Below are 53,053 nucleotides of genomic sequence, written 5' to 3' on the forward strand. Positions count from 1 at the left end.
TCAGTTGATAAAAGCCCATGGCTTTGTTGGCAGCATGAGTCGAAAGGGGAACTGCTGGGATAACGCGGTAGTGGAGAGCTTCTTCGGTAGCCTGAAGCAAGAACGGATTCAATGGCACCACTACCAGACTCGACGAGAAGCACAGCAAGATGTGTTGCATTACATCACGATGTTCTACAACAGCTTTCGGCTACATTCATATTTGGATTACCAAAGCCCGAATCAATATGAAACGGCCTGGAAAGAATTACGAGAAGTTGCTTAACTGGGTTGTCACAAATCAGTTGACCACGTCAGTATTAGTCACAAGATCTGTCGCCAGAAACCATTCCACCCCGCTGTTCTGGCGCTTGATCTCCACCAGGGTCTGCAAAGCCCCCTGTTTTTTCAAAGAGGCGGAAAGGGTTTGCAACTGCCGCATTTCTTTTTCATAAACGGCAATGGCTTCCAGATAGGCATCTATCGCCGTGGCACGCAGGTTTTCCTTTTCATAGCCATAGGCAATCGCCTGAAAGGTATCCGCTACACCAGGTATTACCAAAGCGAATTTCTTGGCGCGATGCCAGGACTGTATCGCCGTCCGGTAGCGCCCCAGACCGGCATATGCCCTGCCATAATCGTATATCGCAGCCGGGGCACTGGTACCCGCAGCACGCACATTTTTCAGAAAAGAAAGCGCTTTGTTATAGTCCTGTTCGTCCAGCGCAATATGCCCGGCAGCCAGTTGAATCCTGTCATTCAACTCCAGACCTTCGAGAGAATCATCCGTCATTGCCGAAGCAACTCTCAGAGAAACGAAGGCTCGACTATTGTCAGGATCATCAGCGGCATAAAAGACCCCAAGATTGTGATACCCATAGGCTGCCCAGAGACTTCCGTCACTAATGCGACCGAGTACTTTGGCCGCTTCATTCGCCCGTCTGACTTTCAGGTAGCTGTTCGCCAGATAATATAGCGCCTCATCCTTTTCCTTTTTTTTCAGCCCCCTCCCTTTGAGCGCATCCGCAAACAGGTTGATTGCTTCCCGCCAATCTCCAGCGTTATAGGCTCTGCGTCCTTTAAACAGAATGACACTCTGCTTGATATCCTGTTCCCTCGCAGTGAATCCGAGGTGCTGCAATATGTCATCGACACTGGCGTCCATCCCGAACCTCATGTTGGTTTCAAGCGCCAGAAGGTGATTCAGGTTATGGAATTCATTGTCTATGTGATTAGAGCCAATATGCGAGTTTTCGAGTAATACCAGCGTTTGGAGGTAGTCATTATTGTAGAAATGGTACAGAGCTTCGCGATGTAGCAGCTCGTCCGCAGCCCCCGGCTCCTTGCCATCAGCAAATGCAGCAGATGACACCAGTAAGCAAACAGCCAGCATAACCCCCAGAACAAGCCGGATTGGAACGATGAAAGATAGAGACATCAGGAAAGGCCCCGGCTAACGCTGCATTTCCTTGACCAGGAATCTGGGCAGATTGGTTTTGCTATTGTTACGCTCCACTCTGAGTTCAATAAACTTGGAACTCGATCCTTTCTCAAAGTTCAGGGTGGCGGCATTGCGGAAATACTTGTCGTTGCCGCCCCGCCCATTGAAAACCGCTTCCACTTTATGAGGCCCGGCGGAAAGGCTCCCCATATACAACCGCTGAACACCTCCCTGCTTCAGGGCATTCACTTCACGCTCAGAATACAGGTAGGAGGTCGCCAGAATACCGTTGAGACTCAGTTCCACTGAGTCCAGCTCAAAATCCGCATTTTCTGCGACAGACAAAAATACGACCACCTGTGTATTGGCCGGATAAAGAATCTCCTCCTCAAGCTTGTAAAGTTCCCGGTTCAGCTCGATAACCCGTTTTTTGAGCGATTCCGTTCGTTGTGCCAGATTATCTGTAGAGTTCGCCGACGCCGCCGCAAAGGCCAGCAGCACAATAGACAGTTTGAGGAGTGCCTTACTGAGGACTTCCTTATCAATAAAAGGAAACATAGGCATTAGCCCCTTGGTTCTTACACCATCAGACAATTTCATGCCCACATACTAGCACTGCTTCTGAAACAAAAGTGTGAACTCCTTTACTCAGCGGAGACAAAACTTTACAAAACGAGACACAGTTAAAATTAGGCAGGTACTTATTCTCGGGTGGCCAGCTATGTTCTGCGGCATAGCAAAGCTCTGCCTGATATCAAATGAGGAGGAAAAGGCCGGCACAGTGAAGTACCGGCTTAGATCTGTGAGCTATTTACTCAGGTATTTCATTCCCTGTTCCATGCCTTCAATGGTCAATGGGAACATCTTGTCGCCAATTAGTTGCCGGGTAATTCCCAACGATCCGCCCTCTCCCCAATATTGCTCAGGCAGAGGGTTCAACCAGGCAACTTTATCGAACTTGTCGATGACACGCTGCATCCAGACGGCTCCGGCTTCTTCATTCCAGTGCTCAATACTGCCACCGGGATGGGTAATTTCGTAAGGAGCCATACTGGCATCCCCGACAAATATCACTCTATAGTCAGAACTGTACTTGTGCAGGATGTCATAGGTAGAAGTGGTTTCTGACATTCTGCGAATATTATTCTTCCACACCCGCTCATAGATGAAGTTGTGGAAATAGAAGTACTCAAGATGCTTGAACTCACTTCTGGCGGCAGAGAACAACTCCTCACAGACCCTGATGTGAGGATCCATCGACCCGCCGATATCCAGGAACAACAATACCTTTACCGCATTGTGGCGCTCGGGAACCATTTTGATATCCAGGTAGCCGGCATTATTGGCAGTACTGCGAATCGTATCCGGCATATCCAGTTCATCCTGAGCCCCCTGTCGGGCAAATTTTCGCAATCGGCGTAAGGCGACTTTGATATTCCGAATTCCCAGGGTGATGGAATCGTCCAGATCCTTGTAGGCTCTTTGCTCCCAGACTTTAACCGCTTTTTTGTTGCGAGAATTCTTCTGCCCGATTCGAACCCCTTCCGGGTTATAACCATTCGCCCCAAACGGCGAGGTACCGCCGGTACCAATCCACTTATTTCCGCCTTCGTGCCTTTCCCTTTGTTCCTCCAGCCGCTTCTTGAAAGCTTCGATCAGCTCTTCGAGCCCTCCCAATGACTGAATTCGCTCTTTTTCTTCCTGGCTCAATTGCCTCTCAAATTCCTTGCGCAGCCAGTCATCAGGTATCAGCGCTTCCAGCAGCGCATCCATATCCTCCAATCCTTTAAAATAGCTGGCAAAGGCTCGATCAAACTTATCGTAGTGTTTTTCATCCTTTACCAGACAGGCGCGGCTGAGATAATAAAACTCGTCCATATCGGCAAATGCAAGCCGATGCTGGAGAGCTTCCAGAAAATCCAGAAACTCTCGTAACGTGGCCGGAACTTTGGACTTCCTGAGTGTGATAAAGAAATCTATCAGCATGCGTTCCTCCGGTTGGTTCCAGACTTCAACGCCATCATCCGCCCCGGCGGGTCATGAAAGCGAGCTTCTGCAACAGGTGGACATCCTGTTCATTTTTGACCAGAGCGCCATACAAAGGAGGAATCGCCTGGCTTGCATCATGATTGCGAAGAATATCTTCAGGCAGATCATCAGCCATTAACAACTTAAGCCAATCGATCAATTCAGAGGTGGACGGTTTCTTCTTCAGTCCAGGCACTTTGCGGACATCAAAGAAGATATCCAGAGCATCTTTCACCAGGGCTTTTTTAATTCCGGGATAGTGAACATCGATAATATTCAGCATCGTGTCTCTGTCGGGGAAATTAATATAGTGAAAGAAACACCGGCGCAGAAAGGCGTCCGGCAGCTCTTTTTCATTGTTACTGGTAATAATAACAATCGGACGGGTGGTCGCTCTGACCCGTTCCTGAGTCTCATAGACGTAGAACTCCATCTTATCGAGCTCTAACAACAGGTCATTGGGAAATTCGATATCAGCCTTATCAATTTCATCGATCAGCAATACGGCCTGCTGCTCAGACTCGAAAGCTTCCCAGAGTTTACCCTTTTTAATGTAGTTACCAATGTCATGAACCCGGTCATCCCCAAGCTGGGAATCCCTGAGTCTGGACACGGCGTCGTACTCATACAGCCCCTGTTGCGCCTTGGTGGTGGACTTGATATGCCATTGAATCAGCGGGGCACCCAATGCTTCTGCCAATTCTTCTGCGAGCATGGTTTTACCGGTGCCTGGCTCGCCCTTGATCAATAAAGGCCGTTGCAGAGCAATGGCTGCATTCACCGCCAATTGCAGATCTTCGGTAGCAACGTAATTTTCAGTACCTGTAAACTTCATTCAATATGATCCCGTTGTTTAGACCTTCAGCCTGACTTTTAGGTGCGCGCACCATGAAACTGGTGCCTTGTTCTGATTCCTGTCTCCACATCGACGTTTTGTGTGAATGATCCGGGCAGGAATGTCACTTTCTCTTTTCTCAGCCCCTTATAGGGATGAGTGCCTGGTGAAGTGGCTAACAACGCCAGACTTCACTATTTCCACCCCGATACTAGACTAAAGTCGGAGTTTATACGCTGGTCAATCCTGCCTCAACCTTGGCCAAAAGTTCCAACTTGCCAGGAACCACCACAGATTCGTATATTGAAACCTGTATCCACACCTGAATTTGCAGATTTGACAGGTTCTGCACTAAGCTCCCATACCCGGGTTCTGACGACCTGCACAAAAATTAATAAGGAGAACCACATGCCCGTCTACGAAGACAACTCTCTTTCCATTGGTAACACGCCTTTAATTAAACTTAACCGTGTTACCAAGGGCCGCGTCCTGGCCAAGATAGAGGGTAGAAATCCTGCCTATTCTGTAAAATGCCGAATAGGCGCCAGTATGATCTGGGATGCTGAGAAATCCGGACGCCTGACACCGGGCATGACCATCGTAGAACCAACCAGTGGCAATACAGGTATTGCTCTGGCGTTCGTCTGCGCTTCACGCGGCTACCGCCTGGTGCTGACCATGCCTAACACCATGAGCCTGGAACGTCGGAAGATCCTCAAAGCCCTGGGGGCAGAGCTTGAGTTGACTGAAGGCGCCAAAGGCATGAAAGGGGCCATCGAAAAGGCCAAAGAGATTGTTGCTTCAGATCCGGACAAGCATCTGCTATTACAACAGTTTGAAAACCCGGCCAACCCTGCCATACACGAGCAGACTACAGGCCCCGAAATCTGGAAAGACACTGAAGGTAGCATTGATATCCTGGTGGCAGGTGTGGGTACTGGCGGCACCATCACCGGTGTATCTCGCTACATCAAGAAAACTCAGGGCAAAGCGATCACCTCAATTGCAGTAGAGCCAGCCCTTTCACCAGTTATTTCCCAGACACTGGCTGGCCAGACTGTCCAACCGGCACCACATAAAATTCAGGGTATCGGTGCAGGTTTTGTCCCCAAAAACCTTGACCTGGAAATGGTGGACACCGTGGAACAGGTCACCAATGAAGAAGCGATTGAATACGCGCACAGGTTGATGAAAGAAGAAGGTATTCTTGCTGGAATCTCCTGTGGGGCCGCCGTTGCAGTTGCCGCCAGGATTGCAGAAAGACCGGAGAATGCCGACAAGACGATCGTAGTGATTTTACCGGACTCCAGTGAGCGTTATCTTTCCAGCCCACTGTTCACGGATGTCTTTTCTGATAAAGAGTTACAGCAATAATATTTCTCGCCGCCGGATTCTCCGGCGGCTTTATTGGTGCTTTTGTGCTACAGCTTCACAAAACTCTATTCGCGTTGCAGAGAACAAAATAAGGCTTCAGCATGCCCTTCGCCTGAAACGCCAAGCTTCTAGGATTTTTTGTCATCCTCCGGTGAAGGTAGATCATCCGTATCTGAAATATCAAAATCTTCCAGATTGAACTCATCGTCGGGGTCAGCGCCACTTTCATTGGACTTCAGAATTTCATCTGCCAATTCCTCAGCTGACTTCTCACCAACAGTAGGCTCTTTATCAGCTCCTCCCTGATTCAACAACTCATCGATTTCATCCTGAGCGCTCTTTCCAGTTTCAGGCTCCTCAGGCAATTCCGGTTCCTGGGCAGGCTCCGGTTCTTCTAGGGGCTCTGGTTCCTCTGGGGGCTCCGGCTCTGACATTTCAGAGTCCTCAAGAGAAAATTCCATGTTATCCGTATCGTCTTCGGCTTCTTGTGTCTCTTCTGCCTTTTCTGTTTTTGGCGCTTCTTCTGTCGAATCCTCAAGCCCGAATTCCTGAGCTTCATCCATATCGAAAGCTGGATTCTCCAGTTGCTCAATTTCGTCTTCCAGATCCGGCTCCGTGTCATCTTCTTCGGCTTTCGCTTTAGCGACCTCCTTGGCTTCCTCTTCCTGCTTCAGCGTTCGAGGTTCACGGGATCCGGCTCCGGTTCTTTCTGCCAGAAGTTTTTGTTCTTTTCTTTTCTTGAGAAATGCCCACACACCAAGCCCAATCAAGCTTAAGACAACAACCCCGCCACCAACAGCAGCAACAATATACATGATGGTGCGTTTACTACTCTTCGGCTTTTCCTCTTCTGTCATTGCCGCTTCCTGCTCTGCCTGAGCCTGTTGCGCAACCTCCTCAGGAATTGGCGGCACAATACTTTCTTCCGACGCTTCAGTTGGCGCCGCTTCCGGCTCTGCTGGCTTCGCCGTAGCCTCGGCCAGGGCCTCATTCATTGATGCGGCACCTTCCTGGTCTACAAGAGAACGGAATTCGTTGGGCGATGCTTCCTGCCTAGGAAATTCAGCAGAAATGACTTCCGGATCAAAACGGAAATTACCGCCTTGGGTAGTTACACCTTCGACCCGTAAGTTAAGCTCATATATACCATCTCCCTTGGTGGGTTCGATATCCAGTTCCCAGCGCCCGGTTTCAGGGTTAAAGGGCACCGACTTAATAAGGTTACTACCATCAGGCCCCTTCACTTTTGAGATAATGGATGTTTTCTCATTGTCGATATGACTGCTCAGAGCATTCACCACCACTCTATAGCGGGTTTCCTCGCCTGTTCCGGTCGCTTCCAGATCAACAGCCATAGGTGCGTTCAGATTAATCAATTGACGAATCTGGCGACGGAAGGTCCGACCGTCACCCAGCACAGATACTTCATAGCGTCCGACGTCTTTCAGTTTGGTGACTTTTTCCCTGAAAATACCATCCGCCGGCGGCTCACCATCCTTGGAGATTCGTTTCGTGCCAGACTTGTTGTCTTCCGTCTTAATCGTGACATCAACGGCCACCAGCCCCAAGAACGAAGAATTGAGAACCTGCTCGCCATCTTCAAAAAAGGCTACCTGGATTTCCAACTGATCACCGGCGTAAAAATTGGAAGGTAGCGGTTTCATCACCATTTTGAGATTGCTGACCACTGTTACCCGACTCCCTGGCGCCAGCTCAGCCTCCAGTTGCCATTCGCCCTCAAGTGGACGACTAACGGTAATCAGGTCATAACCGACCTCACGAAACCAACGCACATATTCAGGCTTACTATCGACCGTAAATTTTTCACCGGTAGGTTCAATAATTGCCGTCTGACTGTCTTCTTCGGATCGGAAAATCAGGGCGGTGAATTCCTCAATACTGGAATCCACATCAAATTTGTTGTCCTCAAGCGGAATCTCTTCAGCCGGGGCTGCTGTCTGCAGCGCCTGTAGAAATACTTTACTGAGTTCATCTGACGTCTCCGCCAGGGCATAAATACCGTCAGTTTCAACAGAGATATTCTGAAGCAATGATTGATCGGCGTTTTTTGACAATGCGACCGTATGGATTCTGGCTCCTAGTGACTTAAACTTCGGCAGAACCTTGGTCAGTATTCGTTCACGCTCAGTGACATTGGCGCCCGGTGTCTTGGATATATCCACCACACCATCGGTTAAGAGAATAAAGTGGGTATTGGAATAATCCTCCCCGCCCTTTAAATCTGCCGAGGACTTTTCCAGCGCTTCACCGATATTGGTAAACAGAGCAACCGAACTGATTTCGTTGCTCTTTTCCCTGGCCAGATTGCGCCATTGCGCAGTGACCTGTTGATGCTTCACCAATTCATTTACATACTGCCCAAATGTCCAGACACCTGCGGAGTTACCCTCAGGCAGCAATTCGGTGATTAGATTCAATGCTGGTTTACGAAGGTTCTTCGGATCGTTTTTCTTCATACTCCCAGAAATATCAATCAATACCCGGACATCGGAAGTAGACGGGACTTCCATCTGGGCCTGCACCGGCAGGAACCAGAGTATCCCGACAATCGACAGAACAAAGATCTGAAACCTTTTTGAAAACAATTCCTTCAGAAACAGACTATTCAAAAACAGACTCGCCACGTCACTCAATGTAATTACTCTTTCATTGATTGATAAAGAAGGCAGATAACCTGCCAACCAACACCAACCGCCATCCATACAGACAAACGATGGCTTACAGGGGGCTGTTGACGTTTCATTGGGTAAAACCCCAATAAAAAAATCTATAACCCCTAGTAATTTATAGCAGTTATTTCGAGGACTACAACGCGATTTTAAAGAATAGCTTTAAGTTACAATATGAAGGTGATTGATTTTCAAAGAAATGAGCTGCCCCCCAAGGTGGCAATGGAGGGCGGAAGGTGACTGATCGGAATCAATCCACATGCGGCTCTATACGCTCACGCACGGCGGTCTTTTTCACTTTAGGTTTCTTAGGCTTCTTGTCAGCACTTTTTTGCGCTTTCTTATCAACCGCTGCTTTTGGGGCTGCCTTTTGGCCTCCTCGGCCGAGCTTGCCCAAAATGAACTCCAGCGCGAACAACAAACCAATCACACACAATGATCCGGCCATGAACATACTCGCATGCAAGGCCCGCACTTCATCGTTTTGCATCAGACTTGCCAGTGCAACGATATAGGCGGGCGCCCACAACCCTTGCTCTGGAACTGAAATGGCCGGCGTAAAGAGCACTGCCGCCACCAGAGCTCTAAAAAACAATTGAACCGGGCGGGGACCAAGGCGTTTAAACAACGGCCACATAGCAAAATAAAACACCAGGCCGGCAACCAGGTAGATCGCCCAGGCACTAAGATAACCAAATTGAGTCAACATATCAGATACAGTTTACTATTCATTTAATTCAAATAAATGCCTGCCCAAAAGGCTTTGGCATCCTAAGTCTTTTTTATGACCTTGCAGAGATCAGAGAATGTCCAGCAGGATCAGTTCTTCCCAATCAGCATCAGGTTCAAGCCGCTCCTCACTAATCACCCGGTGCTTCACGGAATGACCACAACGTACTATCTGAAGCGCATCACCGGAAATCAGCGGATGCCACGCAGGCAAGGATTGCCCTTCATAACGCAATCGATAGGCACAGGTTTGGGGAAGCCAATCCAGCATGGATTCGATATTATCCGGCTTGATCACCAGGCAATCCTGATTTTTGACAGCCCGATCCTGATAGCAGGTACATCTGACGGCCTCCGTATCAAGAAAGCGGCAGGCTACAGCGGTAAAATACAATTCTTCCGTATCTTCGTCCTGTAGCTTATGCAGACAACACTTCCCACAACCATCACACAGCTGCTCCCACTGTACGGGACTTAACTTGTCCAGTGGCAGCTGCCACCATCGCTCAACTCTCTTGTCCGACATTTGAGCGGCTGACAATAGGTTGGGATTCCCTGGCCTTTACAACGTCCTGCATATACTCTTCTGCCGGTGGCGGCATCTGCAGGTAAAACCCCTGCTCTTCAATCTTTTCGAGGACCTCTTCCACATTCGCACGAGCCAGCTTTTTCTCTGGCATCAGCAACAGGTCGAATACGTGCTGTGGCTTACCGAAATGTGTCAATAGGGCTTCAGGTAGTTCTTCAACGCCCTGCTTTTTATCTACATAGACATACATCTCGTCTTTACGGGAACTCCTGTAGACAGACACCAGCCGTTTTGCGGCCGAAGACAATTTATTCATGTTCTCTCTGCTTTACTACTTAATCTTTACTCAGAACAACATTCCCGGATCTGCCCGGTAATCCACAATACCTTTCTCCGGCGACGGTCAACGCTATCAGCTACCGTTAACCTTTTCAGTCGCCGTTATTCGACTTAGCGACAATGTTAGCCTGTAGCCTCTTCCAGGGTTTCCAGCAGTTCCTCACCGAGAAACTCGCCCCGCCAGTGTGTGAGGATACCGGGCTTATCTGCAGATTGCCCTTTAATATACCAATCCACCAGTTCTTCCAGCATACTCCTGCTGGCAAGCAACCCGGGATTAATCCCCGCTTCTGATGCAATCGCCTGAGCACATTCCCGGGTCAGACGATAAGTATCCTTGGCTGATTTGGGCAACGGTGGCCGAATCATAACAAATTCTGTATTTTCGTTGTCCTTTTCCTGATCTTCCTTAACGATCTTGAGAACCGCAGCGCCATATTTCCTTAACTGACTTCCCATCATTTTCGTGCATTGGGTGATATGCCCTAAAGTATGAGGACGTCGCAAGGCAATCTGAATCAAATCATCATCAGTGCAGATACGTCTACGGGGAATGTTCCGGCTCTTGGCTTCCTTTTCCCTCCAGGCTGCAAGATTGGCGAGCAGTTGTTGCGCATGCTTCCGAAGCTTCCAGCCACCCCGCAGTTTCAGATAATAGCTGTCTTCGGATATTGGGTTTGCCGCCTGCGCCGCGGCACCAGCGCCTTCAGCAAGCACATATTGAAAATACCCTTTGGTATCCAGTTCAGCTTTTTGCTTTTCGAAAAGGGGCATCAGAATCACCACATCTTCCTTGGCATATCTGACCTGCTCCTCACTAAGTGGGCGAAGCGTCCAGTCCGACCGGGTTTCATGCTTGGGCAAGTGCAAATCCAAGTGCCTGCCCACTAAATTCTGTAGCCCTTCATTCAATTCGCCACCCAGCATTGCCGCAGCGACCTGTGTATCGAATAGCGGCTGAGGCTGTTCTATGCCAAGGCTGTAGAAAAGTTCAAGGTCTTCACCGCAGGCATGCAAAACCTTCAAAACCTCCCGATTGCCAAACAGCTCAGACAATGGAGACCAATCGCTCAATGGCAAAGGGTCAATCAGATACACCTGATTGCCGTCGTATAACTGCACCAGACCCGGAATGGGATAAAAGGTATTGGTACGGACAAACTCAGTATCCACTGCCACCCAGTCTACCTTGCACAGCCTTTCACACAGGGTTTTCAGCTCGGCATCCGATGAAACCCATTGGTGCTCACGTAATAGATCTTCTGGCTGTAACGGCATGGAGTTATCCGGAATGATGAATGGTGCCCGCAATAGGGACAGACAGGTTTAGTTTAGGGTCAGATTGCATTCAAAGAAGTGACTTTCGCCCCTCCAGAGCATGGCTGAGCGTACCGGCATCCAGCATTCCCAGCTCACCTCCGACAGGGATTCCGTGAGCGATCCGCGACACCGTGAGGTTAAGACTCTTGGCGATTTCTGCGACATAGTGTGCTGTCGCCTCCCCTTCGACTGTCGGGTTGGTGGCCAGAATCACTTCTTCCACCTCAGCTTCGTGCAGCCTCGACTGCAACTTGTCCATCCCGATTTCGCGCGGACCTATTCCGTCAATGGGCGACAGATGCCCCATCAGTACGAAGTACCTTCCGCGATAGGCAGACGTCTGCTCAAAAGCCACAACATCGGTCGGGGACTCTACAACACAGATCTGCTTTTCTGTGCGGCGTGGATCAGAACAGATCGCACACAGCTCCTCTTCCGTGAAGTTCTGGCAACAAGTGCACCGCTTCACCCGGGTCAACGCCTCACTGAGCGCAATTGCCAGCTCCGCGGCCCGGTCCTGGTTCCTTTCCAGCAGATGCAATGCCATACGGGTAGCCGACTTGGGGCCAACCCCCGGCAAATAACGCAGACATTTCACTAACTGATCAATACTGGGGGTAAGACGGCCCGACATCTGCTACCGATTCCTGAATGTGCAATGGATTAAAACGGCATTTTGAAATTAGGAGGAACTCCCATACCGGACGTCAGGCTGGACATTTTTTCCTGATTGTTCGATTCAACCTTACGTACTGCATCGTTTACAGCGGCAGCAATCAGGTCTTCCAGCATGTCTTTATCTTCCTGCATCAGCGAGGCATCAATCTCGACTTTTTTAACATCGTGACGGCCATTCATAATGACCTTGACCATGCCGGCTCCCGCTTCACCCTGAACTTCAGCATTGGCCAGTTCTTCCTGGGCCTTCTGCATTTGTTCCTGAATCTTCTGGGCCTGCTTCATCAGGTCGCCCACATTACCTTTAAACATGTCTACAGCTCCCGAATAATCGGCTCTATGGATTGATCTATCAATGTTGCCCCAAACCGCTGGATCATGGCATTGACGTAAGCATCATTCTGAATCTCACGTTCAGCCTCAGCCTGCAGCTCGGCGCGCTTCTTCTCAACTTTCTGTAACGGGGATAAAAACGGTGAATCCCCGACAACGACCTCAATTGTAACGTTTTCACCGGTAAATTCCGATAACGCGGCCTGCAATCTTGTTCTGTGGACTTCATTGAAAAAGTCAAAATGGTCCTGGTCGATAACAAATTCAACCCTTTGCCCCAACACATCCTGCAGGATACAGCGTTGTGCCAGGCTTCTGGTCATTCCCGACACAGACAGACGGCGTAACGCCTCATCCCAGGTCATGCCTTTCAGACGCGGCTCTTCTCCACCCTGAGATTTACTCACATGAGCCACATCGAAATCTCTTTCCATGCTCTTGGCAGACTGCTGATAAGACTCCAGTTCATCTTCCTGGCTCTCTAAATCGTCTTCCGCATCATCTTCCAGACCGTCACCAGCTACTGACGCCGTAATGCTCTCTGCCGGGTTGGCGACAGGAGTTGCATGGGAAGAGACTGACTTCTCTGAAAATGTGCCCGCTGCACTACTTGACACAGAATTGCCCCCTGCATTCCGCTGGACTTGCCCCCTGTCAGGCGTGGCAGAGGGGGCTGCCTCCGCAAAGGCTGAGTCATAGGACTCACGTACCGGAATCAGATCATCATAGCTCGCTTCAAAATCGTCCGGTCCATACTCTGGATAGTCAGCATATCCAGAATCATTACCAGCAGACATCCTCGACTGATTCTCATTCGCTCGAGATGATGGCCGACTCTCAGTAGATGTTTGATCGCCAGACTCGGTCCGAGGCGCAGATGCTGGACTGGTCCCGCCCCCGGTTTGCGCGGACGACTGACGGGGAGTGACAGAAGGCGTTTGGGCAGCAAAATCAGTCGTATCCTGCAGAACCTGCTCTTCCTGACCAGCGACTGAATTTCCAGCGGATACTTCGTCAATTCCCGAAGGTTGCTGAGACACCTGTTCTGCTGAAGGTTCCGAACCGGGCTGCTCATTAGTAACACCCGTTTCTACCGACTGATGTGACTCCCCACCGTTACCATGCCTGTCATGAGCACCGACACGGCTAATATTGACACCACCTTCATCGGAGCTACTTTCATTCACGCGACCCTCATTGGCACGGGCATCGTTTGCAGGGCCTTCATTCTGACCAACTTCAGTTGTAGTGGTCTCTGAAGTCGCTACGGGTTCTCGGCTACCAACCAGTGCTTGAGAAGTATGATCAGTCTGCGCGGACTCATCATGCGTTTCCGTAATTTGCTCATCATCTTTTGACGTTGCAGCTTCCTGCTTATTACCGCCCAGATCAGAAACTGGCTGATCAGCTCGATTTTGGTCAGCACGATCATACGCAGGCTGACCTTCAGAGAATGTATTGATTGAAGCGCTACTGGTCGAAGGAGCATTGGCAGAGTGAGCATTGTCTAACGAAGAACTGGAATCAGGTGCCGGGTCGCTCTCCTGGTCAGCATTGCTGCCAGAAGTCACCGCAGTTGAGCCACCGCTGTGAATTTCGCGGGCGGACTTTGCATTTGGCCTGAAACTGATCATCCTCAGTAACGCCATTTCAAACCCGATCCGCGGATCGGGCGCCAAAGCCAGATCTTTTCTACTGGTCAAAGCAATCTGGTAGAACAACTGGGTATCTTCTGCAGCCATCTGCCTGGCCAGGGACACTACCTGCTGTTGGTCACCAAAACTATTATCAATCGCGCCCGGAACGGCCTGCTCAATGGCCACCCGATGCAGAAGTTCCGCAACAGCCTGCAGAATATAGGCATAATCCGGAGAAAACTCCGCCATATGCTGAACTTTGGCCAGCACACCGGCAGTGTCTGACACGGTGACCAGTTGCAACAACTCCAGAACCACATGCTTTTCAATGGTTCCGAGCATATCAATGACATCTTTTGCCTTAACCTCCCCATTGCCGAACGCAATGGCCTGATCAGTCAGGCTCAGAGCATCCCGCATACTCCCTTCGGCAGCCTTGGCCAATTCCCAAAGAGCTGCTTCTTCAGCGGGAACCTGTTCAGACTGCAGAACATGGGTCAGGTGGCGAACAATTCTCTCAGGCGACATGTTTTTGAGGTTGAACTGCAGACACCGGGACAGAATGGTAACCGGAAGTTTCTGCGGATCAGTCGTCGCCAATAGAAACTTGATATGTGGAGGTGGTTCCTCGAGCGTCTTCAACAATGCGTTAAAGCTCGAGTTGGACAGCATGTGCACCTCATCGATCAGGTAGATCTTATAGCGCCCTCTGGTAGGGGCGTACTGCACATTGTCCAGAAGTTCGCGCATATCCTCGACTTTCGTGCGGGATGCCGCGTCTATTTCAATCAGATCAACGAAACGGCCTTCGGTTATCTCGCAACACACCGCACACTCGCCACATGGCTGGCTGGATATCCCCGTCTCACAGTTGAGACTTTTGGCGAAGATTCTCGCCACGGTGGTTTTTCCAACACCTCGGGTGCCTGTAAACAGATAGGCATGATGCAGGCGGTCCTGATTGAGTGCGTTACCCAAAGCCTTGAGCACATGCTCCTGACCGACCATTTCCTGGAAATTCTGGGGGCGCCACTTCCGGGCGAGTACTTGGTACGACATGCGATTGAATTTACCGAAAGAAGAGGCTTAACCGTCAAAAGCGTAACCTTATCATGCGGACCCGAGTCTGTCACCGGCGACTGCACCACGCAGCGTTAGTTTCACATCAATCTACTTAAGGGCCTGGCAAAAGCCACCCGGTATCCCCTTTCCGGCAGCAAGAATGCTCTAAAATTCAGCTGGCACTATTTTCGCTACCCGGGATAAACTAGATAAGCACCATATTGGTGCATAGAAGATTCAAAATGTCAGGAATATACAAACTATGGAAGGATCCATGTCCAAAGCACTTAAAAATATCGCTTCAAGTACGGTTGCACTGAGTCTTTATTCTGCCCCCGTCTTCGCAGAAGTCGCCTATTTCGAATTTACCGACGTTAATCCGGAGCAAACATTTGTCATTCAACTGACAGACAGCGAGAAAATTGCCCAGGCACGTGACATTATTAACACCGGACAAACCCAGAATTTCCATGTCATGGGTTACATCACTCCACACACCGCCCCATACAACTCCCACTGGCAATATCATCTGGATACCGACACCATTCATTTCTTTGAATTTGCCATAGAAGTCTGTGATGCCAGTATAGCGTATGTTCAGCAGCACCTTGACGAGGTTGGCGGCGCATTTCTTCCCAACAATATCTGGTGCCCCTGGAGCTCAAGACTCATTAGAGAAATTGAGTATCCATCCCCTAATCAATCTTTCGACTATTAAGATCTCTGAAAGCGTTGACGAAAAAGCGCTGTTCATTGTGAATAAATGCGCTTTGTTGAGTCACCGTTTGACACCGTGAGGCAACTTAGGTGACTTTTCAGAGACTCTGCCTACCGGCTTTCTCAGACACTCCACCCGCAACCCCTGTCGCCTGACACTGGCTACCTCTAACAGATACAGCCGCCGTTAATATTTCCAGTTTGGCCACCCTGGCATCAAACCGTGATTTCTCATCCTCGTTTTGACGTCGTTGACTATAGTATAAAGAGTAAATTGTCGCTTTAGACTGAGTTCACCTATGCCCTCCTGGCCCAAATGGCTTCGACATCTGATCCTGCCACTACTGACAGGCTGGATCTTTTGCGCCAATGCAGAAGATGACATCAAGCCTCAAATCGTATTGGCAAATGGTGAATGGGAACCCTTTCTTTCCAGAAGTCTGCCACATTATGGCTTTGCCTCTCACATCGTAAGCGAGGCCTTTGCCGCATCCGGGGTTTACGTGGAGTACGCCTTCTTTCCCTGGGCGAGAGCCGAATCCATGGTCGAGTATGGGCAAATTGACGGCTCGTTGCTTTGGACGCAGACACCAGCCAGGAGCAATTTTGCGTTGTTCAGCGATGTGGTCATTACACAGGATGAAGTACTCTTCCACCTTCGAAGCAACTCTCTAGACCCGAAATCTCCCATGGACATGGCCGGGAAATCCATCGTAGTCCCTCTGGGCTCCAAACTTGGCGTCTGGGAACGAGCAGTTAAGTCGGGCCATGTGACGGTGGTTGAGGCAAGAAATATCAATATAGGCTTTACCATGCTTTTACGCAGCCGGGTCGATGCCTTCCCACTGGCAAAGGCCGTAGGTTACAGCAACCTTCGCTTGCACTTCACTCCTGAACAACAGTCTCTCATCACAAACTCCAGCACAGTATTTGATCGCCACGAATATCGGTTGATGCTGACACGAAAATCCCCTGCCAATGACAAACTTATCACTCTTTTTAATCAGGGATTACGCCATTTAAGAGACACGGGAAAATATGCCGAGATGGAAGCTGACTATTACAAAGGAGTCTATGATCTTACTAGTGAATCAAGTCAAAATTAGTAGAAGCCATGCACAGCACACGCACTTGAACTCAATACTGAATTAATTTAGTGCAACCACTTAAAACCAGAAAAGAGGATAATTTGGAAACAAAATGAGGAAATTGGAGGTGAACCCTACCAGCCACACCCCGGCGCCCAAGTCCTCCGCTGTGGCTGCTCCCTTCCGGGCCTGACCAGGTTCGCGGGCTATTGTCGCGAGGGGACCGGTAAGGCCCACCATAGAACTGACAAGGATTGCTTGTCAGGAGGCGCGCATCATAACAAAGAGGATCGTATGGCTCAAGCTTTTCTACTGTATTAGCTTATCTATTCGGCATCCGTACAAATTCTGTACTTTCAAGCACCTACACTAAAGTGAGATCAACCCCGAGGCATCACCAAACCAAAGATCATTTACGCTTGGATTCCACTCTACTGATAAACTCCTCAAAAATAATTCGATAAAGCTCATCCCCCAGATACTTGTCCTCAACACCTGATTCGATGCTCGGATTATCATTGACCTCAATGACAGCTGCCCGCTCACCTGACTGTTTGACATCCACCCCATACAAACCCTTGCCTATCAGATTGGCCGCTTTGACCACAGCATTCAGCACCACTTTGGGGACCTCATAGGTAGGCAGTGTATCCCAGGCACCGGAATCCGTCTGGCCTTCTCCATGATGGTAGATTTGCCAGTGATTTCTGGCCATATAATATTTACAGGCGTATATCGGCTTGCCGTTCAGCACGCCAATACGCCAGTCGAAATCGGTAAACATGAACTCCTGTGCCAGGAGCAACGCCGATTGCTTGAACAGTGAAGCCGCTTTCTGTGCAAGATCATCCGCACTTTCCGCCTTGACCACCCCACGCGAAAAAGACCCATCAGGTATTTTCAACACCAGAGGAAAGCCCAACTCCTCTCCGGCTTTTTTCAGTTGGGCAGTGTCGCCCTTGCTCAGGATCAGGGTTGCCGGCGTCGGCACCTTGTGTGTGTTGAGCAAATCAGCAAGATACACCTTGTTGGTACAGCGCATGATCGAAGTGCTGTCATCCATCACGATCAGCCCTTCCGCCTCCGCTTTCTTGGAGAACTTGAAGGTATGATGATCAATGGCTGTCGTTTCCCGAATAAACAACATGTCATATTCCGGTACCCGCTGATAGTCCCGAGGCCCAATGATATCCACGGCAATTCCCATCTGTTTGCCGACCTTCACCATTTTTTTCAGCGCTTGACTGTCACTTGGAGGAAATTCTTCCGCAGGATTTGCCAATACCGCCATATCGTAGCGATATTTCCGGCGCTCTTTGGGCTTCCTCCAGACTTTCTGGCTGAAACTGTCCAGAGCATCTGCAAAGCGCGTCTGCTGCGCTTCATCCAAACCTTTTGGACTGACCGGTTTGATGCCGGATATTTTCCAGCCTGATTTAAACTCAAGCTGCACCTCGGTCACCGGACAGGCAAAACGCTCGAAAATCAGAGACGCCAGGCCGTCCAACTCTTTGGTACCAGTAGACCCAAAATAAGATTTGAAAGACATCTGACTGGAGTCCGCTTGCGGAATCTTGCGAAAAGCTCCCGCCACTGCCGGATCGGCCATTTCAAAAGCCATTGAATATAATGTACGTTTTTCCAGATCATTTAACGTACGTACGGAGGGTATGACATGATGCCCTCTGGCTTCCGCCAACAACGAACAGTAATACCCCTTGCTGAGATATTTATAGCTTCGACACAAATTAATAACGCGCACTCTGCCGTTTTTGCTTGTCGGCATTGCCAGGTAATCGTCAAACGTTATGACATCTTCACTTGGATAATAGGGAGTCCAGTCTTTCAGAGACTCCACCACGATATAGAGTCGTGACATAGAGGCGTATGGCTCACAATAGGTTAAATAGAGAGAATTCGATAGGGCCTGTTGTTCCGCCCTCTAAAGTTTTAGAGTAGCGTTTTTGTTCTGAGCCACATTCTTGCCGGATCCAACGGGCGAGTGCGTTTGGCAGAATATTCAGATTCAGGCCTGGATCTGTTGATTCCGTGTACTTCAGATAGCTATGTTTTCCGGTATCTTAGTCTTGCTGATAATTGTGCGACTGTCCACTATTGTTAAAGTGACTTTTACGTATCAGGATAAGCGACTTTCGTGCCTCTATTTCTTCTCGTTCAGCGTGTTGAATTCAGGACTTCTGTATGTCGAATAACCCAACGCCTACGGCGTTAAATTCTTCACCCTTGTTCCGCCGTGCAAATATCAACGATCTTGCTGCATTGATTGACCTTGAGAACCGTTGTTTTCAGACGGACCGACTCAGCCGGCGCAACTTCAAACACATGCTGAAGGCAGAATCAGCCGTTCTGCACATTGCCGAAATCGACAACAAGTTGGCCGCATACATCATTACCCTGTTCCACCGGGGAACCAGTCTGGCCCGACTCTACAGCATTGCCGTTGACCCGAATTTTCGCGGCTACGGTCTGGCACGCAAACTGATTGAATTGTCAGAACAAACCGCCATCGAGCGCCGTTGTATCTTCATGCGCCTGGAAGTCAGAACGGACAATCAGGATGCTATTCGCCTGTATGAAAAGCTGGGGTATCAACAATTCGGCATCTACCATGACTATTACGAAGACCACCTGGATGCGCTGAGATTCCAGAAACAGATAAAGCGGTTTGCCCCACCTGAGCCCAGTCTCCGAGTAGCGTATTTTGAGCAGACGACTGACTTTACCTGCGGGCCCGCCTCATTGATGATGACGATGGCTACCCTAAACTCAGACTTCCTACCGAATGCCACTGAGGAATTACAGATTTGGCGTGAAGCGACAACTATCTATATGACGTCCGGCCATGGAGGCTGCGGCCCCCACGGACTCGCTCTCGCAGCTCAAATGAGAGGCTTTAGTGCCGAAGTATATGTGAGTCAGGCAGGCCCACTATTTACCGAAGGTGTCCGGATACAGGAAAAAAAGAATGTACTGCGACTGGTGCACGAGAGTTTTGTTGAAAAACTGGAACAGCAGAAGATCCCCATTCATTACACCGCCATCACACAGAATGATATCGAACTTGCTCTCAGCCAACATAAGCTGGCGCTGGTGATGATCAGCACATATCATTTTGACCGTAAAAAAGCCCCTCACTGGGTGGCCGTTACAGCGATCGATGAGGATTTTGTGTATATTCACGATCCCGATGTAGACAGGGATAGTCATCAACGCCCTATCGACAATCAATACATTCCGATTTCCAGAGCACAGTTTGATCGCATGTCACAGTTTGGCCAGAACCGTTTGAGAACCGCAGTCATTATTGGTAGAGATTCGCACTGTAAAGAATCCTCAAAACCACAAGACCTTATTGAAGAGACACACCAGCAGGACACCCATCAGTGAAAACCCGGCTAGATAAGCACCTGGTGGATCAGAATCTGTGTCGCTCCAGAAGCCAGGCCCAGGAACTGATTTCCAGGGGAGACGTTGAAATCCGGATTGGCAGTCACTGGCAACAGGCAGCCAAGGCCAGCCAAACCATACCGGAAGGCACCCCGGTCAGAATTAATGACAATGAACTTCAGCGCTATGTATCCCGTGGCGCACTTAAACTGGCCGGCGCTCTGGACCATATACAGAAAACTCTGAGCAGCTCTGGGCAATTAGAGTGGGACTACGGAAGAATGGCTGCCATTGATGTTGGTCAGTCCACCGGGGGCTTTACCCATGTCCTTCTGGAACGAGGTATTGCAGAAGTTACAGGAGTGGAGGTAGGCCATGACCAATTGGCATCAGAAATCCGAAGTCATTCAAAGGTGTCGGTATTCGAAGGGGTGAATGCAAAGCAATTACGTCAATGGTTTGCTGAGCAACTCCCAGGACATCCCGGTTTCGATCTGGCAGTTATGGACGTCAGCTTTATTTCTCAGACATTGATACTGCCTGAACTCGCCGGCGTGCTTAAACCCGGCGGAAAGCTCGTCAGCCTCGTTAAGCCTCAGTTTGAAGTGGGACCACAAGGTCTCGGGAAAGGCGGACTGGTCAACAACCCAAACCTGTATCCCGAAGTGGAAAAGACTATTCGCACCTCCTGTGCAGAAGTTGGCCTGGAGGTACTAGAGTACTTCAACAGCCCCATCACAGGAGGCGATGGTAACCACGAGTTTTTTATCTACGCGGTGCGTCAGCATTAACTCTGCGGAAACCATCTATCCAACCTGATAGGCCGCCCGAGACTTCTATAGCCAGATGAACTTTAATGAAGGGAAGGCTCGGAAGGCCCCTCGGGGCGCGCATCGGTTGATTCAATAAAGCGGCAATCCACTAGATCTCTGAGTACATCAGTTTTGGCATCTATGGCCGCTCGCAGGAATACGCCAAACTGGTCGCGGGTGATACCAGCAGACACCCACTGGGTATCACAGATAATCAGACGGGCTGGACCATCATCGCTGACATCCAGAAAGAACTTCAGATTGGCATAGGTACCATTAAATCTGGTGAGTTCCGCGCTCACGGCCAGCACAGTAGAGTTTCGGATGTCCACTTCCGTCGTAAAAATCAGGCAGTCCTGCTCCAGAAATACCCTGCTCTCCAGAACCCCCAACTGACTTTGAACCTCAGTAATATGCACACCCTGACACTGTCCGCATAAATAGTGCTGAAGCCCCAGATCCTCCAACCAGTTAAGAAGGCTGTCCTGATCAATAAACTTAAGTGTCGGCATGAAAATCTCTTGGGTAGTGCAATTGAAATGAGGCGCGGATTATAAATTAACCAAGCCTTTAACGATAGGGGTTGACAGGATATCGGCAGGTTTAAATTTTTATAGAAAGCGATGAAAAAACTTAGGTGGGAACCCAAAACTCAAAATTGAATGAGGGTATTTTTTTACCAATAGCGCTTCAAAAATTAGCAACCTTTCACACCACCACGGGATCAGCATCATGCAATGGCTTAAATATGTGGAACGCCTCTATCAGCGCCAGGATCACAGGGAGTCAGAAAACACACAAGCGAAGGAGTTGCCGCCATCAAAAGAACAAGAGGGAACATTTTGGGGTATGAGTGCCCATGACGCTCTGGCCGTAGACATCGTCACCCGCGAGTGCGGACGCAAATCCTGAGATTGGAAAGCGTTGATTTATCGGCCGCTGTTTTGGCCTTTCACTTTCAGCTTTGACCTCCAGCAGTTACTCGCCACCAGCTATATCAGCCTCAGTAGAGACATCTTCAGGGGATTCCTGATGAAACAAATCAAAATAGGCCACTTCTCTGAGAAATTCTTCTCTATAAATGGGCTTTAACAGTCCGGCTCCTACGATATCAACGGAACTGGGTTCCAATCCTCCCCGACTGCCTGGCCGTTGCCAGGGAACGATATAAAGAATCTTTGGCTGTTCCTGGTCACCGCGGATTTCAGCCCCATCAATAACAAGAACCTCATCAGCTGCCTGTACATTGATAGCCATTCCAAACCAGCACACGCCACAGACCAAAGCTGACTTCTTTGCTTTCGGAACCAGGTAATTCAGAACCATTTTCAAATACATCAGTTCAGCCTCGCTTCAATATCCACTATCCAGAACTTGACTTGCTCTACCGGCTCCGGCTGCAGTAACTGGAAAGTTTTGTAATGCCCAACAGCTTCAGACAGCTTACCCATGTATAAATCATAAACAATCCCCAGATTCAAATGGGCGCTCGCATGATTCGGATTCAATGCGATGGCTTTGAGGTATTTCTGTTCCGCCTCGACAAAATTCCCCTCTCTTCTGTCGAGAAGTCCTAAAGCCACATAGGCATCGGCATTATCAGGATTTACTTCCAAAGCCCGCAGAAACAGCTTCCTGGCCTCGTCAAGATCATCTTCCTGTAATTCAAGCAGTCCAAGGTTCACATATGGACCGGAAAAAGAAGGATAATGACTGATCAATGCCTTGAAATTTTCACGAGCTTCCTCAGGACGACCGCTCTTCGCAGCATCCAGCGCCTGTCCAAACAACGCTGACGCCTCTTCAGGCACAACCGTTTCCGGCGCTACGGACTCTCTGGATGCATCCTGCGAACCGGATATTGTCGCTGCATCCTGTGTCGCAGAGGGCTGCATCGTACCGCATCCGGCTAAAGTAGCCAGCATGCAGATAACGGCTGATTTATAGAATGCTTTCACTGACAACAGGGATCTCTTCCGTTCGTTGATATCTTACAGGGAACAACTTCTCCAAGGCCTTAAAGCTGTTCTTAACCCAGGTGTCATACACACCATCCCAGCTTCTTTGCGCATTTGATTCATGAATACTGATCGCATCTTCCTCAAATGGATAGGCCTGATCTTCCAGCAGCAGTTCATATTGCTCCAATTCCAGGTCGGACAGGTTTGCCGGTCTTTCAGAATCCAGCAAATCACGACTGAATTGGGCATATATCTCCCCCATCTGGAAGGTCGAGCGTGTTGTATATTCCGCAATTCTGTAGTTGGCAGCTTTCTTGTAGGCATTCATTGCCGCTGCCATGGTTTTCTTCTTTCGGGCCAGATTCTGACTCAGTGGTGCTCTTAACTTGATCTGTTGAAACTCGGCGTAGGCATCATCCGCCAGCTCGATTGTCGCTCCTGCTGCCAGGAACCGCATACGATCAGATGCTTCATCTGAGTGACTGGCGTAACTCTCTTCCAGCTTCCGTAGCCAGAAATTGCGCTTTTCTGGCTCATTCGTGGTCTTATAAAGCCCAGCCAACACAAACTGCGCCTCCATTGCCAGGTCTGCTGGCTCAGGATAAGTGTGCGCATAATTGCGGTAGGTCTCAATTGCCTCCGCAACATAACCATTGGCTTCATAGATCTCTGCAGCCATCAGAAGTGACTCTCTTCGCACTTCCGGATCCTCATGGGAGCCCGCAATTGCCTTCAATTCTCTGGCCGCGTAATCCCACTGCTTGGTCTCGCGATATGCCACCGCCAGCTTCGCAGGAATATCCTGGCTAAGCTCATGTGCCGGATAACGAGCCCGAAAATCTTCCAATACAGGAATCGCTCGATCATATTGTGACAGCTTCAGCATGTAAGTCGCGGCATCATACTGCGCATTCACCCGTATTTTCGCGTCCGGCGTCACCAAACCGACACGAAGAAATTCATCAATCGCAGCCTCAGTCTCTCCCTGGGTCAGGAGCATTTCCCCCTGTCGATAAATACTGGCAGCCAAAAGCTCCACCGTGTCCACACGGCGTTGATCACCTGGCACCATCAGCGCGATGGATTGTGCGTAGGCCCGCTCAGCCAGCGCGTAATGATTCAATGCATACTCACTGTGGCTGATAATCAGCCACGCATTTAATTGAACTTCCTGTGATGGGAGCGGTTGCCACTCCGTCACTTTGGTTGCCGCCGGAATTGCCGCCAGATAGTCTTTCGATTCAAACAGCGTTGCCGCAGCATTGGCCTGAACATCAAGCGCTCTGGGATCCTGTGGATAGTGGTCCACAAATCTTAGCTGGCTGGCAACTTTCTGTGACGTCAGAATGTCCCGGGAGGCTTCCGGAGACTGACTGATCAACTCAGAATGGGTCGTAATGGCGGCATAACCCGCTTCCGCCCCCTCAGCAAAAGCCGGATATTCATAGGCTGCCCTTTCGTAAGCAACAATAGCTTGGTCATAGTCTCCAACCTCATATAACGTCTCTCCTAACAGGTATACCATCTGGGGAGTATTTGGAGAGTTTGGAAAGGTCTCCGCAAATTCACCGTAATAACGAGACGCCAAGCGGTATTCAGGCTTTGCATTGCCACCGGACTTACGTTGCTGCTGCGCACGGGCGTGATGATATTTGGCCAGCTCATCAATAAAGAGCGATAACTTCTCGTCAACAACCGCGGGGATTGGCTTCCCTCTACGTTCCGCCACTCTTCTTCTGAAGTCACTCCGAATACCATAGTTATCGACAAAACGGGCTTTTTCTTCCCTGGCCTCAGATACCAGCCCTTCCTTCATCTGTATATCGATGACTTTCGCCTGGTATTGCGGAGACCACAAACTATAGGGATGCAGACTGATATATTGCTGATAAAGTTTGATGGCATCGATTTCCTGCTCTCTGCTGATCAGCAGATTGGCATAATTGTCATATACCAGATGCTCATAATGACGCTCACCAACTTCCTGGAACAGTTGTTGGACGGACTCAGCACCATCCATATAGGAAAAGGCAAACCCCATTACCCGGAACTGGTCATTCAACAGTTTGGTGCGATCCTCATCAAGCGGTTCGTAGCTTGCCCGCTCCGGCAGCATCTGATCAAGCAGCGCCACAAACGTCTTCAACGCCTCATTAAAACTCCCCTGCTTGAACTGGCTCCAGCCTTTCATATAGAGCGCTTTTTCGAAAAACGTATTATTCGACCGCGCCCTGGAGACAACCAGGTCAAAAGCCTTACCGGCTTCAGGGTAATCCCCCTGTGAGTACAAGATTTCACCCCGACGGAAGTTGGCCTCAATGGCATGATCAGATTCCGGATACTGGCCGACCAACTGGTCCAGGCGATCAAGTGTAGCATCCTGCTTGCCCTGAAGATCGTAGGCCTTGGATAACTGGTACAGAACCTGATCATTGTCAGCCCTGTCAGGGTAGGTTTCGAGAAGTGATTCGTATGTTTGAACTGTCAGCTCATATTCATCATATCCAGGCACAACTTCAGCGACTTCAGTGTCCTGGACCTCATCAGTCTGGAGCATTTTGAGATCAGCCAGTCGATACAGTATTCTGGCCCGGACCTCAGGATCGGCCACCGAGGGCAAAAGGTCCTGGTAATGACTGATCACCTCGCTTATATCAACCTTGACCTCTTCTTCCTGTACCTCTTCCAAAGTAACAGGCTGAAGTTCGGCAAGTGTCGGCATGTTTCTGGCGTGATCTTCATCATCTTTAGAGCCTATCATTGAGCAGCCTGCAAGGCTCCCCATCAGGATAGTGTGAATCATCAGGCGCTTCAGACTACTCATGTGCTCACGCCCTCCTCTTCACTGGCAGTGGAAGGTGCTTGCTGGCTTTCATCATCAACACCTACTTCACCACTCTGGGTATCCACTTCCGGCTCTTTATCATCAGGGGAGGAAACTTGTCCCGCAGGCGCGCCACTTCCACTGATTGGGCCGAGACTTTCTTCCAGGAGTTTGTCCGCTATACGCGCACGGGCAAGCTTGGAGGCATTCAAATAGGTCAGAATTCGCTCCTGCTGACCACGTAGCTCCTTGCGGGCCATTTCTGCAGCTTCTTCCTTACGGGTCTTCAGAGCTCGACTTACTCGCTGAGACAGCTGCTCAATACGCGGCTTGGCAGCGTCAACACGTTGCTCCAGCGTCGCAATCACTGTCTGGTCCGACATTAGCTGCGAGAGGCGCGATCTCCGCTCATTATATTCACCAAGCGTTTCGTCCAGCTCTTTCAATGCTTTCCGGGCATCCCATGACTGGGCTGAAGAAGTCTCGCTGACCTGCCAGATAAAATGGCCCTCGATACGACGTAGCTTCTCCCTGTACTCTTCAATATCGGGATCATTTTCCAGCTTTTTCAAACGGTCCTTAATCTCTTCTATGAGCCCCTTGAACTCCAGTTGCTCTTCATTAAGAAATGCCTGTCCGGATTCATCCTGAAGCCCTTGTTCCAAAATACCCGCCAATCGATCCCTTCTTTCCTGAATTTCCTGGGATTGCTTTTCCGCCAGACTTTCGGCTGTCTCTTTCACCCGTTGCTCTCGGGCTTGCTTGCGGGTTTCCACCATGACCTCAAAACTTCCGACACTGGATTTCCAGGTTTCCAGATCATTTTTCAGGAAAGTAAGCTCTCTGATATCTTTCAAAATGGTCAAAAACGCTTCAGAGGCAAACAAGGTTGCAAGATTTGCCGCAGCCGGCTGAACCTTTAAACGCCCATAACTGTCTGTCGACAACTCTGGATCATCTATTGCCACTTTCCGGCCGGTTCCGGGTAGCGCCATTTTTCCAGCAAAATAATTTTCATCCAGAGACCGGATCTCATCCAGCAGACTGGCACTGCTCTGATTATAGGCGTCGACAGCATTTCGATAAGCCTTGAGCGCGCGACCTTCCTGCTCCAACTGCTCATATATGTAGGCAATGGCGTAGTGTGATTCCCGCACCCAGGGACTATCGGACTGCATGGAGTTCAATTGCTCCAACGCTCCCAGAGCCAACCCAAATCTTTTATTGTTGGCTGCCGCGAGTGCGAAACCAAAAAGCGCTCTTTCTGACCAGGGACCGTTCAGCCGGATCTGGCGATAGGCCTTCATGGCTTGATCAGCCTCCCCCTTTTCCAGGTAGAGTGTTGCCTTGGTCAAGGCGACTCTATCCTGGAGTGCCAGGATCTCGCTTCTGAGAGACTCCTCGTCTTCATCCACGCTATCTTCCAGCAGCTCTTCATAGTCCTCGAATGAAATTTCCTGTAAGACCAGCAACGCTTCGTCAATCTCAGCGCGATCCAGCAAAGCCAGGGATTTATTGAACGTCAGGTAAGACAACGAGAGTGACGATTCATCTACTTCGTCCCGCATTTCAGCCAGCAAATCATCCAAGGCATCCAGTTGCTTCAGGCCGATCATGGTTTGGGCTTTAAGGTAGTAATACTCTTCAAGTCGCTCAGGCCATTCATCTTCAAGAAGCTCAAAGTCAACCTGCGCCAGAGAGGATTGGGCTTTTTCCCAATTCCGTCGCAGATAGTGAACTTTGGACAGATAGAACCATGCCTGCATCCGCACAACCGGGCTGACATATACCTCATCCGGCGCAGATTCAGATGACTCCTTTTTACTTTCCTGATCTAAGCCACTTTCCTGGGCCAAGACATTATCCAGTGCCAAGCCATTCTCTACATCCAGACCTTCTTCATCAGCTGAATGATCTTTATCAACCAAACCAACCGACTCCTGGTCTTCAGGTTGGCCTTCAGCGGGAATTGCCAGTAATTGATTAAATATTCTCTCTGCGGGCCCAATCATGCCATAGGACAGCATCATGCCACCCTTCAGTACTTCCGGATGTGCACCATGACCACGAATCCCACCCCGAACCTCTGCAATGGCCAGATCAGTCAGGGATTTGAAATAGTCTTGCTGGTAGAAGGAAAACAACACTTCCCCATAGGCCAGATCATTTGCCCGGGTCGGAGGGGGGGCTTCCGCTTTAACGCCAAGACTGACTAGCGCAGCCAATAAGCCGATACAACTTGCTTTGGAGATCATTTCTGGGAACATTCCGGAGTCCCTACTCCCATTCCACAACTGAGAAATCGGGCTGATAATTCTTGGTGGAATCCCTGATCCTTAATTCCAGGGAGGTAATATCAGAACCCTTTTCGAAAGTTTTGGTGGTTCCGAGTTTATACTGACGATCATTCGGTCCAGTGCCGGTAATAAAGGCTGTTAGTTCATGCTCTCCACTTCGCAGATTGCCTGTATACAGTCTTTGAATCCCACCCCGATGAAGCGCTTTAATCTGCTTCTCTGTGTAGAGATAGGATGTCACGGTTTCACCGTCAATTTTCAACTCAACCGCATCCAGGTCCAAAAACTGCCCGACATCCACCGAAAGGAAAACCACAAATTGCGTCGTGGCCGGAAACAGCAGATCTTCTTCCAGAATAAACAGGTCTCTGTTCAGATTGATCACTTCCTGCTTCAGATCCTCAACTTCATCCACCAAAGGCTTCTGCAGCTCATCAACACTCCCGGCTTCAGTTGGTTCCTGAGCAAATGCCAACACAGGCATCAATAACACCAGCAATCCCCATCGCGCTCTCACGCCCAATAACTCGCTTGCTGTTTTGAGAGTTGAAAATTTCAACATGGCCGCCTCGTATTAATATTCCAACTTCAAGAAAAGACGCGTGACTAAGGCATCAAACTCATAGAAAGGCTCATCGCCCACATCGTACCCTTCCTGTGTGATATCCCGAAAATCTTCGTACTCAAACTTCAGGTAATCGACAAACAGATTTATCTGACCTTTCTCAATGAACGAAATCATTGATGGCTGGAATTCATAGGTCACCCCGAGCCCAAAGGTATGATTCGAGAAGGTACTTAATTCTTTATCACGTGCCAGAAAGTTCTGGGCGTTCTGAAAAGCAAACAGGTCACTGTAAAAATCTGCTTTGGTTTGCGAGTAGTAACGATATTTGAATTCGAAAATCCACTGATCGAACGCAGGATGGATATATCCGATTTCATATTGATCGGCCCGGATTCCCCAAGTGTCGGAAAAGAATCGGTACTCACCTCGAATGGCGGCGCGATACGGCAGGTAATACATTCCCCGAATCGCTATAGCACGACTGGTTCGCGTGGTTGGGTATTGTTCGCTCTGAAAATCATAACCACGGGCACTATCACTGACAAACCGGACCTGCCGATAGGCATTATTGAGAAACCCCTCATCGGTAATTGCCTCGAAATCCAGGTTAATAATCGCGTTCTTGGTGAGAATCTGAGTCACTCCCAAGCGGTATTGCTGACGATCGAGTTCTTCAGAAAAGTTGTCATCGCCCACTTTGCCCACTTCATCCCAGCCTTTGGTGTAGCCCATGGATATCGTGGTCAAATCTCCAAATACATCCTGACTGACATTGAAACTGAGAGCATTCGATTCATAGTCATTTTCTTCACTGTTGCTGTATGACACGCTCAGAATCGATTTGCCTGTCAGGTAATCCATCGCCACCGACGTCTGAATCCGCTCTTCTTCATACTCACTGGCGGTTGACTCTACATCAATGGAAGCACCACTGACGGAATCCACCAGATATTCACCACTCAGGGAAAATGTCGAGTCGAAGTTCTTTCGCACTAGAATTGCCGGGCCGTCGATCAACTGACCGTCCTGATCATATCGATGATAAAGTACCTCGACCGCTTGCTCAGGCAACACTGCCGCGGGTGCCGGAAGACTCTGAATAACAAACAGACATGCCACCAGCAAAAAGAGCGGCTTGAGTACTTTCGAGCTATCCATAACTTTAGTTACACCCACAGCCACCACCTGATCCGCCTTCGGCACCACGGGCACCTTCACGAGACTGATACATGTGATGCATATAAGAATTGGCAATCCCCATCCTTCCGAAGCTCATAATAGGATCAGCGAGGTTATCCCTTTCATAAGGCTTAACCCAGGGTTTGATTTCGCCACACCCCGCCAATACCAATAGCGCCAGCAAACCTGCAAGGCCGTGTTTCATGAATCTCACGTCATTATTCCCTGATCAGCTTTTTAACTTCTTTGGCATACTTTTCTTCAAATCCAGGCTGATAACCTTTGTGCAAATATCTCATGTTGCCATTTCTATCGACCATGATAGAAGTCGGCATGGCTTCTACGTTGTACATTTCACTCACCTCATTCTTGGTGTCGTAGAGGATAGGAAACGTCACACTGACATCATTCAGAAATTCATCAGCCAAAGAAGGGTCTTCATCCACATTGACCGCCATGATGGTAAAACCGAATTTCTTGTACTTGTCATAGATTTCCTGCATCAACGGCATTTCCTGCCGGCAGGGGCCGCACCATGAAGCCCAGAAATTGATCATGACCACCTGCCCTTTATGCTCACTGAGTCGCAGGTTTTTCTCCAACGAACTCCTTAGTGTGAAGTCCGGAGCTGCCCCTTCAATTTCTACTGCCTGAGCCATTGCGCCGAAGATCATCACCGAAACGGCCAGTATTCCTGTCATCAGCGTCTTCTTCATGTATCTGTCCTCTTTCCGAATCTCTCATCATCTCCATCAACGCGAAGGAGATGTCATTAGAAAAATATGGTTAATCCTGTCGTAAATTCCAGGTTATGAGTGGTTTTATCCGCCCCGAGAATATCGTTATCAAAAATGTGATCACGCATATCCAGCCTGAACGATAACCAATCTGTCGGCAGGAACTGGTAGCCCCACCCGAAGCTGGCAGTTAGACGATCATCCCCGGCGAACTCCGTTGCTCCCAGACCGGCCAGCACATAAAAATTGGTATTGAACGCATACTCCCGTCCAAAAAACGCCTCTCCGGGCAGGAAGTTATAGCCGATGCTCAGGTTATAGTACGTCAGGTCACGATCATCATCCGGTAACAACTGAACATTACCGCTCAGAGTTTCAAAGCTGGTTTCCCCTGCTTCTGTCATACCATAATTAGCTTCCAGAAACAGATCCTCACTCATGTGATAAGCTGCCTTGACACCAATCACGACATCGGACCCAAAGTCTTCAATGCTATATATCCCACCATAGATACCGATCTCAAAGTTTTCAGTATCTATCAGGTCTTCCGTCACCGGCCGTGGTTCCACTTCCGGTTTGATAATAGGCTCATCTGTCTCAGAAGGCTGCTCCTGAGACCAGGCAGACGGCGTTGCCGCCGCGACGGATAAACCACTAATTAAAAGAACACGCTTAAACCAATTTTCCATTCTTCCGCTTCTTCGTTATCGTCTCGCGTAGTCATAACCACATACTCCCGGTACTCAGCTCTCAGGAAATAGCGGTCAGTCAGGTAATATCTCAGTCCAAATCCATAATGGGTGGTGTCCTCATCCCGGTCTTCGACCTGAACGAGGGTCGCCTTGGGTTTGATATAGGCCATTCCTGTCCCCAATGTGAAGAAAGGCGATACTCTCCATTGAGGAAAAGGTTGGTGGACCAGATTGATATTCGCAATCCAAATCTGAGAAAAGTCACCCAGCACCTGGGAGGAGCTGATTTCTGCAGACAGGTTCGGTGTAAACTGGTAACCCACATACAAGGTATTCACCGAAGCGTTTTCGAAACTCCCGGTGAGCACTCCAGCCTCCCAGTCCCTGGAATTGAAATCGTCAAATCTAGGATCGCTGAAAGCAACGGCCTCCCCTGTGGCGTCAAGGGTTTTCTCAATATCATTCCGATGCACCCAGCCTTCTTCACCCTGAACGGTCCTGACTTTTATCCAGTCAGTTTTTCTCTTCAGCAGTTCGATCCATTCATCTTTTTCTGCCACATAAAAAACCGGAAAACCTCTTCCGGGACCACTTCGAATTTCAACATAAGGCTCTACCACCTGAGCTTGTTGTATTTCATCGTAAAAAGGCCAATACCAGGGCGCACCTTCACTTTCCTCCGCATTGGCAGAGATGGAACACACACCGAAAAACACAAGCCCACACCAGGCGAATAGCGAATTTCGCATTGTTGAACTAAACAAGAGAATTAATCCTGAGGTATATCAAATGGGTTATTGTAGTACTGAGCGCCGATATCCACCCATTCGGAAAGCAACTTCAGCTCGGCAGATGACAGATAACCTTCGTGGCTACCACCAGAGGCAAACAGATCGAAGAAATCACCACTCTGAAGTGCATTGCCGGCCCTCAGCGAAGGCGCTACCGCAACTGTCGTCATCAACGGAATCGGATTATCGTCAGCGTCCAACACAAGATTGCCGTCAGCGTCCGTTTCATATACTTGATTACCTTCGGCATCCAACACCGGGACCAAGACATCCTGAAGATTGCCGGAATCCATATCGATCTCCAGCTCTGCATCCGTAAAAAGAAGCTCCCGATATGCCTTGAAATGGTCGTCTTCCTGGTCAGAAGCACCATCGGTCAAATCCAGCTGTGCTGCAGGAATCATCGTGGCCGACATAGCATCGGTATCAGTGTGGCAACTGGTGCAGGTGTCTGCCACAAGATCACCATCACTGTCGGGACGAACCAGGCTCCACATAGGATGAATATGAGTTTCGTAGTTAATCACAATACGGCAGCTGCTGGTCCAGTTATCGCTGCAGTTCTCACTGATAGGCGCAGCAGTTTCAAGGTCTGCGTAAGCATAGCTGAAATCAGCTTCTTTGCTACCCGCAGGAGCCCAATCATCGACAAAATTGATATCAGGTGTCGGTTCCCTGGCACTCTCAACGATTCGGGTTAATGTCTGGGCCATGGTCTCCCCCATATCAGCCGTCAGAGTCGTGTCCGCTCCGGCGAAGCCCAGACCTGTTGTTGGCGCTCCTTCATTAATGGTTGGAGCCTGACTGCCCGCTCTGCCGTGCGGCAACTCGCTGGTGGAGGTATGACATCCCACACACTCCAGCTCTTCCCCGGGTTTTACCTCTAGCCAGTTATGGTGCTGTGATGAAATCCGTTTACCATCCCCGTTCAGAATACTGATGGCAAAGGCAACATTGGCAGGCACTTTAAATCGTGCAGAACCATCGGGCTCAACAGGCACATACCCCAGAATTTCACGCATACGCAGGCTACCCGCCCGGCCGAAGGCAGATCCCGGCACGTCAATCACATCCCTATCGGCACGGGATACTGGCTTTTCCAGTCGAATAAATCTCGCTTCTCTGGCAGAAGCAGGTGTCATCGTAGGATTGGACATCACGCTGAGTCCAACATCGGTCGAATCTGATCCATCAATATCATAAACACTCCTGATATCAACGATCCCATAACCTTCGTTAAAGAGCTCCTCATCCACATCAACCCCGGCCACCACGTCTGGAATATAAGTCGGCAGGGGGAGATCCTGCATGATCACGGCATCACTGTACATGACACCTTCTTCTGGTTGCACAATGGGTAATTGTGTGCCCGTCTGAGGATTCAGAATCCACAATCCATACAAGGGAGTAGCAGCTTCATAGTCTCCGGAATCTATACGTTCCTGCGTACAGGGATAGATAACCGGGTCCGGATCAGGTACTTCAACATCATCTTCCTGTGCAAGAACCAGGCGACATTGACTCCAGCTCACTACCAGGCGGCCGGTGCCATCCAGCAAAGGCGCAGCAAAGGCATAGCGACCGGCAAGGTTGACGCCTTCACCGGTCAATATATCCTCACTGGTCAACGACTCCTGGGCTTCACTAACCGCCCCCAGATTGGAGTAAATTGGCTGCGTGTTATCCGTATACCCACTGATGTCCACCGCCACAAGATCCGCCCCGAAATCTGTTGCAACATATGGGCGCAGACTGACCATGATCCGTCCATCTTCCATTTCCAGAGGCTTAATGAAGTGAACATCGGAATCGTCTGTACCGGTTTCATGAGAGTGATGACCGTAAACAATCTCAAGTTCAGTTCCGTCAGGATTCACCTGATACAGATCCATCGCGTCATTGCCTGGTCCACGGTTCCAGCGTGTAAACAGAATTTTCCCGTTTTCCAGCAGAATGGGGTCGAGATCGCTGCTTTGATTAAACGTAATCTGATGGATATCGGAACCATCACTTTCCATGACATGAAGATTTAGCGCCGGCTCGTTATTCGCTTCATTAAGTGCTGGGTATTGCGGCTTACCTTCATCCAGTAAAATCGCCTGAGACTGGCGCTGGCGGGTTGAACTGAAAACGATTCTTCCGTCCGCCAGGTATTGAGGGGCAAGGTCCTGGCCGTCTTCAGCAGTATTGTCAGAAGTAATAACCCGCCTCAAAGTACCAGCGGTATGATCGTACTCCCAGATATTCCAGGTTGGCTGCTCATCGTCATCGGCATCCTCAATTTCAGGCGCTCGCATTGAGAACAACAACTTGGTACCGTCATAAGACGTGGAGAGATCTTTTATATCAAATAGCACCTGGCCATCTTCGTTGGCAAATTCAGCCGCCGGAAATACGCCTGCAGTAACATGGCGCTCCTCAGCGCTTGGTGACGCCTGCCCTCTAACAAAAAGCCGGGCACCAGGCTTGAACTCTAATGGATCACGCACATCATCTCTGACAATTTCGCCATCTTCGTCCGTAGGTATCTCCCGCTTGACATAAGCGATCGGGAAATCCTCGACCACTGGATCAGCCCCCTGACCGGAAGACCCGATTCCACCGCCACCACAGCCGGTGATTACTGAACAAATGAGTCCGATAAGCACTGTCTTACCAATAGGACGGCCTTCTTCACCGATAGAGCAAATATCGTTCTCGAGACCAGCTTTCATATCAGGAACTCCACTTATGGAAAAATGAACATCTTTAATAACTGACCACAAGCTTCCAGAAAAAGTCATGACTGAGTATTTACAGCTGGCCATGCTAACAACTACCTTTGGTATAATTTTCCCAAATACAACCACAGAGATATCTTTATCGTCTGATGAATCTGTACTAACGCTTTCAAAAGAGTATTTAGAAGCTATATATAGAGCCAGACTATCAATGTAACCGAGTGTAATATCGTGAGTTTTATCACAAAAACACGAACGCCTGTTCTATTACAATCAACCCCAGTTGTAAACCTCGATATCACTTTCAACAATATATTTTGTTGAAATCAAAGGGAAACCCATGCCGCCATAATCCCAAGGAACTACAACTTTAAACAAACAATAGTCCTTATTGCCTAGTACTTAGGATAGGTTATTTAATATGCATTCTGGGTTAGTATTAAAATTGATTAGGGACAGTCAGTCTTTTCTTCGGGAAATGCAATTCAAAACATTATATTGCATTAGAAAATTTAATCGCCATGAGTTCGATCCTTATTCATGCCAGGGCAGTTATTATGTATAAGAAGTATCTTAACCGCACACGCCACACAACACTAAAAAAGCTGACTGCCCTCGCACTGGTCATTACAGCCTCCTCCAACAGTTGGGCTTTGGGCACCGTTGATACCCCCGAGAAAGCAAAACGCTTCTTCGACCGTATCGCAGGCGTACCGCCAACACCAGCAGAGATCACGGAAATCATGAACGCCGCGACGCTTGATGACGCCGCTGACGTCGCCTTCAGAACCCCCGACTTCTACAATGTCACCCTGAAGAACATGATCTCACCTTGGACCAACGAAGATCAGACCCCGTTTGCGCCTTTGAACGACTACACCGCGACGGTCATCGGCATCGTTAAAGATGATCGGGATTTTCGAAGCGTTCTGTACACGTCTGATGTTTATGTCGCTAAGTCCAGCTATGGACTGGTCGGCTATTCGTTGTCGGACAACAACCACTATCTGGCCATCGAAGGATTGATGGATCAGGGAATCAGCCTGGAAACCATTCTGACCCCCAGAGCTCAGGCACTACCTTCTGGCGCTGCAGCAGGTGTAATGTCCACCCGGGCGGCAGGCCGGGCGTTCTTTAGTGGTGGTACCAACAGGGCCATGCTACGTTTTACGCTGATTAACCACCTGTGCATGGACCTGGAGCAACTGAAAGATACTTCTCGCCCGGCCGACCGCATTCGTCAGGACGTATCCAGAAGCCCCGGCGGTGACAGCAGTATTTTTCTAAATAACTGCGTCGGCTGCCACAGCGGGATGGATCCATTAGCTCAGGCCTTTGCCTATTACGATTATGACTACGGCGGGGACGACGACAATATTGAAAACGGAACTCTGGTATACAATAGCGCTGGCACAGTAGATCCGGCAACCGTCGAAATTCTGGAAGACACCCCTGCCCTGAACCGGGTTTCTGATCCTAACGTGTTATATCGGGTACAGGAAAAATACTTCTTCAACAACGGCACATTCCCATTCGGGTACGTTACTACTTCGGATCAATGGACCAACTACTGGCGTGTCGGTCCTAACGAAGGAGTTGAGTGGAATGCTACCGGAGATGCTCCGAACGGATCAGGAACCGGTGCCAACAGCCTTGGTAGAGAGCTTGCCAACACAGAGGCGTTTGCACAGTGCCACGTTAAGCGCGTTTTCAAAACAGTTTGCCTGCGTGATCCTGAATCAAGCGATATTACAGGAATCATTACGACAATGAAGTCTGAGTTCATGGCCAATTACAACCTGAAGACACTGTTCGCTCTGGCCGCTGAAGAATGTGCCGCAGACTAGGCGAAAAACATGCACATCCAAAACAACTCTACCAAACAATATGCTGTAGCCGGGTTAAGCAAAATGAATATTCTGAAGTTTCTAAGCAAAAGCTACCTGATGCGTCTGATCCTGATCCTAATTGCGGCTTCAGGACTGGCTGCTTGTGGCGGTGGTGGCGGTGCCGATACTGTTTCGCTGCCCAACACAGGAACAGTCACTGCCAGCAACTACAACGGTCCACCGCCATCCACTGATGACGTTCAGCTCTTTAAGCTGAATGTCTGGGACAATCTGGTAGACCAGAATCGTTGTGGCGCCTGTCACGGCACCAGCGGCCAGTCCCCGAACTTTGTCCGTGGCGACAACATCAACCTTGCATACACAGAAGCCAACAAGATCGTCAACCTTGCAGAACCTTCAGAATCCAGAATGGTGACCAAGGTCGCCGGGGGCCATAACTGCTGGCTTCCTTCGGACCAGGGATGCGCTGACACTATTACTCAATATATTGTTCGTTGGGCAGGTGATTCAGTGGGCTCTGTCAAAGGTATTGAGCTGACAGAACCGACAAGTCTGTCTGACCCAGACGACTATCTGTCATTGGATACCAGCCCCAGTAACTATCAGGCGTTGTATGATCTGTTCACAGACCCTGCCAGAGGAAACTGCGTTCGGTGCCACTCACGTGCAGCGTCAGAGCTTTCACAGTCACCCTACTTCGCAGAGACCTCTCTTGGCGCTTCAAATCTGGAGGAATCCTATAAGGCCGCTTTCTCTAAAATTGATCCCAATGACACAGTTTTAGGGCCTGATGACGAACCTCAATCACGCTTTTATATCAGGCTTGCGAAAGAGTCACATAACTGCTGGACAGACTGTCAGACAGACGCAGATACCATCTTGGCATTGATCCAGGCGATGAGTACGACAACCTCAGAACTGGACCCGGACGCGATTGCCAGTAAACTTTCACCAACTTTACCGAATGGTTCCCCCGCCAACACAGGTGGACGTTATGAATCAAACATTATTGCCAAGTGGGAGTTCAAAACTGGCGAAGGCACCGTCGCCTATGATACCAGTGGCCTGGAACCCGCGATCAATCTCAATCTGCTTGGTGATGTCGAGTGGGTTGGTGGCTGGGGGATTCGACTGGCGGGTGGTAAGGCCCAGGGCAGCACCTCTTCCAGCACAAAACTGTTCGACCTCATCAAGTCCTCAGGTGAATACTCCATCGAAACCTGGGTTGCTCCGGCAAATGTTACCCAGGAAGGACCGGCAGTCATCATCGACTATGGTGGCAGCGACACCCGACGCAACTTTACGCTGGGTCAAACCATGTATAACTACGACTTCCTCCAGCGTAGCAGCACTACGGACCTCAATGGTGAGCCAGCCTTGTCCACACCAGATGGCGAAGAAATCTTGCAGGCAACCCAGCAACATGTTGTCGCAACTTTCAGCCCGTCAGCTGGAAGACAACTCTTTGTTAACGGAAAACTCATCGAGGAACCGGACAGCGTCAGCCCAGGCAACCTGAATGACTGGGATGATACCTATGCGTTCGTACTGGGAAGCGAACCTTCCGGTAATGATGCTTTCGAGGGCACCATTCGCATGGTCGCTATACACAACAGAGCACTGACGGAAGAGCAGATCAAAAATAACTACGATGTGGGCGTCGGGCAGAAGTTCTACCTGATGTTCAGCGTCAGCCACCTCCTGGAGAATATGCCCAAGAGCTATATTGTTTTCGAGGTAAGCCAGTTCGACAGCTACTCTTACCTGTTTAATGCCCCGTTTTTTATCAGCCTTGATCCCGACGCTGTTCCTGACCACATTCCTCTGGGCGGCATCCGACTCGGACTGAACGGCCAGGAACTGGAAGTCGGTCAAGCCTTCACCAATTTGTCAGTCAACGAACTGGATGCGGCTTATTACACCAGCGAGGCAGGCCAACAGCTGTCGGATGTTGGCACCATCATCCCTCTGGACGGTGGCCCCGAAGTGGATCAGTTCTTCCTTATTTTCGAATCCATTGGCGATCACACTGACGGCGCGGTCAGCGAACCAGGTGACCCTGTTGACCATTTAGTGATTCAACCTTCGTCTGACCAACCACGCATCGCCGTGCGGAACTTTGATGAGATTGTGGCGTCCATGGCCAAGCTGACAGGGGTGAATGCGAGTGATGTACCCTATGAGGATATTGAGCTGTCACTCCCCTCCTCGGAAGACCCGCTATCGTTTGTGCCTTCCAATAACGTTGCCATCACCCAGCTGGCAATCGAGTATTGCAATACGCTGATAACAGATGCGGGTTACACCACTCGTAGGAACAGCCTGTTTGATTCCTCATTGTTTAGCAGTGGAGCCGATTTCTCCGGTGCTGATAAAACGGATTTACTGACAGATCTATATGAAGCATTTATTGGTAACGGACTCGATACCCAGCCAGCAAGTAGTGATTTTGATGACGAGGTCAGCCTTCTGATCGATGAACTGGCAACCGACATGTGCGGTGGAGCCAATTGCAATGCGTCAGAAACTCAGAAAGTTGTGACCGGCGCCTGCGCATCGGTGCTGGCCAGCTCAACGATGTTGCTGCAGTAACCCTATAACGACCTTGATTAACGGCACTTATTAGGAAAGCAACTCATGAAATTCGACAAGTTCTTTTATTCAGAGGAAGACTGATTATGAAACGTACCAAGAACTCAAAGCTTCCTTATGAACCAATGAGACATCCGGATCATCGTCGTCCGGTTACCCGGCGTGAACTAATATCTCAAGGGTTTCTGGGGGGGACAGCTGCAGCCGTCGGAATTTCTCCCCTGGCCTCACTGTTTTTTTCAAGAAACGCAAGTGCTGACCCGATAGATCTGGATATCGACCACCTTATAAGCACCTGCAAGCTAGACGGCGAATCCACCAGAATACCATTCATATGTTTTGATCTGGCGGGTGGAGCCAACATTGCTGGATCTAACGTCTTAATGGGTGGTCAGGGTGGTCAGGAAGACGTGTTGTCAACCGCAGGCTACAACAAGCTTGGACTTCCTGGAGACAGAACCCCCTCTCCTGGTGGCGACGATCCCTCAACAAACTTTATCAATACTGAGTTTGGTCTACGCTTCCATAATGAAAGCGCCATGCTGCGAGGCATGAAGGGCAGCGTTTCGGGAACGATGACTGCAGGTACAGTGAATGGCATGATCATCGCCGCCCGATCAGAAAATGATACTGCCAATAACCCTCACAACCCACTCTATGGTATCGCCAAAGCTGGTGCTCAGGGCAGATTATTAACCCTGATAGGAACCCAGACCAGTGATTCAGGTGGCAACTCTATGTCCCCCGGCTACCTGATCGATCCAACACTTCGGCCAACCAAAATATCGCGTCGCAGTGATGCCACGGGCCTTGTCGACACTGGCAAGCTTGCAGAGCTCCTTGACCAGGACAACAACTCTCCAGAGAACGCAGCACGCGTCATGAGGACCATGTATCGGCTGGCAGAACTTCAAATCGGACTCAGTGCGCACGATGGCGAGTCAATCGATGTTAAGAACCAGATTCGTTGCGGTTATGCCAAAAGCGCCAACAATGTCAATGAGTTTGGCCAATTATCTGCTCTCGATCCACGTGCGGATCTGAGAATTACTACTTCCGTAGGCGGAAGCAAACCAATATTTACGGAAAGCGAACTCGACTCAAATTCTGAGTTTGAACGGACAGCAACCGTGATGAAACTGGTCATTGATGGACTGGCTGGCGCAGGATCAGTCACTCTTGGTGGATTCGATTATCACACCGGCGAACGCACTCGTGGAGAGTCCCGGGATGAGTCTGCAGGCCGATGCATAGGGGCTTGCCTTGAGTACGCAAAACGCGCTGGCAAACCCGTAATGATCTACGTCTTCTCAGACGGATCTGTATCAAGCAACGGAAGGATCGACATGCAGCCCGATGCACAAGGTAAACCAGAATGGACAAGCGACAATCAATCAACAGCCTCATCCTTTATATTGGTCTATAACCCAAGCGGCGTTACGTCAATCAGAAATCAGCTGGGCTATATGTCATCCGACGGAAGCGTCGTCACCAGCTCCAGCCCAGCAGCCAATAGTGTGAACCAATTGGTCAACACCGTCATACTCAATTACATGGCGCTGAATGGGGAAATCAATCAGTTTTCAAACCTCTATTCAACCTTGGGAGTGGACCATGGATTGGGTAGCAGCATGTCAGCTCTTGAGAGCTTGGTAGGGATGAGCATCTAACTAGCTTGACTTGATGTTTTCTGTGCCAGGGACGGCACCAACTCTCACAAAATAGACCTTTTGCCCTACTCCCATTTCCCGCCTTTTAGTGTTACATTACGCGCGCTTAATGTAATCGTTTGTAACCATTGATTCACGCAACCCCCTGAAATCCAATGGAGATTCAATCAACCTGCTCAAGGAAGATTTCTTTGATTACCAGTCTCAATCCAAAGAAAAAAGTTCGCGTTTTACCTGTCACTGTAGCCATTAGCTCAGTACTGATGACCGGCCTCGCCCACTCTGCTTCCCCTACTGCCGTTGATGACAGCAGAACGGTTCCGGCGAATTCCAGTATCACCATGAATGTACTCGGTAACGACTTTGACACCGATGGTGATCTGCTGAATGTCACAAGTGTGATACAGCCTCAGCACGGTACAGCGACAGTCAATTCTGACAACAGCATTACTTATGTACCAGACGCTGACTACCAAGGACCAGACAGCTTCACCTACTTTATTGAGGACGTGTCACCCCAGTCGTCCGTGGCTTCAGCGATTGTGTCGATCAGTGTTACTTCGCCAACCACTTATATAGATAAAAAGTCCAATACGGCCAATGTCGCCACAACATTAACCGGAGCCTGTACTGACCTTCAGGATAAACCATCTGATGAACTATCCGGTGCCCAGCAGGACTTACTGGATCGATGCCTGGAGCTATCTGAACTCGAAATCAGCAATCCCGAACAACTCGAAGAAGTCGTCCGTCAGATCGCGCCGGAAGAGACGACAGCGAAAATGAGAACGGCCACCAACTCCAGCCGTACTCAAACCCAAGCAGTCCAACAACGTATCGGATTACTGCAAAATAATGCCGGCTCTGTATCCTTCAATGGACAGTCGCTCAGTGGCAGTCTTGCCGCTACATCTTCGTTTAAAGGCGGAAGTGCCGGCGACACTCCAAGCACCTGGTCACGACTTGGTCTGTTTGCCTCAGTACAACAGGAAGGCGCAGAGCACGATCAGACTACACTGGAATCCGGCTACGAATATACCGGTAACAATCTGACCATCGGTGCCGACTACCTTATACGCAATAATCTGGTCCTTGGTGGAGCCTTTGGCTGGACCCAAAGTGACACAGATCTTTCCTCCGGCAATGGTAACTTTACCTCGGATGTGTACACCTTTATCGCCTACGGTACCTATTTTACTGACAGCTTCAGTATCGACCTGCAGGCCGGATACGGCAGCATGGATTTTGAGTCCGTACGCCGCATTCATTTTACGACCACCGATGAAACCGATGTATCTGCTACTGGCTTCACTTCCGGTGAGCAATTCCTGTTTAACGGACAGATTGACTGGGCCTGGAATAGAGAGGCATTGTCCATACTACCCTTTGCCCGATTTGACTATGTTAACAGCCAGATCGACGGTTACGGTGAAAATGGTGCCGGAGGATTGAACATGACGATCAGTGAACAAACGATCGATCAGTTAACAGTCTCCGCGGGCTTTCAGACGACCTACGCGATCAGCAATTCTTGGGGGGTGCTCATTCCTACAGCCAACGTTCGCCTGCTCAGCGAAGTCGAATCCAACCGGGATGAAGTATTCGGCCAGTTTGCTTCTGACCCGGATCCGGAGAATCGCTTCGTATTGTCTGCGGATGATGCGGATACGCTGTACTACCAAATTGGTGTGGGAACCTCTGCCGTGTTGAAGGGCGGAATATCGCTTTTCATTGAATATCAGCAACTCCTGGGTCAGGACAACTTGTCCACCTACCAGATTCAGTCGGGAGTTCGTTGCGAACTTTAAAATGGCTATTTGAACGTTATTATCAGGGACAGACCGTGTTAAGCAATCTCAAAACACTCATCATACTCATACTGTTGACGACCGTTCTCGCAGGTTGTGGTGGTGGCTCTTCGAGCACCGATCTCAACGAATCATCAGGGACAGATTCTTCTGCCGGTGGCGGTGGCTCTCCTACAACGGATGACGGCGTCAAACACTCCAACGATAACGGCTCGCCAACCCAGAATACTGCCAGGCCGGATGTCTTTGCCGGTATCGATCAGTATGCAGATGCCAATGTCGCTTTAACACTTTCTGGCAGCGCTCAGGGGAAAAACGGGGCAGACATTGTTCATACCCAGTGGACCCAACGCTACGGCCCTGCAATCGACATCCCCACGCCACAACAACTATCCAATATTATTGTGACTCCGGATGTTTCTGAACTACAGAGATACACATTCGAACTGGTCGCCACTGATTCAGACGGCAATATCAATTCCGATACCGTCAATATTTTTATTCGGCCTCTCTATAGCGCCGTCAGAATCACGAGTAACAGTGTTAACGAAAATGCAGGTTATGCGGAACTGCGGGTGATTCTGTCCTCCCCCCAGCAATCCCCTCTGACACTTGAATATAGAACCCAAGAAGGCTCTGCACGCTCAGGGGATGATTTCATCCATAGTTCAGGTTCAATTACGTTCGAACCAGGAACGACAGAAAAAACAATTCGCGTCGACATCGTTGATGACTACAACAACGAATACGATGAGATGTTCTACGTGAAACTGTCAAACGTTAAAAATGGGTCTATTGCCCAAGGCACAGGGACCATCATTATCCGACGCGGTGAAGACCAGACACCAGACAGAAAAGCTCAATCCATCAGGTTTTCTTCTCTAGGCCCCATTGATATTGAAATCGGAGATACCTTCACCAACGAGGCAATGGACGCCAGTGAGACCCAACATGGTACCGGCGCCATCAGTTATCTTTCCAGCAAGCCCGCCACAGCTGCCGTGGACCCCAATACAGGACAGGTACAGGCATTCGCTGCCGGTGAGGTTGTTATCACTGCGACCAAGCAGGCTGATGCCAACTTTCATTCAGCGAGAACCAACTATACCCTGAAAATTCATAAACACTCACAGTCCCTTGAATTTAAACATACAGGGCCAGTAGATATCGAGATTAACACCTCTCTCAGTAATCCTGTTGTTATCGATCCGAACCAGTCTCCGGGCACTGGCGCGGTTTCCTATTCATCCAGTGACGAAAGTGTTGCTGTGGTCGACCCAGTGACAGGGGAAGTGACTGGCATCAGCGTCGGATCTGCGGTGATTACCGCAACAAAAGAGGCAGATCCGGATTATTCGGAAGCGACAGCCACCTATTCGTTAACCGTGTCACTGCCATCGACCGGTCGACTGCCACAAACGATTTCCTTTGGCTTGGATAACTCCGTAGAGGGTTACGTCAATGATACGATGACGTACGCTATCACCAACACAGGCTCCGGTATCGGATCTATCACTTACGCTTCCAGCCAGCCTGGTATTGCCACCGTAGACGCCTCTTCCGGAGAGGTCACACTTATCGGGCCTGGCACAACCACCATTACAGCGACCAAAGCCGGCGACACCACCTATTTGCCTGCCAACGATACCTATAGCCTGACGGTTCTTCGACTGCCTCAGGATATTGAGTTTACCAACCCTGGTCCGTTACGAGGGCATGTCGGCAGCCAGATCAGCAATACCATCATTGCCGGCAGTCCGGGAACCGGCCTGATTACCTATTCGTCCAACAACCCCAGTGTCGCCATTGTCGATGCATCCAAGGGAACCGTCACTCTGGTCCAGAATGGCAGCACCACTATCACCGCCACAAAAGCGGCGGACAATGTGTATGACCAGGCCACAGCCAGCTATCAGGTGACCGCCTTCAAGCAAACGCAATCCCTGGTTTTCAACGATGCCGGCCCTCTCTCAATTGCGGCGGGAACCACTACGACCAATACTGCTAACGGCGAAGGCAGTGGCCAGATTACCTACTCAAGTAACAACACCTCTGTGGCTGAAGTAGATCCAAGCTCAGGAAAGGTCACAGGTATCGCACACGGCTCAGCTATCATCACCGCCAATATCCAGGCAGACTCCCAGTACGAATCTGCTACGGCCAGTTATACGATTAACGTCGACCGTCAACAAAACACGCTGAGTTTTGCTGACCCGGGCCCGGTCACTGGGAAGATCCATGAAACGGTCACCAATATCGCCAGTGGTCCCGGAACCGGCACCATTACATACTCATCAGCCAATACTTCCATCGCCACTGTTGATAGCAATACCGGAAAAGTGGAAATGGTTGGAGCCGGCACCACAATTATTACAGCCAACCAAGCCGCTGACAGTGTATACAGCGCCGCTTCCACTAATTACAGCCTGAGGGTCAGCAAACTTGATCAAACGCTTACTTTTACAAACCCAACAGGCATATCAGGAATTGCGGGAGAACAACACAGTAACCCGGCATCAGGCCAGGGTACAGGCACCATCGTTTACTCCAGTGCCGATACCGGTGTAGCCCAAGTAGACAGCAATGGCCGGGTAATGCTGGTTGAGCCTGGAAATACCATCATTACCGCGACGATTGCCGCAGACTCAACCTACAACTCAGCGACATCTGATTACAAGGTGAGCGTTTCGCACGACATCACACCCGACCCATTTACCCTGGGCTCCGTCACAGACGCTGCGGTTGGCTCCGACGCCTATTCCAACACCGTTACCATTTCCGGTCTTTCCGGTCCTGCAGATATCAGTATTACCGGGGGTAGCTACTATATTGGCGCAGGGAGTCCTACGAGCAGTCCGGGTGTTGTCAGCAATGGTGACACTGTAACCGTCGTTATTCCAGTGACCTCTTTGGGACAAACCCTGACCGCGACCCTCACCGTAGGGACCTATAGCGACACTTTTACAGTGACAGCAGAAGCTTATGACAGAGAGCCTGACCTCTTCTCGATGACGCCGATTACCTCAGCACCACCTAATACCAAACAACTTTCCAATATTGTGACGGTATCCGGCGTCAATACCGATGTCATTGTAAAAGTGACGAACGGTGAGTATTCAAAAAACGGTGGGGGTTTTACCACGACACAAGGAACGGTCAACAATGGTGACACGGTACAGGTAAGAACCGTATCCTCCAGCATCGATGGCGAAACTGTTAATGCGATTCTGACAATAGGCACAATGTCCAGCACCCTTCATGTTACCACTGAGATCAGCAATCAACCTCCAACAGTGTCTAACGTTGTACTGACAGATGCCAACGGTGGGGAGGCTGTTTCCGGTGACGTTATAAAACTCACCTATGACTATACTGATGCTGAGAATGACGCAGAAGGAAACACTGCGATTCGCTGGCGTAGCAACGGTAACGTCATCAACGGACAGTCGGGAATGGACTATACCCTGACTGCCAGCGATGTCCCGGGGAAAATATCTGTTGAGGTTACACCTGTTGCTCAGACCGGTGAAACGCAGGGAAGCACTGTCACAGCTGAAATCGCTACAGGGCCAGCGCCAACTCTTACTGACAATGCCATCTATATTGACAGCAATATGAACGCCAATATGGACGCAGGAGATCAATTGATTCTCTCATTCAGTAGCCTGGTGACAGCGGACCAGGGAAGCGAAGATGACTTTAATATGCCGGTCAGTGGTGACAGCCTTGGGACAGGTGCAACACTATCAGCGACATCAGTGTCTAGCGTCACCAATCAAGTGACCATTAGTCTGGGTGATTTTCCAAACTTTTCTACCTTTGGAATCTTTGATTCTTCGGCGACTCACAATGGTGCATCTTCAGGTATCGACGTAGCATCAAGCATTTCTGGCAATTCGGTGAAGGACTATCGAAGCGGCCTATCCGCAAAGGCCTCTACACCCGTTGATATTGTTCCCGGTTTTATAGATACCAACCAAAGACTGGGCAATAGTGACAGCCACTCAGTTGCCCTGGGTGACATGGACAACGACGGTGATCTGGATATGGTGGTAGGAAATCACGGGGCAAATAAGATCTGGCTGAATGACGGTGATGGCAACTTTACGGATTCTGGTCAGAACCTGGGAACATTCGATACTGAAGTGATAAAACTGGCTGACGTTGACAGAAATGGTTACCTCGATGTTATCACGTGTAATTTTTCCAATGAGGGGACCAGAGTCTATCTTAACGACAATCAATTCAAATTCACTGACTCCGGCCAGATATTGGGAGATGGAGCCTGTCGTGATATTGCAGTCGCCGACGTAGATAATGACCAGTTTGTCGATCTCGTTGTTGCCAATGTCGGAACCACAGGCACTAAGAAGCTTACCCGAGTATGGATAAACGATGGCAATGGCGGCTTTAAAGATACAAACCAGGAATTAGCCACAAACGACAGCATTGAAGTCGAGTTAGGAGACCTGACAGGGGATGGAATTCCTGAGTTGCTTATAGGACTCCAAGGGTCCGATGCCCGCGTTTTCAGTAATAATGGTGAAGGAACTTTTTCAGAAAGTTACTCACTGACTGACGCTGGATCTTCAACTGATATTAAAATAAGAGATATCGACGGTGATGGAGACTTAGACGCGATATTGGCTAACGGCTTTTCACCATTAATTTTCACCAATGATGGTGAAGGACTATTAGCGCTTTCCAAAACACTGGTAGCTTCACGAGACTATGTAGAGTTTGCCGATGTCAATGGCGATAACTTGGTAGACTTAATTTCTACGGTCAGATCACATTCTAGTTTTTCCTTTCATACTAACGATAATACTCCCTCATTTGGTAATGCATATTCTGTTTCTACCGGAGGTACAGCCGCCTTCGCTATCGCTGTAGGGGACATAGATGGTGACGGAGACGACGACATCGTACAGGCTTCCGGCTCCTACTTGGAACGCAGCATCGAAAACAGGGTTTACAAACACTCTCTGTCAGGCTCTTATCCCGTTATCACGCCACAGTAGTTTTACCTGTGCAAGCATGAGAGACAGAGTTGATTAGCCAGATCTGATTGGCAGGCAATTGGCGTAAAAAAAGCCTCTGATATTCTCAGAGGCTTAATTTTTTCTAAACAAATAAAAGGCGCTGCAACTAGGCTCTGCTGTGAACCCTAGAGTTTGGTATCTCATCTAAAGAGATAGACTACCCTGCGACCTGAAGACATTGCTCAGCAATTTCCGCACAATCGGTCAGACCGGAACTTTCGAGCTGCTGCATGCAGGATAAACAAATGATGGAGGAATTCACGCCGACGGTACTGCCGGGTACTTCCATCCGGTGAGATTGCCATTCTATAAAACTGCTCTGACCACAGTCTTTGCAAACATATCTTGATAGGTCTTCCATAACGTCGTCCCTGATTTCCAGTGTGCTGAACACACAGGTTGATTAAAAATCCATCATATCCCCTGACCCTTTGGAAGGCCACAGACAGTTTTGAAAAATGTTAACGAGTTAGCTATGTATTTATGCTTACTTCTGTGGTGCAGTCAGCTCCGACGAATAGTGCATCTTTCTCTGCTGGTCGACGATAATGGCATCTATTCCCGGTAACCGTTCCACAAGTTCAAGACCCTTCTCTACCCCCAAAACAAAAACGGTAGTGGAAAGTGCGTCAGTGGTGGTTGAGTCTGGCCCTATAATAGTGACGCTCTGAACCTCCCCGGCTGATTTACCGGTCTTCGGAGAAATGATGTGATGGTAACGAACCCCGTCCTGAACGAAGTAACGTTCATAATCCCCTGAGGTGGATATGGCAACTTCTTCCAAAGGCAGTAAAACCGCACTCGCATCTTCTCTTCTGGGGTCTTTGATAGCCACAATCCAGGGTTTTCCGAGCTTATTCCCAATAAGCCTGGTATCGCCACCGGCACTTACCAGGCCAGACGTTATACCCGCCTTTTTAAGGATACCAATAGCCCGATCGACAGAATATCCCTTGGCGATCCCTCCAAGGTCGATATAAACATGTGAGTGAGAAAAGTATATGGTGGACTTTTGCTCATCGATCACCACATGCCGGTAGTTGATAGCCTCCAGATTAGCCTCAATCTGACTTTGATCAGGTGCCCGTTTATTCCGATAGTCATAATAGCGGCCGATGGAGGCATAAGTAATATCGAAGGCACCATGACTGAGTTGTGACACCTGTAGTGATTTCTTAATCAGTTGAATTAGCTCGGAGCTTACTTTTACCGGCGCCTTTGATGCCAAACGATTCACTTCGGAAAGTTCGCTGCTTTCTATATAAGGGCTCATTGAGGCTTCAAGCCTGAGAAATTCTTCATGGACCTGATCAATCAGTTCGTTGGCCTGCAGCTCTGTCTCTCCCCAGAGTTCAACATGGATGCGCGTTCCCATCCCATTCCATGAGCGCTCAAACCACTGCGCATTAGCCGTAGAAGTCAGCAACAGTAATGCCACACATACAAAGCCGCACAATCTATCCAGACTATTCAGACTATTCAGACTATTCAGACAAGAGACTTTGACATTGGGTTGCCCTGAGATTCGCTCCATATTTCCATCCAAAAACACGATCAAAAACTTTCTCCAAGGAACAACATCTGACGATACTGCATAAACTTTACGTGGCGACCGCATTCTATCGGCTTGGAGGAAAATCCAGAAACCATTCCTGCAGAAAAGCCACACATTTTACCAGACTCGGCGGCAAATGATGCCGGGCAGGATATAAAGCATAGAGTACCAGCCGTGGCCTATTAGCCTTCGTCAGAATCTCGACGACCTCACCTGCTTCCAACATTTGCCGGCATACAAAGTCCGGAACAAAACCAACCCCCAGACCAGCCTTAACAGCCTCCATCATAAAAGGTGTACTGTTGACTCTTAAGTTTCCCGTAACCTGCACCCCTTCGCCCAAAGGCCAAACATCCTTTCCCTGAAAATAGCTATAGATAAAGCAGTTATGCTGCGCCAGATCCTCAGGCTCAACAATTTTGGTATGGGACGCCAGATAGGACGGCGCAGCACAGACCCGATAGCTAAACTCCGTCAGTGGTTTACCCACATATCCAGTATCAATCTGCCGACTGGAAGCCCTGAATCCCAAATCGAACCCCTGCTCAATCAAATCGATGGGCTCATCATCCAAATGAATATCCAGCTCAATTTCGGGATATGCAGCCATAAACTCTGCCAGCACTTTGGCAAGATCGGTTAATCCAAGTGCCATTGGCGCATTAATCCGCAGCTTCCCTCTGGGAAGACTCTGCTGATACTGAACATAACTATCCGCATCAGAGAGCTTTATCAGAATTTCCCGACAGTGCTGCAGATACCCTTCTCCCACCGGAGTCAGTTGGATACCCCTTGTGGAACGATGCAGAAGACGAGCCCCAATCTGGTCCTCCAACCTGGAAACTTCTTTACTGATCATTGATTTTGAAGCATTCAGCTCTTCTGCCACCCTGGTGAAGCTACCGGTTTCAGCCACTCTGACAAATAACTGTATCGCTCTGAGTTTATCCATGCCTGTTTCCATATTGAGAACAACAAGTTCTCATTGTCGCTATTTTTCCAACCATAACAGTTTCCTAAAATCTCTTCACGCTCTCCACTACCAGAGAGACCAAGTCACTCAACCTTTAGGAAAATACATCATGTACACACTCTATTACGTACCAGGCGCCTGCTCTCTTGCAACACAAGTTGTTATCAGAGAGCTGGGCCAGGACATCTCGCTCATCAATAAGAATGAAGTGAACGACTTCAGTGACATCAATCCCGTCGGTACCGTGCCTGTCCTGGTCGATAACGGATTCAAAATACGGGAAGGTGCAGCCGTCATGCTCTACCTGCTGAATAAGCACCCGAATCGATTCCTGCCGGAAGACAGTATGGCGCGGACAAAAGCCACTCAAGACATCATGTTTGCCAATGCCACAATGCACCCTGCCTACAGCCGACTCTTTTTTATTGCTGGCAATATGTCCGACGGAGAAGCAAAAGACCAAATTTTTCAAAGTGCAGCGTTAGCAATCAACCAACTTTGGGCAGTCGTGAACGATCAACTAAACGAGCAACCGTTCCTAGGTGGCAGCAATTATTCAGCGGCCGATATCATGCTGACGGTCTATTCCCGGTGGGGTGAACATTTCCCTGTCGACATTCACTTTGGAGCCAATGTTGAAAAAATGCTCGCGTCTATTCAAGAGCTTCCAAGTTTCCGTATGGCAGTGGCGGCGGAACACTAATCCGCCTGACATAAATTCAGATATACAGAGGCACTTGTGTATCTGCCAAAACGATACAGGAGGCACATAGTGACGGATCAATTACCAGGTATGACGGATCAGGCAACCTTTCACAGTCTGATGACGATGCTGAAGGACTACTTTGACGGGCTATATTTTGCTGATATCCAGAAGCTCCGGAAAATCTTCCACCCGGATGCCGCACTGAAAGCCCCGGGTCAGAGACGCTCAAGGGATGAGTGGTTGCAACAGGTTGCGAATCGACCCATTCCGGCTGAGCTTCAATCACCTTACCGCTTCCGTGTACTGTCACTGGAAGTGATTAAGGATCAGGCCATGGCGAAAGTGGAGTGTCCGCTGTTTGACTACTTCTACGTGGATTACCTGGGATTTCTATATGAAAACGATCACTGGCAAATCGTGAACAAGATGTATACCGATATATCTGACACTTAACGCCATCAACACTAAAAATGTCGGTATTCACCAGGCTTTCATACAGGCCTGACTTTACAACTAATTTTTGAGGTTTTACCCATGCCCTATGTCAACATTAAGATTACTAACGAGACGGTTAGCCGGGAGCAAAAATCGCAGTTGATTAAAGGTGTCACCAAACTGCTCGTGGAAGTATTAAACAAAAAACCGGAGACCACTTTTGTCGTCATTGACGAAGTGGATCTGGACAACTGGGGAATCGGATTCGATCAGGTATCTGAGCTCCGTAAAGTGCCGTCAGACTGACGATCTCGGGGATAGTGAACCAAGGTAATGACTTTGCATCCAGCCGATACCCGGAAAGTATCGGCTTGCCGTTCTATTACAGCGACCAAAACCAGCACAGCTTACAAGTCCACAGAAATAGCGACACAATTGTCGACCCTCCCACAACATATTCAGAACAACCGAAATACAGATCGTGCGAAAGCCGGGCCTGACAGCCTCTAACCGTCAACCATCAGACAGAGCGAGTTTTAAGCCTAACGCACCAAACGCTCCTGCAAATCCCCTTTTCAACCAGCGCATGACACCCGGCTTGGAAACAACATATCGCCTTGTCGCAGAGGCACACGCGCCGTAACCCAAAAATACGACAAAGGTCAATAACATGAAGATGCCTGCCAGTTCCAACATGAATTGAGTGGCATTCGGTGCGTTGGCGGGAACAAACTGGGGAAGAAATGCCAGAAAGAAAAGGGAAAGCTTGGGGTTTAGTATATTCAACAGTATGGCATTGGTAATGATACGGCGGTTATTGCTTTCGGAAGCGTTTTCATTGATTTCCATAACACCACCTGAGCGAAGAATTCCCCAGGCCATATAGAAGAGATAAGCAACCCCGAGATACTTGATTACCTGAAAAGCCAGTGCGCTGGTGTGCAGCAAAGCTGCCAATCCGGCAATACTTGCCGCTATATGAGGAACAATCCCCAAAGTACAACCAAAGGCAGCGACAGCACTTGCCCGTCCTCCCTTGCTGAGCCCAAAGGCCATGGTGTACAGCACACCGGTTCCCGGCAATAGTACAACCACCAGCGAAGTCAGCACATATTCCAGTGTCATGCTAGGTTTCCCCCACTATATCCTTGGATCATTCCCTGTTTTTCAAAAGAGCCAGGACTCATAATCCTGTATCAACGACATTGACAGTCAGAGACTGATTACTGTATCGAGGATACGAGACAGAGACCAGATATTGACCCTGAATTTTTATTGAGAATCATTATACCTATATTATTGAGAAAATATTCTGGGGACCAATTGCCGATGGCGAGATCAGAATAAAAAAAACCCGCCAAACGGCGCAATGCTGTTCACTTAAGTGTTTGAGTTAGCGCAGGGCTTAATAGAAAATCCAATGATGGAAACATCATCGGATTTTTTATGGATTTTCAGCAAGACCTGCTCGACCTCAGCGACCTCTTTAACTTCTCAGACCTCAGCTCATTTACTCAAAACATCCCCGTCGAATGGGTTGAATCTGCACTGCGTTTGAGTGCCTCCGCGACGATTAGAAGGCGCCGACTACCATCAGACCAAGTACTTTGGCTTGTCTTGGGGATGGCAATGTTTCGGGATGAACCCGTGCATG

45 protein-coding genes and 1 other RNA gene are annotated in these 53,053 nt (G+C 49.3%); 16 read left to right on the forward strand and 30 right to left on the reverse strand.

The annotated features are described in order from the left end of the window. Positions 1–265, forward strand: a 265-nt coding sequence (locus F566_RS32370; protein WP_020406643.1) for an IS3 family transposase, incomplete at its 5' end; no start/stop codon positions are given. Between the two features lie 15 nt (positions 266–280). Here the strand turns inward: F566_RS32370 and F566_RS35335 are convergent. The 4 genes from F566_RS35335 to F566_RS0108945 all read right to left on the reverse strand — a co-directional run bounded on the left by F566_RS35335 (position 281) and on the right by F566_RS0108945 (position 4,283). Then, entirely contained in the window at positions 281–1,417 is a 1,137-nt protein-coding gene (locus tag F566_RS35335; RefSeq protein ID WP_020406644.1) for a tetratricopeptide repeat protein, read from the reverse strand. Positions 1,418–1,432: 15 nt separating this feature from the next. After that, entirely contained in the window at positions 1,433–1,978 is a 546-nt protein-coding gene (locus F566_RS0108935) for a hypothetical protein (protein WP_020406645.1), read from the reverse strand. Positions 1,979–2,227: 249 nt separating this feature from the next. Next, a complete protein-coding gene (locus tag F566_RS0108940; RefSeq protein WP_020406646.1) occupies positions 2,228–3,406 on the reverse strand; it encodes a vWA domain-containing protein in 1,179 nt (392 codons plus the stop codon). Positions 3,407–3,440: 34 nt separating this feature from the next. Next, the gene (locus tag F566_RS0108945) at positions 3,441–4,283 is read right to left on the reverse strand and encodes an AAA family ATPase (RefSeq protein WP_020406647.1); all 843 of its coding nucleotides are present in this window, start codon (positions 4,281–4,283) and stop codon (positions 3,441–3,443) included. 408 nt (positions 4,284–4,691) lie between these two features. On the opposite strand from F566_RS0108945, the gene cysK reads away from it, so the two are divergent. Then, entirely contained in the window at positions 4,692–5,657 is a 966-nt protein-coding gene (gene cysK, locus F566_RS0108955; RefSeq protein ID WP_020406649.1) for a cysteine synthase A, read from the forward strand. A gap of 128 nt (positions 5,658–5,785) precedes the next feature. Here the strand turns inward: cysK and F566_RS0108960 are convergent, their stop codons facing one another. The 8 genes from F566_RS0108960 to dnaX form a co-directional block, all read right to left on the reverse strand. Further along, a complete protein-coding gene (locus F566_RS0108960) occupies positions 5,786–8,302 on the reverse strand; it encodes a VWA domain-containing protein (RefSeq protein ID WP_245555205.1) in 2,517 nt (838 codons plus the stop codon). Between the two features lie 295 nt (positions 8,303–8,597). Further along, positions 8,598–9,056: a hypothetical protein gene (locus tag F566_RS0108965; RefSeq protein ID WP_020406651.1), complete on the reverse strand. Its 459-nt coding sequence runs from the start codon at positions 9,054–9,056 to the stop codon at positions 8,598–8,600. A 90-nt stretch (positions 9,057–9,146) separates the two neighbouring features. Then, the gene (locus F566_RS0108970; RefSeq protein WP_020406652.1) at positions 9,147–9,602 is read right to left on the reverse strand and encodes a YcgN family cysteine cluster protein; all 456 of its coding nucleotides are present in this window, start codon (positions 9,600–9,602) and stop codon (positions 9,147–9,149) included. Continuing rightward, on the reverse strand, positions 9,583–9,921 hold the full coding sequence (locus tag F566_RS0108975) for a YcgL domain-containing protein (protein ID WP_033416011.1): 339 nt from the start codon (positions 9,919–9,921) through the stop codon (positions 9,583–9,585). Before F566_RS0108975 ends, F566_RS0108970 begins: the two co-directional genes overlap by 20 nt. Positions 9,922–10,067: 146 nt before the next feature. Further along, positions 10,068–11,222 (reverse strand): ribonuclease D, encoded by a 1,155-nt coding sequence (rnd, locus tag F566_RS32380; RefSeq protein ID WP_020406654.1) that lies wholly within the window; start codon positions 11,220–11,222, stop codon positions 10,068–10,070. 70 nt (positions 11,223–11,292) lie between these two features. Continuing rightward, complete coding sequence (gene recR, locus F566_RS0108985) at positions 11,293–11,898, reverse strand: recombination mediator RecR (RefSeq protein WP_020406655.1); 606 nt, start codon at positions 11,896–11,898, stop codon at positions 11,293–11,295. Positions 11,899–11,927: 29 nt separating this feature from the next. Beyond that, positions 11,928–12,254, reverse strand: a complete 327-nt coding sequence (locus F566_RS0108990) for a YbaB/EbfC family nucleoid-associated protein (RefSeq protein ID WP_020406656.1) — start codon at positions 12,252–12,254, stop codon at positions 11,928–11,930. Positions 12,255–12,256: 2 nt separating this feature from the next. After that, positions 12,257–14,971: a DNA polymerase III subunit gamma/tau gene (gene dnaX / locus F566_RS36255; protein WP_083921038.1), complete on the reverse strand. Its 2,715-nt coding sequence runs from the start codon at positions 14,969–14,971 to the stop codon at positions 12,257–12,259. Positions 14,972–15,248: 277 nt separating this feature from the next. Between dnaX and F566_RS32390 the strand changes: the two genes are divergently transcribed. Further along, positions 15,249–15,692, forward strand: coding sequence for a BP74-related protein (locus F566_RS32390; protein WP_211210632.1), 444 nt, complete (start codon positions 15,249–15,251; stop codon positions 15,690–15,692). A gap of 298 nt (positions 15,693–15,990) precedes the next feature. Further along, a complete protein-coding gene (locus tag F566_RS0109005; protein WP_020406659.1) occupies positions 15,991–16,797 on the forward strand; it encodes a substrate-binding periplasmic protein in 807 nt (268 codons plus the stop codon). Positions 16,798–16,911: 114 nt separating this feature from the next. Here the strand turns inward: F566_RS0109005 and ffs are convergent. Both ffs and F566_RS0109015 read right to left on the reverse strand, forming a co-directional pair. Beyond that, positions 16,912–17,008: signal recognition particle sRNA small type (gene ffs, locus F566_RS36260), an RNA gene on the reverse strand. Between the two features lie 180 nt (positions 17,009–17,188). After that, positions 17,189–18,658 carry a RimK family protein gene (locus F566_RS0109015; protein ID WP_026179866.1) on the reverse strand — a complete coding sequence of 490 codons (1,470 nt, stop codon included), beginning with the start codon at positions 18,656–18,658 and terminating at the stop codon, positions 17,189–17,191. 323 nt (positions 18,659–18,981) lie between these two features. Between F566_RS0109015 and F566_RS0109020 the strand changes: the two genes are divergently transcribed. Together F566_RS0109020 and F566_RS0109025 are read left to right on the forward strand one after the other, a co-directional pair. After that, on the forward strand, positions 18,982–20,187 hold the full coding sequence (locus tag F566_RS0109020; RefSeq protein WP_020406661.1) for a GNAT family N-acetyltransferase/peptidase C39 family protein: 1,206 nt from the start codon (positions 18,982–18,984) through the stop codon (positions 20,185–20,187). Further along, a complete protein-coding gene (locus tag F566_RS0109025) occupies positions 20,184–20,978 on the forward strand; it encodes a TlyA family RNA methyltransferase (protein WP_020406662.1) in 795 nt (264 codons plus the stop codon). The genes F566_RS0109020 and F566_RS0109025 overlap by 4 nt, the downstream gene beginning before the upstream one ends. A 62-nt stretch (positions 20,979–21,040) precedes the next feature. Here the strand turns inward: F566_RS0109025 and F566_RS0109030 are convergent, their stop codons facing one another. Beyond that, a complete protein-coding gene (locus tag F566_RS0109030; RefSeq protein ID WP_020406663.1) occupies positions 21,041–21,511 on the reverse strand; it encodes a type III secretion system chaperone family protein in 471 nt (156 codons plus the stop codon). A 220-nt stretch (positions 21,512–21,731) separates the two neighbouring features. Between F566_RS0109030 and F566_RS0109035 the strand changes: the two genes are divergently transcribed. Continuing rightward, positions 21,732–21,911: a hypothetical protein gene (locus F566_RS0109035; RefSeq protein WP_020406664.1), complete on the forward strand. Its 180-nt coding sequence runs from the start codon at positions 21,732–21,734 to the stop codon at positions 21,909–21,911. Positions 21,912–21,977: 66 nt separating this feature from the next. On the opposite strand, the gene F566_RS32395 is transcribed toward F566_RS0109035, so the two are convergent. Genes F566_RS32395 through F566_RS0109090 form a run of 11 tightly spaced genes read right to left on the reverse strand, consistent with a single transcriptional unit; the run spans position 21,978 to position 34,762 of the window. Further along, positions 21,978–22,337 (reverse strand): hypothetical protein, encoded by a 360-nt coding sequence (locus tag F566_RS32395; RefSeq protein ID WP_020406665.1) that lies wholly within the window; start codon positions 22,335–22,337, stop codon positions 21,978–21,980. Beyond that, a complete protein-coding gene (locus F566_RS32400) occupies positions 22,337–22,957 on the reverse strand; it encodes a tetratricopeptide repeat protein (protein ID WP_083921039.1) in 621 nt (206 codons plus the stop codon). Before F566_RS32400 ends, F566_RS32395 begins: the two co-directional genes overlap by 1 nt. Further along, on the reverse strand, positions 22,941–25,784 hold the full coding sequence (locus tag F566_RS0109050; RefSeq protein ID WP_020406667.1) for a tetratricopeptide repeat protein: 2,844 nt from the start codon (positions 25,782–25,784) through the stop codon (positions 22,941–22,943). The genes F566_RS32400 and F566_RS0109050 overlap by 17 nt, the downstream gene beginning before the upstream one ends. After that, complete coding sequence (locus tag F566_RS0109055) at positions 25,781–28,039, reverse strand: hypothetical protein (protein WP_026179867.1); 2,259 nt, start codon at positions 28,037–28,039, stop codon at positions 25,781–25,783. Before F566_RS0109055 ends, F566_RS0109050 begins: the two co-directional genes overlap by 4 nt. A gap of 22 nt (positions 28,040–28,061) precedes the next feature. Beyond that, the gene (locus F566_RS0109060; protein WP_020406669.1) at positions 28,062–28,643 is read right to left on the reverse strand and encodes a hypothetical protein; all 582 of its coding nucleotides are present in this window, start codon (positions 28,641–28,643) and stop codon (positions 28,062–28,064) included. Positions 28,644–28,655: 12 nt separating this feature from the next. Further along, positions 28,656–29,825: a DUF3570 domain-containing protein gene (locus F566_RS0109065; RefSeq protein ID WP_245555201.1), complete on the reverse strand. Its 1,170-nt coding sequence runs from the start codon at positions 29,823–29,825 to the stop codon at positions 28,656–28,658. Next, a complete protein-coding gene (locus F566_RS0109070) occupies positions 29,812–30,033 on the reverse strand; it encodes a DUF4266 domain-containing protein (RefSeq protein WP_020406671.1) in 222 nt (73 codons plus the stop codon). Before F566_RS0109070 ends, F566_RS0109065 begins: the two co-directional genes overlap by 14 nt. A 13-nt stretch (positions 30,034–30,046) precedes the next feature. Continuing rightward, complete coding sequence (locus tag F566_RS0109075; protein ID WP_020406672.1) at positions 30,047–30,544, reverse strand: TlpA family protein disulfide reductase; 498 nt, start codon at positions 30,542–30,544, stop codon at positions 30,047–30,049. Between the two features lie 56 nt (positions 30,545–30,600). Further along, a complete protein-coding gene (locus F566_RS0109080) occupies positions 30,601–31,254 on the reverse strand; it encodes an outer membrane beta-barrel domain-containing protein (protein WP_020406673.1) in 654 nt (217 codons plus the stop codon). Beyond that, positions 31,224–32,021: an outer membrane beta-barrel protein gene (locus F566_RS0109085; RefSeq protein WP_245555203.1), complete on the reverse strand. Its 798-nt coding sequence runs from the start codon at positions 32,019–32,021 to the stop codon at positions 31,224–31,226. The genes F566_RS0109080 and F566_RS0109085 overlap by 31 nt, the downstream gene beginning before the upstream one ends. Positions 32,022–32,026: 5 nt before the next feature. Next, complete coding sequence (locus F566_RS0109090) at positions 32,027–34,762, reverse strand: HzsA-related protein (protein WP_211210634.1); 2,736 nt, start codon at positions 34,760–34,762, stop codon at positions 32,027–32,029. Positions 34,763–35,325: 563 nt separating this feature from the next. Here F566_RS0109090 and F566_RS0109095 point away from each other — a divergent pair. The 5 genes from F566_RS0109095 (at position 35,326) to F566_RS0109115 (ending at position 47,709) form a co-directional block, all read left to right on the forward strand. Beyond that, on the forward strand, positions 35,326–36,615 hold the full coding sequence (locus F566_RS0109095; RefSeq protein ID WP_020406676.1) for a hypothetical protein: 1,290 nt from the start codon (positions 35,326–35,328) through the stop codon (positions 36,613–36,615). A gap of 9 nt (positions 36,616–36,624) precedes the next feature. Next, positions 36,625–39,210, forward strand: a complete 2,586-nt coding sequence (locus F566_RS0109100) for a LamG domain-containing protein (protein WP_020406677.1) — start codon at positions 36,625–36,627, stop codon at positions 39,208–39,210. Between the two features lie 86 nt (positions 39,211–39,296). Continuing rightward, positions 39,297–40,880: a hypothetical protein gene (locus F566_RS0109105; RefSeq protein WP_020406678.1), complete on the forward strand. Its 1,584-nt coding sequence runs from the start codon at positions 39,297–39,299 to the stop codon at positions 40,878–40,880. Positions 40,881–41,071: 191 nt separating this feature from the next. Then, positions 41,072–42,688, forward strand: coding sequence for an autotransporter domain-containing protein (locus F566_RS0109110; RefSeq protein WP_020406679.1), 1,617 nt, complete (start codon positions 41,072–41,074; stop codon positions 42,686–42,688). Next, complete coding sequence (locus tag F566_RS0109115; RefSeq protein WP_026179872.1) at positions 42,676–47,709, forward strand: Ig-like domain-containing protein; 5,034 nt, start codon at positions 42,676–42,678, stop codon at positions 47,707–47,709. Before F566_RS0109110 ends, F566_RS0109115 begins: the two co-directional genes overlap by 13 nt. 178 nt (positions 47,710–47,887) lie before the next feature. Here the strand turns inward: F566_RS0109115 and F566_RS0109120 are convergent, their stop codons facing one another. From F566_RS0109120 to F566_RS0109130, 3 genes are all read right to left on the reverse strand, one after another. After that, positions 47,888–48,091, reverse strand: a complete 204-nt coding sequence (locus tag F566_RS0109120) for a hypothetical protein (protein WP_020406681.1) — start codon at positions 48,089–48,091, stop codon at positions 47,888–47,890. 126 nt (positions 48,092–48,217) lie between these two features. After that, complete coding sequence (locus tag F566_RS0109125) at positions 48,218–49,264, reverse strand: FAD:protein FMN transferase (RefSeq protein ID WP_157496715.1); 1,047 nt, start codon at positions 49,262–49,264, stop codon at positions 48,218–48,220. A gap of 85 nt (positions 49,265–49,349) precedes the next feature. Then, positions 49,350–50,237, reverse strand: coding sequence for a LysR family transcriptional regulator (locus F566_RS0109130; RefSeq protein WP_020406683.1), 888 nt, complete (start codon positions 50,235–50,237; stop codon positions 49,350–49,352). A gap of 130 nt (positions 50,238–50,367) precedes the next feature. On the opposite strand from F566_RS0109130, the gene F566_RS0109135 reads away from it, so the two are divergent. The 3 genes from F566_RS0109135 (at position 50,368) to F566_RS0109145 (ending at position 51,705) form a co-directional block, all read left to right on the forward strand. After that, the gene (locus F566_RS0109135; RefSeq protein WP_020406684.1) at positions 50,368–50,961 is read left to right on the forward strand and encodes a glutathione S-transferase family protein; all 594 of its coding nucleotides are present in this window, start codon (positions 50,368–50,370) and stop codon (positions 50,959–50,961) included. Between the two features lie 69 nt (positions 50,962–51,030). Then, on the forward strand, positions 51,031–51,417 hold the full coding sequence (locus tag F566_RS0109140) for a nuclear transport factor 2 family protein (protein ID WP_020406685.1): 387 nt from the start codon (positions 51,031–51,033) through the stop codon (positions 51,415–51,417). Between the two features lie 81 nt (positions 51,418–51,498). Further along, positions 51,499–51,705, forward strand: coding sequence for a tautomerase family protein (locus tag F566_RS0109145; protein WP_020406686.1), 207 nt, complete (start codon positions 51,499–51,501; stop codon positions 51,703–51,705). Positions 51,706–51,912: 207 nt separating this feature from the next. Here F566_RS0109145 and F566_RS0109150 read toward each other — a convergent pair whose 3' ends face one another. Continuing rightward, positions 51,913–52,524 (reverse strand): LysE family translocator, encoded by a 612-nt coding sequence (locus F566_RS0109150; protein ID WP_020406687.1) that lies wholly within the window; start codon positions 52,522–52,524, stop codon positions 51,913–51,915. Between the two features lie 321 nt (positions 52,525–52,845). On the opposite strand from F566_RS0109150, the gene F566_RS36265 reads away from it, so the two are divergent. Further along, a partial coding sequence (locus tag F566_RS36265) for a transposase domain-containing protein (protein ID WP_020406688.1) occupies positions 52,846–53,053 on the forward strand: 208 nt, incomplete at its 3' end.

The organism is Hahella ganghwensis DSM 17046 (assembly GCF_000376785.1).
GTDB classification, from domain to species: Bacteria; Pseudomonadota; Gammaproteobacteria; order Pseudomonadales; family Oleiphilaceae; genus Hahella; species Hahella ganghwensis.

Excerpts from the sequence above, each read along its gene's own strand:
- F566_RS0109080 (WP_020406673.1), bottom strand. The coding sequence starts at position 31,254 with ATGGAAAATTGGTTTAAGCGTGTTCTTTTAATTAGTGGTTTATCCGTC.
- cysK (WP_020406649.1), top strand. The coding sequence starts at position 4,692 with ATGCCCGTCTACGAAGACAACTCTCTTTCCATTGGTAACACGCCTTTA.
- F566_RS0109150 (WP_020406687.1), bottom strand. The coding sequence starts at position 52,524 with ATGACACTGGAATATGTGCTGACTTCGCTGGTGGTTGTACTATTGCCG.
- F566_RS0109075 (WP_020406672.1), bottom strand. The coding sequence starts at position 30,544 with ATGAAGAAGACGCTGATGACAGGAATACTGGCCGTTTCGGTGATGATC.
- F566_RS32390 (WP_211210632.1), top strand. The coding sequence starts at position 15,249 with ATGTCCAAAGCACTTAAAAATATCGCTTCAAGTACGGTTGCACTGAGT.
- F566_RS0108975 (WP_033416011.1), bottom strand. The coding sequence starts at position 9,921 with ATGAATAAATTGTCTTCGGCCGCAAAACGGCTGGTGTCTGTCTACAGG.
- F566_RS0108935 (WP_020406645.1), bottom strand. The coding sequence starts at position 1,978 with ATGTTTCCTTTTATTGATAAGGAAGTCCTCAGTAAGGCACTCCTCAAA.
- F566_RS0108940 (WP_020406646.1), bottom strand. The coding sequence starts at position 3,406 with ATGCTGATAGATTTCTTTATCACACTCAGGAAGTCCAAAGTTCCGGCC.
- F566_RS0109070 (WP_020406671.1), bottom strand. The coding sequence starts at position 30,033 with ATGAAACACGGCCTTGCAGGTTTGCTGGCGCTATTGGTATTGGCGGGG.
- F566_RS0109005 (WP_020406659.1), top strand. The coding sequence starts at position 15,991 with ATGCCCTCCTGGCCCAAATGGCTTCGACATCTGATCCTGCCACTACTG.
- F566_RS0108945 (WP_020406647.1), bottom strand. The coding sequence starts at position 4,283 with ATGAAGTTTACAGGTACTGAAAATTACGTTGCTACCGAAGATCTGCAA.
- recR (WP_020406655.1), bottom strand. The coding sequence starts at position 11,898 with ATGTCGGGCCGTCTTACCCCCAGTATTGATCAGTTAGTGAAATGTCTG.
- F566_RS0108965 (WP_020406651.1), bottom strand. The coding sequence starts at position 9,056 with ATGTTGACTCAATTTGGTTATCTTAGTGCCTGGGCGATCTACCTGGTT.
- rnd (WP_020406654.1), bottom strand. The coding sequence starts at position 11,222 with ATGCCGTTACAGCCAGAAGATCTATTACGTGAGCACCAATGGGTTTCA.
- F566_RS0109055 (WP_026179867.1), bottom strand. The coding sequence starts at position 28,039 with ATGATCTCCAAAGCAAGTTGTATCGGCTTATTGGCTGCGCTAGTCAGT.
- F566_RS0109135 (WP_020406684.1), top strand. The coding sequence starts at position 50,368 with ATGTACACACTCTATTACGTACCAGGCGCCTGCTCTCTTGCAACACAA.
- F566_RS0109130 (WP_020406683.1), bottom strand. The coding sequence starts at position 50,237 with ATGGATAAACTCAGAGCGATACAGTTATTTGTCAGAGTGGCTGAAACC.
- F566_RS0109145 (WP_020406686.1), top strand. The coding sequence starts at position 51,499 with ATGCCCTATGTCAACATTAAGATTACTAACGAGACGGTTAGCCGGGAG.
- F566_RS0109100 (WP_020406677.1), top strand. The coding sequence starts at position 36,625 with ATGCACATCCAAAACAACTCTACCAAACAATATGCTGTAGCCGGGTTA.
- F566_RS0109095 (WP_020406676.1), top strand. The coding sequence starts at position 35,326 with ATGTATAAGAAGTATCTTAACCGCACACGCCACACAACACTAAAAAAG.
- F566_RS32395 (WP_020406665.1), bottom strand. The coding sequence starts at position 22,337 with ATGTATTTGAAAATGGTTCTGAATTACCTGGTTCCGAAAGCAAAGAAG.
- F566_RS0109120 (WP_020406681.1), bottom strand. The coding sequence starts at position 48,091 with ATGGAAGACCTATCAAGATATGTTTGCAAAGACTGTGGTCAGAGCAGT.
- F566_RS0109105 (WP_020406678.1), top strand. The coding sequence starts at position 39,297 with ATGAAACGTACCAAGAACTCAAAGCTTCCTTATGAACCAATGAGACAT.
- F566_RS0109015 (WP_026179866.1), bottom strand. The coding sequence starts at position 18,658 with ATGTCACGACTCTATATCGTGGTGGAGTCTCTGAAAGACTGGACTCCC.
- dnaX (WP_083921038.1), bottom strand. The coding sequence starts at position 14,971 with ATGTCGTACCAAGTACTCGCCCGGAAGTGGCGCCCCCAGAATTTCCAG.
- F566_RS0108970 (WP_020406652.1), bottom strand. The coding sequence starts at position 9,602 with ATGTCGGACAAGAGAGTTGAGCGATGGTGGCAGCTGCCACTGGACAAG.
- F566_RS35335 (WP_020406644.1), bottom strand. The coding sequence starts at position 1,417 with ATGTCTCTATCTTTCATCGTTCCAATCCGGCTTGTTCTGGGGGTTATG.
- F566_RS0109030 (WP_020406663.1), bottom strand. The coding sequence starts at position 21,511 with ATGCCGACACTTAAGTTTATTGATCAGGACAGCCTTCTTAACTGGTTG.
- F566_RS0109020 (WP_020406661.1), top strand. The coding sequence starts at position 18,982 with ATGTCGAATAACCCAACGCCTACGGCGTTAAATTCTTCACCCTTGTTC.
- F566_RS0109090 (WP_211210634.1), bottom strand. The coding sequence starts at position 34,762 with ATGAAAGCTGGTCTCGAGAACGATATTTGCTCTATCGGTGAAGAAGGC.
- F566_RS0108990 (WP_020406656.1), bottom strand. The coding sequence starts at position 12,254 with ATGTTTAAAGGTAATGTGGGCGACCTGATGAAGCAGGCCCAGAAGATT.
- F566_RS0109035 (WP_020406664.1), top strand. The coding sequence starts at position 21,732 with ATGCAATGGCTTAAATATGTGGAACGCCTCTATCAGCGCCAGGATCAC.
- F566_RS0109060 (WP_020406669.1), bottom strand. The coding sequence starts at position 28,643 with ATGTTGAAATTTTCAACTCTCAAAACAGCAAGCGAGTTATTGGGCGTG.
- F566_RS0109050 (WP_020406667.1), bottom strand. The coding sequence starts at position 25,784 with ATGAGTAGTCTGAAGCGCCTGATGATTCACACTATCCTGATGGGGAGC.
- F566_RS0109125 (WP_157496715.1), bottom strand. The coding sequence starts at position 49,264 with ATGGAGCGAATCTCAGGGCAACCCAATGTCAAAGTCTCTTGTCTGAAT.